Source organism: Algoriphagus sp., assembly GCF_046296635.1.
GTDB lineage: Bacteria > Bacteroidota > Bacteroidia > Cytophagales > Cyclobacteriaceae > Algoriphagus.
On sequence record NZ_JBKBKZ010000027.1, the window covers coordinates 1 to 57,671 of the forward strand.

The 57,671-nt window shown below is 40.1% G+C and carries 53 protein-coding genes, 1 tRNA gene and 1 pseudogene (1 of these 55 running past the window's edge); 25 read left to right on the forward strand and 30 right to left on the reverse strand.

The window, feature by feature from the left end:
• Positions 1 to 122: 122 nt before the first annotated feature.
• A complete protein-coding gene (locus tag ACK4HU_RS17085; RefSeq protein WP_409808800.1) occupies positions 123 to 329 on the forward strand; it encodes a hypothetical protein in 207 nt (68 codons plus the stop codon).
• Between the two features lie 64 nt (positions 330 to 393).
• Positions 394 to 1,581 (forward strand): DUF4221 family protein, encoded by a 1,188-nt coding sequence (locus ACK4HU_RS17090; protein ID WP_409808802.1) that lies wholly within the window; start codon positions 394 to 396, stop codon positions 1,579 to 1,581.
• Between the two features lie 305 nt (positions 1,582 to 1,886).
• On the opposite strand, the gene ACK4HU_RS17095 is transcribed toward ACK4HU_RS17090, so the two are convergent.
• Together ACK4HU_RS17095 and ACK4HU_RS17100 are read right to left on the reverse strand one after the other, a co-directional pair.
• Positions 1,887 to 3,467, reverse strand: coding sequence for a peptide chain release factor 3 (locus ACK4HU_RS17095; RefSeq protein ID WP_409808804.1), 1,581 nt, complete (start codon positions 3,465 to 3,467; stop codon positions 1,887 to 1,889).
• Between the two features lie 185 nt (positions 3,468 to 3,652).
• On the reverse strand, positions 3,653 to 4,888 hold the full coding sequence (locus tag ACK4HU_RS17100) for a sensor histidine kinase (RefSeq protein ID WP_409808806.1): 1,236 nt from the start codon (positions 4,886 to 4,888) through the stop codon (positions 3,653 to 3,655).
• 138 nt (positions 4,889 to 5,026) lie between these two features.
• On the opposite strand from ACK4HU_RS17100, the gene ACK4HU_RS17105 reads away from it, so the two are divergent.
• The gene (locus ACK4HU_RS17105; RefSeq protein WP_409808808.1) at positions 5,027 to 5,497 is read left to right on the forward strand and encodes a Dps family protein; all 471 of its coding nucleotides are present in this window, start codon (positions 5,027 to 5,029) and stop codon (positions 5,495 to 5,497) included.
• Positions 5,498 to 5,537: 40 nt separating this feature from the next.
• Here ACK4HU_RS17105 and ACK4HU_RS17110 read toward each other — a convergent pair whose 3' ends face one another.
• The 9 genes and pseudogenes from ACK4HU_RS17110 to ACK4HU_RS17150 form a co-directional block, all read right to left on the reverse strand.
• A complete protein-coding gene (locus tag ACK4HU_RS17110; protein WP_409808810.1) occupies positions 5,538 to 6,848 on the reverse strand; it encodes an ABC transporter permease in 1,311 nt (436 codons plus the stop codon).
• Positions 6,841 to 7,737 carry an ABC transporter ATP-binding protein gene (locus ACK4HU_RS17115; protein ID WP_409808812.1) on the reverse strand — a complete coding sequence of 299 codons (897 nt, stop codon included), beginning with the start codon at positions 7,735 to 7,737 and terminating at the stop codon, positions 6,841 to 6,843. The genes ACK4HU_RS17110 and ACK4HU_RS17115 overlap by 8 nt, the downstream gene beginning before the upstream one ends.
• A gap of 8 nt (positions 7,738 to 7,745) precedes the next feature.
• On the reverse strand, positions 7,746 to 8,630 hold the full coding sequence (locus ACK4HU_RS17120; protein ID WP_409808814.1) for a hypothetical protein: 885 nt from the start codon (positions 8,628 to 8,630) through the stop codon (positions 7,746 to 7,748).
• Positions 8,631 to 8,708: 78 nt separating this feature from the next.
• Positions 8,709 to 9,815: a molecular chaperone DnaJ gene (gene dnaJ, locus ACK4HU_RS17125; protein ID WP_409808815.1), complete on the reverse strand. Its 1,107-nt coding sequence runs from the start codon at positions 9,813 to 9,815 to the stop codon at positions 8,709 to 8,711.
• Positions 9,816 to 9,821: 6 nt separating this feature from the next.
• The gene (locus tag ACK4HU_RS17130) at positions 9,822 to 10,379 is read right to left on the reverse strand and encodes a nucleotide exchange factor GrpE (protein ID WP_409808817.1); all 558 of its coding nucleotides are present in this window, start codon (positions 10,377 to 10,379) and stop codon (positions 9,822 to 9,824) included.
• Positions 10,380 to 10,456: 77 nt separating this feature from the next.
• Positions 10,457 to 11,449, reverse strand: a complete 993-nt coding sequence (gene obgE, locus ACK4HU_RS17135) for a GTPase ObgE (RefSeq protein WP_409808819.1) — start codon at positions 11,447 to 11,449, stop codon at positions 10,457 to 10,459.
• Between the two features lie 75 nt (positions 11,450 to 11,524).
• Positions 11,525 to 12,097, reverse strand: coding sequence for an adenylate kinase (locus ACK4HU_RS17140; RefSeq protein ID WP_409808930.1), 573 nt, complete (start codon positions 12,095 to 12,097; stop codon positions 11,525 to 11,527).
• A 39-nt stretch (positions 12,098 to 12,136) separates the two neighbouring features.
• A pseudogene (gene hpt, locus ACK4HU_RS17145) lies at positions 12,137 to 12,652 on the reverse strand (hypoxanthine phosphoribosyltransferase); the annotation flags it as partial.
• 98 nt (positions 12,653 to 12,750) lie between these two features.
• Positions 12,751 to 13,659 (reverse strand): aminopeptidase, encoded by a 909-nt coding sequence (locus ACK4HU_RS17150; RefSeq protein WP_409808821.1) that lies wholly within the window; start codon positions 13,657 to 13,659, stop codon positions 12,751 to 12,753.
• A gap of 171 nt (positions 13,660 to 13,830) precedes the next feature.
• On the opposite strand from ACK4HU_RS17150, the gene ACK4HU_RS17155 reads away from it, so the two are divergent.
• The 4 genes from ACK4HU_RS17155 (at position 13,831) to ACK4HU_RS17170 (ending at position 18,282) form a co-directional block, all read left to right on the forward strand.
• Entirely contained in the window at positions 13,831 to 15,111 is a 1,281-nt protein-coding gene (locus ACK4HU_RS17155; RefSeq protein ID WP_409808823.1) for an OmpA family protein, read from the forward strand.
• Between the two features lie 115 nt (positions 15,112 to 15,226).
• Entirely contained in the window at positions 15,227 to 16,525 is a 1,299-nt protein-coding gene (locus ACK4HU_RS17160; RefSeq protein WP_409808825.1) for an OmpA family protein, read from the forward strand.
• A gap of 170 nt (positions 16,526 to 16,695) precedes the next feature.
• Complete coding sequence (gene upp / locus ACK4HU_RS17165) at positions 16,696 to 17,337, forward strand: uracil phosphoribosyltransferase (RefSeq protein WP_409808827.1); 642 nt, start codon at positions 16,696 to 16,698, stop codon at positions 17,335 to 17,337.
• Positions 17,338 to 17,343: 6 nt separating this feature from the next.
• Positions 17,344 to 18,282 carry a calcium/sodium antiporter gene (locus ACK4HU_RS17170; RefSeq protein WP_409808829.1) on the forward strand — a complete coding sequence of 313 codons (939 nt, stop codon included), beginning with the start codon at positions 17,344 to 17,346 and terminating at the stop codon, positions 18,280 to 18,282.
• 446 nt (positions 18,283 to 18,728) lie between these two features.
• On the opposite strand, the gene sdaAA is transcribed toward ACK4HU_RS17170, so the two are convergent.
• Complete coding sequence (gene sdaAA / locus ACK4HU_RS17175) at positions 18,729 to 19,634, reverse strand: L-serine ammonia-lyase, iron-sulfur-dependent, subunit alpha (protein WP_409808830.1); 906 nt, start codon at positions 19,632 to 19,634, stop codon at positions 18,729 to 18,731.
• 289 nt (positions 19,635 to 19,923) lie between these two features.
• Between sdaAA and ACK4HU_RS17180 the strand changes: the two genes are divergently transcribed.
• The 3 genes from ACK4HU_RS17180 (at position 19,924) to ACK4HU_RS17190 (ending at position 21,981) form a co-directional block, all read left to right on the forward strand.
• Complete coding sequence (locus ACK4HU_RS17180) at positions 19,924 to 20,652, forward strand: hypothetical protein (protein WP_409808932.1); 729 nt, start codon at positions 19,924 to 19,926, stop codon at positions 20,650 to 20,652.
• A gap of 55 nt (positions 20,653 to 20,707) precedes the next feature.
• The gene (gene lipA, locus ACK4HU_RS17185; RefSeq protein WP_409808832.1) at positions 20,708 to 21,586 is read left to right on the forward strand and encodes a lipoyl synthase; all 879 of its coding nucleotides are present in this window, start codon (positions 20,708 to 20,710) and stop codon (positions 21,584 to 21,586) included.
• An 83-nt stretch (positions 21,587 to 21,669) separates the two neighbouring features.
• Positions 21,670 to 21,981 (forward strand): DUF3566 domain-containing protein, encoded by a 312-nt coding sequence (locus ACK4HU_RS17190; RefSeq protein WP_409808834.1) that lies wholly within the window; start codon positions 21,670 to 21,672, stop codon positions 21,979 to 21,981.
• A gap of 55 nt (positions 21,982 to 22,036) precedes the next feature.
• Here ACK4HU_RS17190 and gcvP read toward each other — a convergent pair whose 3' ends face one another.
• The gene (gene gcvP, locus ACK4HU_RS17195; RefSeq protein WP_409808836.1) at positions 22,037 to 24,931 is read right to left on the reverse strand and encodes an aminomethyl-transferring glycine dehydrogenase; all 2,895 of its coding nucleotides are present in this window, start codon (positions 24,929 to 24,931) and stop codon (positions 22,037 to 22,039) included.
• Between the two features lie 258 nt (positions 24,932 to 25,189).
• Here gcvP and ACK4HU_RS17200 point away from each other — a divergent pair, with 258 nt between their 5' ends.
• Positions 25,190 to 26,686, forward strand: coding sequence for a M28 family peptidase (locus ACK4HU_RS17200; RefSeq protein ID WP_409808838.1), 1,497 nt, complete (start codon positions 25,190 to 25,192; stop codon positions 26,684 to 26,686).
• A 37-nt stretch (positions 26,687 to 26,723) separates the two neighbouring features.
• Here the strand turns inward: ACK4HU_RS17200 and ACK4HU_RS17205 are convergent, their stop codons facing one another.
• The 3 genes from ACK4HU_RS17205 to ACK4HU_RS17215 form a co-directional block, all read right to left on the reverse strand.
• Entirely contained in the window at positions 26,724 to 27,869 is a 1,146-nt protein-coding gene (locus ACK4HU_RS17205) for an alpha/beta fold hydrolase (protein WP_409808840.1), read from the reverse strand.
• A gap of 5 nt (positions 27,870 to 27,874) precedes the next feature.
• The gene (locus tag ACK4HU_RS17210) at positions 27,875 to 28,984 is read right to left on the reverse strand and encodes a DUF4221 family protein (protein WP_409808842.1); all 1,110 of its coding nucleotides are present in this window, start codon (positions 28,982 to 28,984) and stop codon (positions 27,875 to 27,877) included.
• An 80-nt stretch (positions 28,985 to 29,064) separates the two neighbouring features.
• The gene (locus ACK4HU_RS17215) at positions 29,065 to 30,423 is read right to left on the reverse strand and encodes a DEAD/DEAH box helicase (RefSeq protein WP_409808844.1); all 1,359 of its coding nucleotides are present in this window, start codon (positions 30,421 to 30,423) and stop codon (positions 29,065 to 29,067) included.
• A gap of 134 nt (positions 30,424 to 30,557) precedes the next feature.
• Here ACK4HU_RS17215 and ACK4HU_RS17220 point away from each other — a divergent pair, with 134 nt between their 5' ends.
• From ACK4HU_RS17220 to ACK4HU_RS17240, 5 genes are all read left to right on the forward strand, one after another.
• A complete protein-coding gene (locus ACK4HU_RS17220) occupies positions 30,558 to 31,901 on the forward strand; it encodes a dihydroorotase (protein WP_409808846.1) in 1,344 nt (447 codons plus the stop codon).
• Between the two features lie 78 nt (positions 31,902 to 31,979).
• A tRNA-His gene (locus tag ACK4HU_RS17225) sits at positions 31,980 to 32,055 on the forward strand.
• Between the two features lie 345 nt (positions 32,056 to 32,400).
• Complete coding sequence (locus ACK4HU_RS17230; protein ID WP_409808848.1) at positions 32,401 to 34,317, forward strand: amylo-alpha-1,6-glucosidase; 1,917 nt, start codon at positions 32,401 to 32,403, stop codon at positions 34,315 to 34,317.
• Positions 34,318 to 34,330: 13 nt separating this feature from the next.
• Positions 34,331 to 35,620, forward strand: coding sequence for a glycosyltransferase family 4 protein (locus ACK4HU_RS17235; protein WP_409808849.1), 1,290 nt, complete (start codon positions 34,331 to 34,333; stop codon positions 35,618 to 35,620).
• Positions 35,617 to 36,822 (forward strand): glycoside hydrolase family 57 protein, encoded by a 1,206-nt coding sequence (locus tag ACK4HU_RS17240; RefSeq protein WP_409808850.1) that lies wholly within the window; start codon positions 35,617 to 35,619, stop codon positions 36,820 to 36,822. The genes ACK4HU_RS17235 and ACK4HU_RS17240 overlap by 4 nt, the downstream gene beginning before the upstream one ends.
• An 84-nt stretch (positions 36,823 to 36,906) precedes the next feature.
• Here the strand turns inward: ACK4HU_RS17240 and ACK4HU_RS17245 are convergent, their stop codons facing one another.
• The 5 genes from ACK4HU_RS17245 to ACK4HU_RS17265 all read right to left on the reverse strand — a co-directional run bounded on the left by ACK4HU_RS17245 (position 36,907) and on the right by ACK4HU_RS17265 (position 42,468).
• Entirely contained in the window at positions 36,907 to 38,802 is a 1,896-nt protein-coding gene (locus tag ACK4HU_RS17245) for a PQQ-binding-like beta-propeller repeat protein (RefSeq protein WP_409808852.1), read from the reverse strand.
• Positions 38,803 to 38,928: 126 nt separating this feature from the next.
• Positions 38,929 to 39,750 (reverse strand): 3-methyl-2-oxobutanoate hydroxymethyltransferase, encoded by an 822-nt coding sequence (gene panB, locus ACK4HU_RS17250; protein WP_409808854.1) that lies wholly within the window; start codon positions 39,748 to 39,750, stop codon positions 38,929 to 38,931.
• A gap of 4 nt (positions 39,751 to 39,754) precedes the next feature.
• Complete coding sequence (locus tag ACK4HU_RS17255; protein ID WP_409808856.1) at positions 39,755 to 40,246, reverse strand: phosphoribosyltransferase family protein; 492 nt, start codon at positions 40,244 to 40,246, stop codon at positions 39,755 to 39,757.
• Positions 40,247 to 40,300: 54 nt separating this feature from the next.
• Positions 40,301 to 41,224 (reverse strand): ribosome small subunit-dependent GTPase A, encoded by a 924-nt coding sequence (rsgA, locus tag ACK4HU_RS17260; protein ID WP_409808857.1) that lies wholly within the window; start codon positions 41,222 to 41,224, stop codon positions 40,301 to 40,303.
• Entirely contained in the window at positions 41,221 to 42,468 is a 1,248-nt protein-coding gene (locus tag ACK4HU_RS17265) for a 3-deoxy-D-manno-octulosonic acid transferase (protein ID WP_409808859.1), read from the reverse strand. Before ACK4HU_RS17265 ends, rsgA begins: the two co-directional genes overlap by 4 nt.
• 184 nt (positions 42,469 to 42,652) lie before the next feature.
• On the opposite strand from ACK4HU_RS17265, the gene ACK4HU_RS17270 reads away from it, so the two are divergent.
• Genes ACK4HU_RS17270 through ACK4HU_RS17280 form a run of 3 tightly spaced genes read left to right on the forward strand, consistent with a single transcriptional unit; the run spans position 42,653 to position 44,509 of the window.
• Complete coding sequence (locus ACK4HU_RS17270; protein ID WP_409808861.1) at positions 42,653 to 43,138, forward strand: low molecular weight protein-tyrosine-phosphatase; 486 nt, start codon at positions 42,653 to 42,655, stop codon at positions 43,136 to 43,138.
• The gene (locus ACK4HU_RS17275) at positions 43,131 to 44,003 is read left to right on the forward strand and encodes a fructosamine kinase family protein (protein ID WP_409808863.1); all 873 of its coding nucleotides are present in this window, start codon (positions 43,131 to 43,133) and stop codon (positions 44,001 to 44,003) included. The genes ACK4HU_RS17270 and ACK4HU_RS17275 overlap by 8 nt, the downstream gene beginning before the upstream one ends.
• On the forward strand, positions 44,003 to 44,509 hold the full coding sequence (locus tag ACK4HU_RS17280; RefSeq protein ID WP_409808865.1) for an N-acetyltransferase family protein: 507 nt from the start codon (positions 44,003 to 44,005) through the stop codon (positions 44,507 to 44,509). Before ACK4HU_RS17275 ends, ACK4HU_RS17280 begins: the two co-directional genes overlap by 1 nt.
• On the opposite strand, the gene ACK4HU_RS17285 is transcribed toward ACK4HU_RS17280, so the two are convergent.
• Together ACK4HU_RS17285 and ACK4HU_RS17290 are read right to left on the reverse strand one after the other, a co-directional pair.
• Positions 44,506 to 45,609, reverse strand: a complete 1,104-nt coding sequence (locus tag ACK4HU_RS17285; protein ID WP_409808867.1) for a Gfo/Idh/MocA family protein — start codon at positions 45,607 to 45,609, stop codon at positions 44,506 to 44,508. The genes ACK4HU_RS17280 and ACK4HU_RS17285 overlap by 4 nt on opposite strands.
• A gap of 261 nt (positions 45,610 to 45,870) precedes the next feature.
• The gene (locus ACK4HU_RS17290) at positions 45,871 to 47,139 is read right to left on the reverse strand and encodes an aspartate kinase (RefSeq protein WP_409808869.1); all 1,269 of its coding nucleotides are present in this window, start codon (positions 47,137 to 47,139) and stop codon (positions 45,871 to 45,873) included.
• A 56-nt stretch (positions 47,140 to 47,195) separates the two neighbouring features.
• Between ACK4HU_RS17290 and fbp the strand changes: the two genes are divergently transcribed.
• From fbp to ACK4HU_RS17305, 3 genes are all read left to right on the forward strand, one after another.
• Positions 47,196 to 48,242: a class 1 fructose-bisphosphatase gene (fbp, locus tag ACK4HU_RS17295; RefSeq protein WP_409808871.1), complete on the forward strand. Its 1,047-nt coding sequence runs from the start codon at positions 47,196 to 47,198 to the stop codon at positions 48,240 to 48,242.
• 63 nt (positions 48,243 to 48,305) lie between these two features.
• The gene (locus tag ACK4HU_RS17300; RefSeq protein WP_409808872.1) at positions 48,306 to 49,466 is read left to right on the forward strand and encodes a PQQ-dependent sugar dehydrogenase; all 1,161 of its coding nucleotides are present in this window, start codon (positions 48,306 to 48,308) and stop codon (positions 49,464 to 49,466) included.
• Between the two features lie 164 nt (positions 49,467 to 49,630).
• Complete coding sequence (locus ACK4HU_RS17305; RefSeq protein WP_409808874.1) at positions 49,631 to 50,797, forward strand: PQQ-dependent sugar dehydrogenase; 1,167 nt, start codon at positions 49,631 to 49,633, stop codon at positions 50,795 to 50,797.
• A gap of 19 nt (positions 50,798 to 50,816) precedes the next feature.
• On the opposite strand, the gene ACK4HU_RS17310 is transcribed toward ACK4HU_RS17305, so the two are convergent.
• From ACK4HU_RS17310 to ACK4HU_RS17330, 5 genes are all read right to left on the reverse strand, one after another.
• A complete protein-coding gene (locus ACK4HU_RS17310) occupies positions 50,817 to 51,296 on the reverse strand; it encodes a DUF6036 family nucleotidyltransferase (protein WP_409808876.1) in 480 nt (159 codons plus the stop codon).
• Entirely contained in the window at positions 51,293 to 51,481 is a 189-nt protein-coding gene (locus ACK4HU_RS17315) for a hypothetical protein (protein WP_409808878.1), read from the reverse strand. The genes ACK4HU_RS17310 and ACK4HU_RS17315 overlap by 4 nt, the downstream gene beginning before the upstream one ends.
• A gap of 22 nt (positions 51,482 to 51,503) precedes the next feature.
• Complete coding sequence (locus ACK4HU_RS17320) at positions 51,504 to 52,562, reverse strand: NAD(P)H-dependent glycerol-3-phosphate dehydrogenase (RefSeq protein WP_409808880.1); 1,059 nt, start codon at positions 52,560 to 52,562, stop codon at positions 51,504 to 51,506.
• Positions 52,540 to 54,237, reverse strand: coding sequence for a 1-acyl-sn-glycerol-3-phosphate acyltransferase (locus ACK4HU_RS17325; RefSeq protein ID WP_409808881.1), 1,698 nt, complete (start codon positions 54,235 to 54,237; stop codon positions 52,540 to 52,542). The genes ACK4HU_RS17320 and ACK4HU_RS17325 overlap by 23 nt, the downstream gene beginning before the upstream one ends.
• 77 nt (positions 54,238 to 54,314) lie before the next feature.
• A complete protein-coding gene (locus ACK4HU_RS17330) occupies positions 54,315 to 54,794 on the reverse strand; it encodes a DUF4199 domain-containing protein (RefSeq protein ID WP_409808883.1) in 480 nt (159 codons plus the stop codon).
• A 157-nt stretch (positions 54,795 to 54,951) separates the two neighbouring features.
• On the opposite strand from ACK4HU_RS17330, the gene ACK4HU_RS17335 reads away from it, so the two are divergent.
• Positions 54,952 to 55,926 carry a polyprenyl synthetase family protein gene (locus ACK4HU_RS17335; protein WP_409808884.1) on the forward strand — a complete coding sequence of 325 codons (975 nt, stop codon included), beginning with the start codon at positions 54,952 to 54,954 and terminating at the stop codon, positions 55,924 to 55,926.
• Positions 55,927 to 56,015: 89 nt separating this feature from the next.
• Here ACK4HU_RS17335 and ACK4HU_RS17340 read toward each other — a convergent pair whose 3' ends face one another.
• On the reverse strand, positions 56,016 to 56,471 hold the full coding sequence (locus ACK4HU_RS17340) for a C40 family peptidase (protein WP_409808886.1): 456 nt from the start codon (positions 56,469 to 56,471) through the stop codon (positions 56,016 to 56,018).
• 232 nt (positions 56,472 to 56,703) lie between these two features.
• On the opposite strand from ACK4HU_RS17340, the gene ACK4HU_RS17345 reads away from it, so the two are divergent.
• Both ACK4HU_RS17345 and ACK4HU_RS17350 read left to right on the forward strand, forming a co-directional pair.
• Positions 56,704 to 56,937 (forward strand): hypothetical protein, encoded by a 234-nt coding sequence (locus ACK4HU_RS17345; protein WP_409808888.1) that lies wholly within the window; start codon positions 56,704 to 56,706, stop codon positions 56,935 to 56,937.
• Positions 56,927 to 57,274: a type II toxin-antitoxin system PemK/MazF family toxin gene (locus ACK4HU_RS17350; RefSeq protein ID WP_409808889.1), complete on the forward strand. Its 348-nt coding sequence runs from the start codon at positions 56,927 to 56,929 to the stop codon at positions 57,272 to 57,274. Before ACK4HU_RS17345 ends, ACK4HU_RS17350 begins: the two co-directional genes overlap by 11 nt.
• 47 nt (positions 57,275 to 57,321) lie before the next feature.
• Here the strand turns inward: ACK4HU_RS17350 and ACK4HU_RS17355 are convergent, their stop codons facing one another.
• Positions 57,322 to 57,671 carry the 3' portion of a glycoside hydrolase family 43 protein gene (locus ACK4HU_RS17355; protein ID WP_409808891.1) on the reverse strand. The gene runs 727 nt beyond the window's last position, so only the last 350 of its 1,077 coding nucleotides appear in the window; its start codon lies off the right edge, out of view; it ends in the stop codon at positions 57,322 to 57,324.

The following is a 57,671-nucleotide window of genomic DNA, read 5'->3' on the forward strand; positions in this document are numbered from 1 at the left end:
TACATTGCTAGTGATCATTTTGGCCAAGTGATCAGGGAAACCGAAATCCGCCCACGGAAAGGGATTTTTTAACCAATAAATTCTTTATCAAAATGAGAAAAACTTTGTTAGCGTTGACCTTTATGATTCTATCATTTAGTTTAGCACAAGCCGGTCGGATGCAGCGTGTATGTGCTGTTTCATTAAGTGCACAACAAAATGGCGGAGTGTGCAGAACATCTCCTTGGGGAGATGGTGACATTTGCTATTTCGATGGTGGATCTGGACCAGCTTGCAGCGGTTCTTTAATTGTAGTCCAAGACCCAGAACCTCCTATTATTGCTCCTTAAACTCCTTCAAATCCAAAGCCCCGTTCATCCGGGGCACTTTTATAAAAAATCAACTCGGATAATCGTGAGAAACTCAGTATTTATAATTTTAATTGTTTTGTTTTCTTGTTCGCAACAACAACAATTCAACCCTTTCTTCCAACAAGAAAATTCAACCCTTTTTGAAAGAAAAGTTGATTTAAAACCTGTCGGCAATGCTATTTTCAAATTAGACAAAAAAACTCGATTTATTACCAATTCAATTTCCGCAACTTACAAGACTGAGGAAGAGATCGTTAGTTTTTTAAATTCTGATAATCAGACCATCGAAATATTTAATTACAAATCCGGAGAAAAAATAAGTGAAATAAAGTTAGACCAAGAAGGGCCAAATGGAGTGGGAAATATTGGCTATTCCTCTGCCCATTATTTCCATAATGAGGATTCAATTTTTGTTTACAATAGACAAACAAGTCCGATTTTTTTATTAGATAGGAATGGAAAAGTTTTAAATAAATTTAAAATTACAGACTATTCAGATCCTAGCAATATTCCTGTCCCCAATAGCATGACATTGAGTCCAATTCACTTTTTGGAAGGCCAACTTTTTTTGACCTGTGCCCTTAAAAATTATGAGGAGGATTTCAGCGGTTATCCTAGTCTTCTCTCATTAAACATCAAAGATGGTAAAGTAAAATACCTAGCAACTTTACCTTCAATTTATAGCGCTGCATTTTGGGGAGCTTATTTTAAATATGATCCCAGCATGACCATAGACCACATTAATCATCAACTAGTTTTAAGTTATCCGGTAGATCACTTTATTTATACAAAAAATTTAAAATCTGGCGTTGAGGACAAACATTTTATTGGTTCTGAATTTATAGCGGAAATTTTACCATATGAATCTGATCCTGCCTTTTTCCTCTCGAGAAATCCTAAGGAAAGAGATGAGAAAGAAAACATTCATTCATTTTCAACCTCCGAATACAGAGGAATAATTTTTGATAAAAATCGAAATGTTTATTATCGATTAGCATTAATCAGACCATCCAAAGAAAAAGTTCTTCAAGGAGATAAAGAATTCTCCTTTTCAATTATAATAATGGACGAGAACTTTAAGAAAATCGGCGAAAACCTTTTTTCTACAAAAATCTACGATCCGTCCACAATTTTCCTTACAAGTGAAGGTTTAAATTTCTTTAGAAAGGATATTTATGAACAGGATGAAGATATAATCCAATTTGAAATCTTTGCTCCCTTATCAAGATAAACTTAAAAGTAAACTGAAACTTGATATCCGGATAATTGTCAGGGCCTATTTTAAAGCCCTGATTTTACCTCGGTAATGAAGTTCTTTTAGAGCTTTTGAATACAATTAATCTAAGATTTCCTTCTATATTTTTTTTGGCCAAATCTGGAATCAGATTCCGTGTTTTTCCAGTTTTCAAATCTATAATTCTTCTCATAAAGCAACTTGATTGAAATAGGTCCAGCTCCGATAGCAATCGGAGGAGAAGCAGGATAGAAAAAAAACAAACCCTCCAAGAGTTTGAAATTCTTGGAGGGTTGCCCCATTTAAAACTCCGAAGTAAAGTGAAACTCTATATCCGGATAATTGTCCTGCACCATTTGCAGCCAGGACTTTGATTCAGCCATAAAGACCAGTTTATCATCCTTGTCCCGCGCGATGTAGCGGTTCTTGGATCGTACAAATTCATCCAATTGCTTTTTGTCTTTGCTGCTGATCCAGCATGCCTTATAGAGATTCATCGGATGAAATTCTGCCGTGGCGTTATATTCATTCTTGAGTCGGAATTGAATTACTTCAAACTGAAGTTGACCAACTGTCCCGACTACTTTTCTTGAGCCAATATCGAATGTAAAAAGCTGCGCAACGCCTTCTTCCATCAACTGCTTGAGACCTTTCTCCAACTGCTTGGTTTTCATTGCGTCTTTGTTCACCACTTCACGGAAAATCTCCGGTGAAAAGCTCGGGATTCCGGTAAAAACCATGTTTTCTCCATCTGTGAGTGTATCACCAATCTTTAGATTTCCGGTATCGTAAAGTCCAACAATGTCACCGGGAAAAGCCTCATCGATGATTTCCTTGTCCTGCGCCATAAACTGAGTCACATTGGAAAATCGAAGTGGCTTAGGCCCATGAACATGATTGTATGGCTTATTTCGCTCAAATTTCCCCGCACAGATTCGTAAAAATGCAATTCTGTTTCGGTGATTCGGGTCCATGTTTGCGTGGATTTTAAACACAAAGCCAGAGAACTTAGACTCTTCAGGCATTACTTCCCGGATATCTGTTTCACGACTTTTTGGTGCCGGAGCGATTTTGATAAAGGTGTCGAGCATTTCATTCACTCCGAAATTATTCACTGCCGAACCAAAAAATACCGGAGCAATTTTACCTTCCAAGTATTCATTCACATCAAAATCAGGATAAACCCCCTCGATCAAGTCCACATCTTCCCGAAGTTGTTTGGCATTCGCGGGCCCGATCAATCCATCCAATTCTGGATCATTAAGATCTTGAAACATTTGACGATCATCACTTAGCTTTCGCTGAGAAGGAGTAAAAAGATTAAGCTGCTGATCATAGAGATTGTAGACTCCTTTGAATCCTTTACCCATACCAATTGGCCAGGAAAGGGGCCTCACACTGATTCCCAACTTCGTCTCTACTTCATCGAGCAAGTCATACGGATCACGTCCTTCCCGATCCAGTTTGTTGATAAAGCAGATCACGGGCGTATTTCGCATGCGACAGACTTCCATCAGCTTTTCTGTCTGAATCTCGACGCCTTTGACGCAGTCGATGACCATGATCACCGAATCCACAGCGGTCAGGGTACGGTAGGTATCCTCAGCAAAATCTTGGTGACCTGGCGTATCGAGCAAGTTGATTTTGATGTCTTTGTATTCGAAGCCCATCACGGAAGTCGCCACAGAAATTCCTCGTTGCTTCTCGATTTCCATCCAGTCAGACTTGGTTGCTGTGTCAATTTTGTTTGATTTGACTGCGCCGGCCGTTTGGATTGCACCTCCAAAAAGTAGCAATTTCTCGGTCAGGGTAGTTTTTCCGGCATCGGGGTGGGCAATAATTGCAAAAGTTCTTCTCTTCTGGATCTCTTCTTTCAACGTCATGGGAAATGAATTTCAGAGGGCAAAGGTAATTAAAAATGCCTTTTGGGCATTTTTAATTACGACTTCAGATTTTTGATTTACGACGTCCATCCGAACTTCAATCATTTTTTTAAAACCTGAATTTTTGGAATTAAGGAGTGAGGTTCTTCAAAAGGTCGTAAATCGTAATTCAAAAATCGTATATATCAATACTCTAGAATCCCCTCCGTAATAAACTGAGAAGCATCCTCCAAATTTCCCAAAAGCATAATTCTAAAAGTTGTTCCTTTTCCGACTTCTGAGTTTTTCACAAAAATCCTCCCACCGTGGTATCCTTCCACGATTCGTTTTGCCAGAGTCAGTCCCAAGCCCCAGCCACGCTGCCTGGTAGAAAATCCGGGATTAAATACTTTACGGAAATTTTTCTTTTCGATACCTTTTCCTGTATCGCTTATATCTACGATGACATATTTGTCACTGTCCTGAAGGATATCAATCGTTAATGTGCCCTTTCCCCTCATCGCATCCACACCATTTTTGCAGATGTTTTCAATTACCCATTCGAAAAGCGGCTTATTCATCATCGCGTCCAAGTCTTTGGTGTCGGAATTTATATTCATTTCTACTTTTGTAGAAATCCGCGGACGAAGATAGGTGATCGTCTCCTCGATGACTTGGTAAAGATTTTCAGGCTGAATCTGTGGCTTACTCCCAATACTGCTAAATCGCTCCGTGACCATTCGGAGCTTCACCACATCCTTATCCATTTCCTGAATAATCTCCCGGTTTTCTTCCCAGACAGGAGAATTTCTCAAGTAATCAATCCAAGCCATTAGCGAGGCAATTGGGGTTCCAAGTTGATGAGCTGTTTCCTTTGTCAATCCTGCCCACACTCGATTTTGCTCTGAAATCTTGCTTTGATTAAAAAGAGCAAAAGCCAATAAGCCAAAGACCAAAATTACCGCCAGTTGCACGTAAGGGTAATATTTGAGATTAGTCAAAAGCTCCGAATTACGATAGAAAACTCTGATGTCAGCCTCCTGCAAATAGATTGGCTCATATACTTCCTGCATTACTAAAAGCTCTCGATCCAGTGTTCTTAAGGAATCTTGCCTCCCTGAATTGTTTTTGAATTTGATATTCCTAAACTCTATTGGTTCTCCTTGAGAATCGACCATAATGATAGGAATGGAATAATTCTGCTGAATAATCTCTTGGTTGATAAAAGTGAGATTTTCAGAGGTTGTGGCAGCATATTCCAAGGCAGCTGAAAGGAGCTGGATTTGTCGGTTTTCTCGCTCGCGCAATTCCTCAACCAGTAAACTGGTATACCAAATGGATCCCGAGCCAATCATAATAGATACAAAAAAAACCAACCATTTGACTTGTCTCTTGTTCTTATAGAAATCTATTGATGTGAGATCTTGGAATCTTGTTTTCATTCAGTTTAAAGAGGTTTCAAGAGCATTAACTCTCTACCTTCATTGAAAGTATAAGTGGGTAATAGATTTTATCAGTGACCCTTAACAGACATTTCACGTTAAGTAATGTGTATCAATTTGGAAAAAATAGCGAATAATATGAAGACAAATGACATCGGATTAGAAATTAAAGAATCCAAAACTCTGGTAAAAATGCTGAATGAGCTCCTTGCCAATTATCAAATTTATTATCAAAACTTAAGAAACTTTCATTGGAACGTTTCAGGGCCAAATTTCTTTGAACTTCATGCGAAGTTTGAAGAGCTCTACACGGTGGCAAATGTCAATGTAGATAGTGTTGCTGAGCGAATTCTGACATTAGGGGCAAGACCTTTTTCATCCTATGGAGAATACATTGAGAACTCGGGGATCCAAGAAGCCAAGGAGGTAAGTGATGCCAAGAAAATGGTGGAAATTATTCGGGAAAACCTGAATGATCTATTAACTCTGGAAAGAAAATCCCTCGAAGCTGCAAATGAACACGTGGATGAAGGAACGGCTTCTCTGATGAGCGATTACATTACCGAAAAAGAAAAGGTAGTGTGGATGCTATCAGCCTATCTGAAGTAAATTTTAAAATCCCGACCAGTTATAAATGATCGGGATTTTTTTATTGGCTGCTTTTGATCCATTTCCACAGGACCTTATATGATGGTTTGGTACCGTGCATCAGGATACCAATCCGATAAATTTTGCCCGCAAGCCAAGTAGTAAAGAGGAACCCTCCAATCAAAAGTGCAATGGATAAGGCCAATTCCCAAAATGGAACACCATAACTTATTCTTCCCATCATGGCAATTGGCGAGGTCAGGGGAACTACAGAAAGCCAAAAAGATACTGTACTCGTTGGGTCTTGAAGTACGAAAACAAATAGCCCCATGTATGCAACGATCAACGGAATAGTTACAGGCAGCATAAATTGCTGTGCATCAGAAGGAGAGTCAACAGCTGAACCAATAGCAGCGAACAATGCTCCATATAACAGGTAGCCGCCAATGAAATACACAATGAAACTTCCCACAAGTGTAACAAAATTAATTCCTCCGATCACTTGGAGCATATTGGCAAGCTCACCGGAATCTGGAGTCATCTGAGACAATTCAGGATTGGCCATTTCCATCGCTTGTTGCTGAGGCATTTGCATTCCAAGTACGCCGATTACTAAAGATGATAAGGCTCCAATCAATACAACCCATATCAAAAATTGAGTCAATCCGACTGCGCCGATTCCGACAATTTTCCCCATCATAAGCTGAAAAGGTTTCAGTGAAGAAACAAGGATCTCAACAATACGGGTTGATTTCTCCTCTATAACACCTTGCATAATTTGATTTCCATAAACAAAAATGAAAATGTAAATCAAAATGCCCGTAACAAATCCCAAGGCATAATTAACAGTGGCATCGTTGATTTTTTCTTCACCAGCTTCACCTAAGGTGATTGATTGGACGGAGACTGTAGTACGAACTTCCTTTAAAATTTTAGGGTCAATCCCTTGTTCATACAGCTTTTGATCTTCAATTTTTCGTTTCAATGCACTTTCCAAATAACCCATCAGGCTAATGCTTGGATTTTCCAGACCATAAAACTGGATACCTTTAGGACTTTTCAAATCAATTTTTGGAATGTATAAAAAACCATACCGCTCTCCATCGAGTACCATTTTTTTAGCAGATTCCAGATCCTTCACCGAAGAGGTAAATGCATACTGTTCTGAACTTTCCATAAAAAAAAGATCTGTCTCGTCAATCACTTCAATAATTCGAAGCGATTGACTCCCCTTTTCTTCCATCGCTATCCACACGAATATCCCCATGATGGCAGGGAATATGAGTGGAGTAAGTAGTGTTGCAATCAGAAAAGATTTCTTTTTGACACGAGCCAAATACTCGCGTTGAATGACCAGTAAAATCTTATTCATTTGCAGTAGCGGCTTGTACTTGGTGAATAAAAATCTCCTCAATACTTGGGATTTGCTCCCTAAATGTCATTATCTCTCCAAAATCCATCATTTCTGATAATAGTTGATTTGGGGTTTTCCCGGACAGAGGAAGTGTAAACTCCCATTGATCCTCTGATAGTTTAGGAATCCACTCACTTGGTAAGTCTCTTTTGAGTTGACTCAAGCCGATTTGAAATACTTCTGGCCTAAAACTTCGCTTTATCTCCCGAATTGTGCCGTCAAGGATTTTTCTGGACTTATTGATCATGGCGACATGATCACATAGTAACTCAACTGACTCCATTCTATGAGTGCTGAGGATCACAGTGGTTCCTTTTCCTTTTAATTCTAAAATTTCGTTTTTGATAATTTCAGCATTCACCGGATCAAAACCTGAGAAAGGTTCATCCAAAATTAATAGAGTAGGTCGATGTACGACTGTGGAAATGAACTGAATTTTTTGGGCCATTCCCTTAGAAAGGTCCTCGATTTTTTTGTCTCTCCAAGAAGCTATATCGAGTTTTTCTAACCAATTTTTTATCTGGATTTTTGCCTCGCTTTCACTCAATCCCTTAAGTCTGGAAAAATAAATTAGCTGGTCCCAAACCTTCATCTTTTTGTAAAGTCCCCGCTCCTCAGGCAAATATCCAATTTTCCGAATGTCTTCAGGGGATAGCTTTTGACCATCTAATTCTACCTCACCACTGTCTTGCTCAATGATCTGATTCACTATCCGGATGAGTGTGGTCTTACCTGCTCCGTTGGGCCCCAACAATCCAAAAATCACACCCTTGGGGACAAAAAGTTCTATATCAGTAAGGGCACGGTGGTTTTCGTAGGACTTATTTAATTTTGAAATTTGAAGCATAATGGTAGTTATTCAACGGTGATTGAACCTACACCCACATCCAAAATCAATTCTAATAACCTTGGGTCTGAGGGCTTATATCCTTTAGTTACATAGGTGTCTTTATCAATGGACTTAAGGTATTTTGGAAAAACCGTCCGACACATTGCATTTTTTTTCATACTTATCTTAACAGGATGGGAATCCGGAGGAAGTCTAAGGTAAATATTACCTCCACTGACCGCTGCGATCACCTGACTTGAACTCGCCAATCCATCGCTATAGTTTAAATCTATTTTGCCATAACCTACTTCCAGAATTACAATCCTGGCATTGGTGAAATTGGCATTCTTGACCTCTACGGTCCCCATATTTAAGGTGACTAAAAGTGTATCCATTTCGACTTGATTCGGAACGTTTGTGCCATAGTGAATCATCACATCCGAGCTGGCACTTTTAATTTTTAGCTGTGAAACAGGAATTTGTGAAAGATCGAAATTAGCCTTCCCCATACCTAAATTAAAATCAAGATTATACAAAAAATTGGATCCGAGACTGACGTCCCAAGAGTGATCGAAATTTGTATTGTCAGAAAAAAGTTTGGAAGTGATGCTTTTCCCGAGATTGTCAGACTCCACATTTTTATGGACTAACTTAACGTCAAGGACATCATCTTTAACAGAGTAATTGAAATCTGGTAAAATATTTGATTTAAGTAAATGCCCGTGGACATAAACTGGGTCTTGGGTTATTACTCGCTTAAGCTGTGTAGAACTTTTATAGGTAGAAAAATAAAGGTGGACCATTTCAAAGCCCTTCCTTTCCGAAACCTTATACTCTTTCACAAATTGTGCTCGACCCGGAATGGCCATTACCATGATCCAAACTACTAGCAGACACAGTTTTTTTAGCATACGGATAGGTTACGCCGGTCGATTGAAAAGGTTTTAAAATTATAAAAAAAGCCGGAATCGCTTCCAGCTTTAAAAATTTTAGAAAAACTCCTTCATTTTATCGAAGAATGATTTGTCTTGTTTGCCAGGGTCCGGTTTGAAGTTTTCAGAGCTTCTCAACGCCTCTAGTGTGTTTTTCTCTTCTTTTGAAAGCTCAGTTGGTGTCCAGACATTGACCATGATCAGTTGATCGCCTCTATGGTACCCATTAATATCCTTTATCCCTTTTCCTTTCAGCCGCAGCATTTTTCCGCTCTGAGTCCCGGGATCTATTTTAATTTTCACTTTACCGTCGATAGTCGGCACTTCCAAAGAAGCACCCAGTGCGGCATCTATAAAGGACACATGCAAATCATAGATCACATTATTTCCTTCTCGTTGAAGTAGATTATCCTCCGATTCTTCAATTACAATCAACAAGTCGCCAGGAATTCCACCAGGTATTTCATTTCCTTTGCCCGACATGCTAAGTTGCATTCCTTCACCCACACCACCGGGAATATTAATTGAAATCACTTCCTCCTTAATTATAAGGCCACGTGAATCTGCTTCAGCGGGTTTTTTGTCAACTATTTGTCCACTACCTCCACATACTGCGCATGTACTCGCAGATACCATTTGACCCAACATCGTATTTACTACCTTCTTTACCTGCCCAGAACCTTGACAGGTACCGCAGGATTTAAAAGAAACTCCGGCGGCAACGACGTGTCTTTTGACTTTAATTTTTTTCTCAACTCCATTTGCAATCTCTTGCAAGTTAAGTTTGAGCTTTACTCTGAGGTTGGTGCCTTTTTTTGTTCGTCTGCCTCCACTCCCACCAAAGAAGGATCCGAATCCTCCGCCACCTCCAAAGATGTCACCGAATTGGGAGAAAATGTCTTCCATATTCATTCCTGCTCCACCATAACCCCCATTTCCACCAAGACCTTGATGACCAAACTGATCGTATCTTGCTTTTTTATCGGCATTGCTTAGCACTTCGTAGGCTTCTGCTGCTTCTTTGAATTTATCTTCTGCTTCAGGATTGTCTGGATTCTTATCAGGGTGATATTGAATCGCTAGCTTTCGGTAAGCCTTTTTTATCTCGTCGGCACTAGCGGATTTAGTAACCCCAAGTACTTCGTAATAGTCTCTCTTTGCCATAATTAATTAAGATCCTGTTACCACTTTAGCATATCGGACGACCTTTTCGCCCAAAGTGTAACCCTTTTCGACCACATCCATAACCATCCCTTTCATTTCCTCAGAAGGTGACGGGATTTGGGTGATTGCCTCTTGGGTGTCCGGATTGAATGGTTTTCCTGTAAGATCCTCCATTACTTTCAGTCCTTTTGTCTCCAAGATTCTGACAAGTTTATGGAATATCAATTGGTTGCCTTCTCTGATTTTAACAAGGTCGGTTTCGTTTTCAGATGCTTTTGTAGCTCGTTCAAAATCGTCAACAACTGGAATCAAGTCTCTGAGGACGTCCTCTGAGGCCGTTTTGATCAAATCAATTCGCTCCTTCGCGGTTCTTTTTCGGAAATTTTCGAAATCAGAGTAAAGTCTCAGGTATTTATCTTTCAGATCAGCAATTTCTGCTTCAAGTTTAGACTCTTCAATTTCAGCATCAAAATTGACCTCGGTCTCGATTTGGGTAGTTTCTTCCACGAGTTGGTCATCAGTTGGTTGATTCACGTCTTGATCCAATTGTTCTTTATTTTTCATAGAAATAGCCAATAGTTGGTGAGATTACAAATATCAATGTTTCTGCCAGTTCGATTTTTCTGACAAAGTGACATTGGTTAGGAGTGGATTGCCTGCCAGATCAGGTCTTTAAGCTTATCAAGGTTAAATTGACTGACTGAGGATATAAAAACGTAAGGAAGATCCTTGGGTACTTCAGCTTCCATCTCCTTCATCAAATCAGTATCAAGCATATCGGCTTTAGAAATGGCAAGGAGTCGTTTTTTATCAAGGAGCTCTGGATTATATTTTCCCAACTCTCCAAGCAAAATTCGGTATTGATCCTCAATACTTGTCGCATCGGACGGAATCATAAAAAGCAAAATCGAATTCCGTTCGATATGCCTCAAAAATCGAATACCAAGGCCTTTTCCTTCAGCTGCACCTTCGATTATTCCAGGAATATCTGCCATCACAAATGATTTGTCATCGCGGTAGCTTACCACTCCAAGATTAGGAACCAAGGTCGTGAATGGATAATCCCCGATCTCAGGTCTAGCTGCAGAGATAGAAGAGAGCAAGGTTGATTTACCAGCATTGGGAAAACCTACCAAACCCACATCGGCCAAAAGCTTCAGCTCCAAAACAATCCATTCTTCGATTCCAGGTTCACCTGTTTGCGCAAAATGGGGAGCTTGATTGGTTGCGGTTTTGAAGTGATCATTTCCCAATCCTCCTCTACCACCTGCCGTCAAAATAACTTTTTGCCCATCTTCAGTGATTTCAAATCTTTTTTCACCTGTCTCAGCGTCTTTGGCAACAGTTCCTAATGGAACATCAAGAATGATATCTTTTCCGTCTGCACCTGTTCGTTTTCCACCTTCACCACCTTTGCCTGAATCTGCAATTACGTGCTTCTTGTATTTCAAGTGTAGAAGTGTCCAATGCTGTGAATTACCACGGAGAATAATATGACCACCTCGACCACCATCTCCGCCATCTGGACCTCCTTTAGGAACGTGCTTTTCTCTGCGGAAGTGGACCGAACCAGCTCCACCAGCACCCGACCTAGAACAGAATTTTACGTAATCAATGAAGTTGGAATCTGCCATTTCTTAGAATGAAAAAGGCTAAGCCCGAAAGCTTAGCCAAGTCTTTATATTGCAAAATTAATAATTAACTGGGAATCAATAGCTATCAATTACCACGGATATCTGATTAAAGATCTCCTCAATTTCACCTACACCATTGATCTTCTTGAATTTGCCTTGCTCCTCATAGTATTTTGCTACAGGAAGGGTCTCGTCCAGATAAACTTTGATTCTGGTATTGATTTTTTCTTCGTTTTGATCGTCAGCTCGATTGGAAGTTTTTCCTCGCTCTTTTATTCTCTCTTTGAGAACATCGTGAGGGACATCCAAAGCAATCATCCCAGAGATAGCCATTCCATGATTTTTCAGCATTTTATCCAATGCTTCTGCCTGCGCTGTAGTTCTGGGAAATCCATCAAAAATAAAACCCTTGCTTCCACTAGTATTGTTAATTTTATCTTCCACCATGCTGATCACTACTTGATCCGGAACTAGGTGACCTTCATCCATGTATTTTTTAGCCAGCTTGCCTAGATCAGTTCCTTCACCTAAATGTTTCCGAAACAGATCTCCGGTTGAGAGGTGTGTTAGTTCAAACTTTTCAATAATCTTCTCGCTTTGGGTGCCTTTACCCGCACCCGGAGGACCAAACAGCACTACATTCAGCATTTTAGAAGTCGTTTTTATAGATGTACTAAGTTGATATAGATCAGGAAGATTCCGTCCCAATCCATCATAATCAAGGCCAAAGCCAACGACAAATTTATTGGGAATTTCAAAACCCACATAATCCAATGTATAATTAAACTGAAATGCAGTCCGCTTAAATAAAAGCGTTGCGACAGCCAAACGTTTGGGATTCTGCTTTGAAAGCTCAGAAAGCAGGTAATTCATGCTAATTCCTGTATCTACAATATCTTCAACAATCAATACGTTTTTTCCTTTTAAATCTGTCGGAAGTCCTATTACGGACTTTACTATACCTGTAGTCTGGGTACCTGAATAAGAGGATATTTTCAAAAATTCACAACTAACCGGAAGATCAATCTCCCTCACTAAATCAGCCATAACAATAAATGATCCATTTAAGACTCCTATCAGGAGTAAATCTTGACCGCTAAAATCAGCAGAAATTTCACTTGCCAATACAGTCAATCGATCCTTGATATCTTTTTCGCTTAGAAACAATTCAAAAATCAAATCCTTAATTTGTATTCTTTTCATCTTGTTTTATTTTTTTTGGAAGCCAAATGAAATCTGGTACTAAAAATTTTCATTCCTCAGTATTTCGCTTGCGAAATGAACGCATCCATCTTATCAATTTAAAGTTCCTTCATTAGAAACTGGTACATCTTGATCATTGAATCTAAGTCCCTCAATGAAACTTTCTCATTTGGCGAATGGACATAATCTTCGGCAGCACCAATAAAACACCAATCAATAGCATAGGGAGAAAACTGAATTTCACGCCCGTCACTACCACCATAGGCCTCCACTTCCACCTGAAAAGGAATTCTGCTTTTTTCTGCAAGACGAAGTACCTTGTCTATAAAAACTTTCCTTGGAATAAATTTATCCCTGATTGAAATCACCACTCCCTTATGGTGTTCGACCCCGTCAGTGATCCAAGTAATATCAGAAATTAATGCTTGACGTATCGGTGCATTTTCTTGAATAAACCTAAGTAAAAAAGGCATGCTTCCTCCTCCATGTTCTTCATAGGTAGTAAACACAACCCACCCATTTTCAAGGGTTTCGCACAATTTAAGCGCGTTATAAATACCAAGTCTATTATCTAAATAAGCAGCTTGAATAAAGTTGTCATCAATTCTAATATTTTGAGCAAAAGATAATCTAGTACCCGATTCAATTCCTCTGGGAAAGTCATGAAAATAAGATTCATCGTCTCCAATAATTTTACAAATGACATCGCCCATTCCGTCTTTTCCGGTTAATACCATTCCTTGTTCAACTTCAGGTGATCCTATAGCAATGAGTTGGTTTTGATATCGAGTCATGAATCCAATTGTATCTAGATGTGCAAATACTGCGGTTTTTGGAATCCCAAATTTCAATAGCAAACAATCATGAAATTCTTCGCCAAAATAAATTTCAGGCTGAACCTTCCAACTCTTACTTCGTTCCAGGATATTTGAAAGCAGGAATTTTGAAATTTCAGATTCATCACCTGAAACACTTAGTTTCGACAATAATTCAAATAAAAATTTCATTTTGGCATTGAATGTGTTAACATAATTTTAGTACTATTGTAAAAGTTCCTTTAATTTTCAAATTAGCGATGGCGATTTAAATAATTCATCTAGATTTGCAGTAAATTAAAAGTTTATAAATTTGTAATCACATCTATCAATCACTTAAAATTTGAACAAAAATTTTTTGTCATGAAAAAATTTATACTCTCATCCCTTATGGCTGGTGCCTTAGCTCTAAATGCTAACGCCCAGGAATTCAACAAATGGTCCCTAGAAGCAACCGGAGGTTTTAACAAATCTATGGCTCCTCTAACTGGAGGCTTTTTATCCCCTACATTAAATATTGGTCACGTAGATTTCGGTGTACGTTACATGTTTAATGAAAAATTTGGTGCAAAACTCGATTATGGGTTTGGATCATTTAAGGAGGTAAAAGGTGAAAGTCCTTCTTTTGATACCAAATACAATAGACTCAATCTTCAAGGCGTGGCCAACATTGGACGTGTGATGAACTTTGAATCTTTCTCAAGATCATTTGGATTATTGCTTCACGGTGGAGCTGGCATTGGTATGGTTTCACCTCAAGAAAACAGATTTAACGATTTTAAAGACAATGTCTATACATTGATTTTTGGCCTGACTCCTCAGGTTAAATTAAGTGAAAGAATTGCTTTGGTTGGTGACATCTCTACTATTCTCAATGGACGCCAGACTGTAACATTTGATGGTGAAACTGCTATTCGCCCTGATATTAGCAATGGCTTCTTCGGTGCAAATGGTACTTGGTGGACAGGTACGCTTGGGTTGAACATCTACCTAGGTAAATCTGACCAGCACGCAGACTGGTATATTGCAGCTGACAAATATGCCACCAAAGAGGAGCTTGCAACTCAAATAAATGGTATTAAAGACATGTTGAAGGACTCTGATGGCGATGGTGTTCCTGATTATTTGGATAAAGAACCAAGTACTCCAGCTGGGGCTAGAGTTGATTCTTTTGGAAATACTCTTGATTCTGATGGTGATGGTGTTCCAGATCATTTGGATAAATGTCCATTCCAGCCAGGACCAGCTTCCACAAATGGGTGTCCTCCTGCCGTTGAGACTGTTGCCGAAGTTGATTATTTGAAAAAAGCTATCAATGATGGTTATGTCAACGTGTACTATGCTTTTGACAGTTCCAAGCCACTTGGATATTCTGTAAGTGCTGCACAATATGTGTCAAACTTCATGAAAAGAAATCCAGGTGTAAAAATGGAAATAAAAGGTTACGCTGACGAATTAGGACCTGAAGATTATAACATGAAACTTTCTGAAAGAAGAGCAAAAGCGGTTTACGACTTACTCTTATCTTCAGGAGTTGATGCTTCAAGATTAACTTACAAAGGATACGGAGAAGATACTTCGGTTGACAAGTCTTCTGCCGATGCGAGACAACTTGCAAGAAGAGCAAGCTTTGAAGTGAAATAAAAAATATTCAAATTTTACTTGGCCCAGCTAAAAACTGGGCCTTTTTTTTTTCGAAAAATTGTTATTGCCCATTTTTTGATTCTAGTTTGCACAAGTAATCACCCTATTTTAATTCATGAAAAATTGCTTCATCCTATTGTTGCTTACTGCAGCATGTTTGAATACCCATGCACAAAGCGACTATAACAAATGGTCTCTTGAAGTTAATGGAGGTTTTAACAAAGCAATGGGGCCTCTTTCGCCGGGATATTACTCCCCTACCTTAAATGTTGGACATTTTGAGATTGGATCAAGATACATGTTCAATGAATTTTTCGGACTAAAGGGTAATTTAGGAATTGGGAACTTCTCAGAGATCAAAGGAAAAAGTCCAATTTTTTCAAGTGACTATTTAGTTTTTACCACATCAGGTGTGGTCAACCTTGGAAGATTATTAAATTTTCATTTTTTGGAGGAAAGGCTGACTATTTTAGGCTTTTTGGGAGGTGGAGTTGGCAATATAGATTTTAATGAACCAGCGGTTTATAGTTTTGCAATACCAGAATACTATTATTTAGCAACCACGGGTGTTTCAGCACTTTATAGGATTAATGAAAAAATTTCATTAACTGGAAACATAGGTTTCAATGTGAATGGAAGACAAACATTCACTTTGGATGGAAATTTATACAATGCTCCCTTTCAGCCTATTCCTCCAGGACCTCCATATATACATGCAACAGGAACTTGGTGGACTGGAACACTAGGGTTAAGCTTCTATGTAGGGAACTATGAAAAACACGCTGACTGGTATATCGCACCCGACAAATACGTTACTAAAGAACAACTAGCTACTCAAATCAATGGCATTAATGATATGCTGAAAGATTCTGACGGTGATGGTATTCCTGATTATTTAGATAAAGAACCAAGCACTCCGGCAGGAGCTAGAGTTGACTCTTTTGGAAATACTCTTGACTCCGATGGTGATGGAATTCCTGATCATTTGGACAAATGTCCTTTCCAGCCTGGTCCAGCTTCTACAAATGGATGTCCTCCTTTAGTTGAAACTGTTGCAGAAGTTGATTATCTGAAGAAAGCTATCAATGATGGTTATGTCAATGTTTACTATGCTTTTGACAGCTCCAAGCCTCTTGGATATTCTGTAAGTGCTGCACAATATGTGTCAAACTTCATGAAAAGAAATCCAGGTGTTAGTATGGAGATAAAAGGATTTGCAGATGAAATAGGTCCAGAAGATTACAACATGAAACTTTCTGAAAGAAGAGCAAAAGCTGTTTACGACCTATTGATTTCTTCAGGAGTTAATGTTTCAAGATTAACATATAAAGGATACGGAGAAGATACTTCAGTTGATAAAACTTCTGCCGATGCAAGACAACTTGCAAGAAGAGCAAGCTTTGAAGTGAAGTAAATCTTCAATAAAAATTATTGAAAGCCCGATCAATTGGTCGGGCTTTTTTTTGATGAAGATCGAATTTGAACTGTAAAATCCCTTTTAGCAGAAGGTCCGACATCCATAAAAAGATTGCTATCTTTTGGTTCTGTTACAAGCACCTGAAATTTTTCTTCTTAGCTTACATTATGTTTATTTTAGAAAATAATGACTCAATCGGAAATCAATTCCTTGCCGAACTTAGAGATGTTACTGTTCAAAATGATAGGTTGCGATTCCGCAAAAACCTTGAGCGTCTGGGGGAAATTCTAGCCTATGAAATTTCTAAATCTTTTCCATACAAAGAACTGGGTATTCAAACTCCATTAGCGAAAACTTCAGTCAGAATTCCATCTGTCAATCCTGTCGTATATTCGGTTTTAAGGGCCTCGCTTCCATTTTATCAGGGATTTTTGAATTTTTTCGACAAAGCGGAAAGCGGATTTATTGGTGCATTCCGGGAAGAAGGTGAAAGAGATGTCAAGATAAACTTGGACTATCATGCTAGTCCTAATGTGGAAGGGAAAACAATAATATTGGCTGACCCTATGCTGGCAACTGGGAAATCCATTGTTAGATCAATAGAAAGCATTTTAACACATGGCTTGCCTGAAATCATCCATATAGCAGCAATCATTGCATCTCCCGAAGGAATAAAGTATATCAATGAACATCTCAAAACTCCTCATAAAATCTGGATAGGCGCTTTGGACCAATCTTTGAATGATCAATCCTTTATTGTCCCTGGGTTAGGGGATGCTGGAGATTTGGCTTTTGGAGAAAAACTTTAAGAAAATATGGTCTATTTTTTTCTTGGACTAGGTTTAGTCATTTTACTTATTGGAGGTAAATTTTTGGTCGATGGAGCTTCCTCAATTGCCTTAAAGCTGGGAATGAGCGCTGGGCTAATTGGCTTAACTGTTGTAGCATTTGGTACTTCTGCGCCTGAGCTCCTAGTCAGTGTAAATGCAGCTTTGAAAGGTAATAGTGACATCTCAATCGGGAATGTGGTAGGGTCCAATATTTCCAACTTGGCTCTCGTCTTGGGTCTGAGTGGTCTTTTCTATCCTATTGTGATTCGCCGAAGTCATATCAGGTTTGACTATGCCGCAATGATTCTTTTTACCCTATTTTTTTACTTTCTAAGCCTTGACCTTTTTATTTCATTTTGGGAGGGTATAATTCTATTTTCCGGAATGATTGCTTTCAATGCTTACCTTTTTAGAAATCTGGGTAAAGAATTAAATAAAGAAAAAGAATCCGTCGTTGAGGAATTTAATCATGTCAAAACTTATGGATGGGCTGTTTCGATTGGTTTCCTAATCATCGGGATCATCGGCTTATATTTTGGGTCAGAGCTATTAGTGACCAATGCCGTTTTAATATCACGAGAATTTGGGATTTCGGAACGTGTCATAGGAGTTACCATTGTTGCCATTGGCACGAGTCTCCCCGAACTTATTACTTCAATCATTGCCGCATTATCCAAGAGAACTGACCTCGCACTGGGAAATATACTGGGAAGTAATATCATGAACATCTTATCGATAATTGGAATTACAGCGATAATAAGCCCCATTGAAATTTCAGAAGCCTTTATTCAGTCTGATTACCTTTGGATGATTGGAATCTCTTTGCTCCTTTTTCCTTTGATGAAAACAAAAATGCAAATTTCAAAAGCGGAGGGAACAATACTTCTTTTGAGCTATTTCGCATATTTGTATTTTCTCCTATGAGCGAATCACTGATCACTTTCTTTGGTATTTATTTCCTTTGCCTTTTCAAATTTATAGCAGGCCCAGTATTAGGCTCTGCTGCGGGTTATGGTTTTTGGAAAATAATGCTGGTCAGCGTCTCAGGTATGATGACCAGTGTTTTTATATTCACTCTCTTGGGCACAAGGATCAAAAAAATATTAGCACTTCGTATTAAAAGGAAAGGCGTCGTTTTCAGTAAAAGGTCAAGATCAATAGTGACATTATGGAAAAAGTATGGCGAAATAGGGATTGCATTAGCCACTCCTATTTTTCTTACGCCAATTGGAGGCACTTTGATATTGGTTTCATTTGGGACCAAAAAGGGAAGAATTTACTTTCATATGTTATGGAGCGCTATACTTTGGTCTGCAATTTTTAGCCTTACCATTGAGCAGATTCTACGAATTCCATTTTTTGATCGTTTACTAGGGTAAATTTTCATCCGGCAAGATTTCTATATCCTGAATCAACACCCGATTGGAAATTTCTTGACCCGTTAAAGTAGCCGCTAGCCCCCCTAATGCTGTTTCTTTATATCTACTTTCCATAGAAGCGCCTATTTCACCCATCGCTTCGATACATTCATCCACGGGGATTACGGCATTGACATTAGCCAATGCTATCTGAGCTGAACTGAAAGCAATCGCTGCTGCACTTGCGTTTCGCACTACGCAGGGCACCTCTACCAGCCCTGCCACCGGATCGCAAACCAATCCAAGCATACATTGAATAGTAATGGCTACGGCATTGAAAACTTGATCTATTGTGCCATCAAGACAATAAACAATCCCCCCAGCGGCCATTGCTGCAGCTGAACCTGTTTCTGCTTGACAGCCTCCTACAGCTCCCGCCAAACTCGCCTTTTCTTCTATAATTAACGCAATGCCTGCTCCTACTAAGAGCCCTTCTAATATTTTTGAATCAGGTAAATTATGGATTTCTTGTAAAGTCACTAATGTACCTGGTAAAATCCCTGAAGCTCCGGCTGTAGGTGCTGCTACTACTCTTCCCATACAGGAATTAACTTCTTTTGCAGCGAGAGCCCGAGATATTAACTTTTGAAATTCGGGAGATAGTACTGCAAGCGGATAATTATAGACCTTTTTTGCTCCATTGTTAATCATCCCAGACCTAGAAGTCATTTCTTCTACCAGTCCTGTGCTGACAGCATCTTTCATCACGGAATACGCATGCTGAAGACCAGCCCAAATTTTTTCTTCAGAAGAATTTTTCTGTTCGATCTCATACTCAATGACTGATTGAACTAAGCTGACGTTTTGGCTTTCACAATAAGCTTTCCAGCCTTTAAAACTTTCAAAAAGATAACACATGACATTTGGGTTTAAAATCTTGACAGGAACTCAACATAGAATATGTTTCGAATTTAGGTTAAAATCCACAATCAAAAGTAGACTCTGGAAACCGTAGAATAAGTATACAAAGTATTTTTAAATCTCCGTTTGGCTTTTCATCTAAACTAGATTAATCAGATGCAAGTCAATCCCATTTAGCCTCAATTTCTTCAAAATCAAACTTTTTATAGTGATCATAAACTCTTACTTTTAAAATTCAGTTAAATACATGAACTCAAAAATTGAGCAATATTTTCTTCCATTTCTAATGAGCAAGCTGAAATTATTATTACCCGTACTTTTCTTTTTTGTCTACTTTGAATCTTTTTCTCAAAGAGATGATGTAGGTAATTATGAATATGACAGAGAATATTTTTTTGGCGTTAACAAGAACACCAATGGTGGACTTATTGGAGGTATAGTTTTCAAAGCCGGAACGAGAATAGATGATAGTCAGTTTTCATTCTGGGGAATTGAACTTTCAAATGTAAAAAACCCTAAGGAAGCCAGATATACCACTGTTTTAGGTAACAGCTATATTTTCGGAAAGTCCAATTACCTTTATGCGATTCGTCCACACTATGGCCGAGAAATTATTCTGTTTAAAAAAGCTCCAAATCAAGGTGTACAAGTAAGTGCACTAGCTGCGGCAGGACCAACAATAGGAATAATTGCACCTTATTATATTGAATATGCCGTTAGTCGAGTCCAAACGGTAAAAGAACAATACAATTCGGAAATACATCAAAGCAGGAGTAACATCTTGGGGTCCGGAGGACTTTTTGAGGGAATAGGAAAATCAGAAATAGCTATAGGTGCGACTTTGAAAGCTGCGTTAATGTTTGAATTTGGTGTCTTCAGAAGTAGTGCTACTGGATTGGAAGTCGGTTATATGCTGGAAGGTTACAATAAAGAAATCCCACTAATTCCCACCGCTGAAAACAATCAGATTTTTCAGTCAGCCTATTTCACTTTCTTCTACGGATTCCGAAAATAAACCTCACTGGTTTTTTGTAGCTCTCTGAATTACCTTTGTATCAAACTTGATAGTAATGATTGAATTACCTGTAATTTCCGAAGAAGCAACTCGACGTAAAAAGCCAGATTGGCTTCGTGTGAAGCTCCCTATCGGAAAAGAATACGCTAAAGTCCGTAAGCTAGTCGACGAACATAAACTTCATACCATCTGCGAAAGTGGAAATTGTCCTAACATGGGAGAATGTTGGGGTGCGGGAACAGCTACTTTCATGATTTTGGGAAATGTATGTACCAGATCCTGTTCTTTCTGTGCTGTAGCTACTGGAAGACCACCTGAATACGACACCGATGAGCCTCGAAGAGTGGCTGAAGCTATCAAGTTGATGGGAGTAAAACACGCCGTACTTACCTCTGTAAATAGAGATGAGCTCAAAGATAAAGGAGCTGAAATCTGGTATCAGACAGTAGTTCAGACCAAAGAACTTTCTCCAGCGACAACCATTGAAACGCTTATTCCGGATGTGAAATCAAATTGGGATGCGCTGTATCGAATGATCAGCGGCGGACAAGAAGTTGTGTCTCACAACATGGAAACTGTCGGAAGTCTATATCGAAGAGTACGGCCTCAGGCAAAATATGAGCGATCACTTGAGCAAATCAAACTGACCAAGGAATTTGGCAAACGAACCAAAACTGGAATCATGCTCGGTTTGGGTGAAACTCAAGAGGAGGTCCATAAAGCTATGGATGATCTTGTGGCCAATGGCTGCGATATTCTGACCTTAGGCCAATACCTTCAGCCTACAAAAATGCACATCGAGGTAGCTGAATTCATTCATCCAGATCTTTTTGCGCAGTACCGCGAAGAGGGATTAAAAAGAGGATTGAAATATGTTGAATCCGGACCCTTGGTAAGGTCATCTTATCATGCAGAACGGCATGTTAATGTTTAAAATAAAAGAAAAAAATAAGAGCACGTTTTGGGACGTGCTTTTTTTTTGCCTATTTTTTAGTTCTAACTTTTAATACCAGCTTCATGCAAGTAATCAAAAAAATCGGAGTAGGCTCAGCAGCCAAAGTTTATGGCCTCACTTTAGGGCTATTGGGAATATTCATCGGGATAATTTATGCCTTGATTTTCAGTTTCATTGGAACATTTGCAAGTGAAGAGATTCCAATGATGGGAGCAGGATTAGGAATATTCATTCTTATTCTAATTCCAATCGTATATGGAATTCTCGGTTTTATAATAGGAGCATTGGGGGCCATCATTTACAATTTTGTAGCAAAAAAATTTGGTGGTCTGGAAATTGAACTCTCTGAATCAAATCCTTACCCAGCTGATTAAATGAGAAAGGGGCCGAAATTGCAGCCCCTTTCTCATTATTAAAAGTTTTTCTTGCTTAAGCCAATTCAGTCTCGGTTACGTACTCCTCAACAGGAATACAGCTACAAACCAAGTTTCGGTCACCGTAAGCAGAATCGATTCTTCTTACTGTTGGCCAGAACTTACCTTCTTTCACGTATGAAATTGGGAAAACGGCTTTTTCTCTTGAATATGGCATCGTCCATTCTCCACTCAATACCATAATGGCAGTGTGCGGTGCATTTTTCAATACGTTCTCAACTCGGTCTGCTTTTCCTTCTTCGATTTCTCGGATTTCTTCACGAATAGAAAGTAAAGCATCACAGAACTTATCCAATTCAGCTTTAGTCTCAGATTCAGTAGGCTCGATCATCAAAGTTCCAGCAACAGGGAAAGATACAGTAGGCGCATGATAACCATAGTCCATCAATCGCTTGGCAATATCCTCCACCTCTACTCCTACTTCCTTGAATGACCTGCAATCAACGATCATCTCGTGTGCAGCTCGTCCTTTAGATCCAGTGTAAAGAATTGGATAATGTCCACTCAATCTTTCTTTGATATAATTGGCGTTAAGGATCGCCATTTTCGTTGCGTTGGTCAATCCATCTGGACCCATCATAGCAATATAGGCGTATGAAATGGGCAAAATACTAGCACTTCCGTATGGTGCAGAAGAAATGGAAGAAACAGCCTGATCTCCACCTGTTTTCACTAATGGATTGCCAGGAAGGAAAGGTGCCAAATGACTAGCTACACAAATTGGCCCCATACCCGGTCCACCTCCACCGTGAGGAATACAGAATGTCTTGTGCAAATTGAGGTGACAAACATCAGCCCCTATTCGGCCAGGAGATGTCAAGCCGACTTGAGCATTCATATTTGCACCGTCCATGTAAACTTGACCACCGTATTGATGAATGGTAGCGCAGATTTCCTGAATTGCTTCCTCAAACACACCATGAGTAGATGGATAAGTTACCATCAAGCAGGAAAGATCATCCTTGTGTTCAGTAGCTTTTGATTTCAGATCATCGATATCGATATTGCCTTTTTCGTCACATTTAACCAAAACAACTTTCATTCCCGCCATTACAGCCGAAGCTGGATTCGTGCCGTGCGCCGAAGTTGGGATCAAGGCTACATTTCTGTGTCCTTCACCTCGGTTGATGTGATAAGCTCTGATGACCATAAGTCCTGCATATTCACCTTGAGCACCTGAATTTGGCTGTAAAGATGTATCTGCAAATCCTGTAATTTCGGTCAACCAAGTTCGTAGATTTTCAAAAAGCTCTTGGTATCCTTCGGTCTGATCAATCGGTGCAAATGGGTGCAATTGACCAAACTCAGGCCAAGTCACTGGTATCATTTCAGCAGTAGCATTCAATTTCATCGTACATGAGCCCAATGAAATCATCGAATGAACGAGTGAAAGATCCTTACTTTCCAATTTTTTGATATAGCGAAGCATTTCGTGCTCGCTATGGTAATTGTTGAATACCGGATGAGTCAGGTATTCAGATTTTCTGATTAATGACTCAGGCAATTCCAGAGAAAGATTTTCTGAAAGAATAGCCACATCAGGAATCGATTCTCCTTTTGCGTTAGCGAAAAGAGAAATCACCTCAGTCGCATCCTCCAATGTCTTTGCCTCGTCGAAAGCAATGAAAATGGTTCCTTCTCCGAATCTGAAGTTAATTTTAGATTCCTCAGCCAATTCTTTGATTTTCGCTTGCGCAGCTGAATCAACCGAAACTTTCAGTGTATCGAAAAATTCCTTTCCGGAAACTTCAAATCCAAGTTCTGTTAAAGCTTTTGCCGTCAATTTAGCCAAGCCGTGAGTTCTCAATGCAATGTTTTTCAGTCCTTTTGGACCGTGATATACTGCATAGAAGTTTGACATTACTGCCAAAAGAACCTGTGCAGTGCAAATATTCGAAGTTGCTTTTTCTCTTTTAATGTGCTGCTCTCTTGTCTGCAGCGCCATTCTGTACGCTTTGTTACCAGCGCGATCGATGGATACACCTATAATTCGTCCAGGAATCTGTCGCTTGAACTCATCTTTAGTAGCAAAAAATGCTGAATGCGGTCCGCCATATCCCATTGGCACTCCAAATCGCTGGGCGGAACCAACCACTACGTCTGCGCCCATCTCTCCGGGAGAAGTCAAAAGCGTCAATGCCAAAAGGTCTGAGGCAAATGCGGTCAAGACTTTATTGTCTTTTGCAGAAGCAACAATTGCTGAATAATCGACGACTTCCCCATCCATATTTGGATATTGGAACATCACACCGTACAACTCCGGATCGGTCAAATCCAACGCTGAAATTGGTCCGAAAACAAGCTCGATACCAATCGGTTCTGCTCTGGTAACTAATAGCGCCTTTGTTTGCGGGAATACTTTCTCGTCGACAAAATATTTATTCGCATTCTTTTTTTCTCTCGGCTTCACTGCATGAAGCATAGTCATCGCCTCAGCTGAAGCTGTTCCTTCGTCCAAAAGGGATGCATTTGCCAGTTCCATACCCGTCAATTCCATCACCACAGTTTGGAAGTTGATCAAAGCTTCCAATCTTCCTTGCGCAATTTCCGCTTGGTAAGGAGTGTAAGCAGTATACCATCCCGGATTCTCCAGAACATTTCTCAAAACTACATTTGGCACCAATGTATCATAGTAACCTAAGCCGATATAAGACTTGAATACTTTGTTTTTGGAAGCGAGCTTTTTGAAGTTTTTGAGGAATTCGGACTCCAACTGTGCCGCAGGAAGATTGAGTGGGCGCTCTAGTTGAATCGATTCTGGTACGGTTTGGTTGATTAATTCCTCTAAGGAAGAAGCCCCGATTTTCTCCAACATCTCTGCGATTTCCGCCTCGGTCGGGCCATTGTGTCTGCTCTCAAATTTGACAGCATTAGAAAGATTGATCTGCATAAAGAACGCTTAGAATTGTAAAGTATTTGGGTTTGAAATCATCCTGTTTTTACGAGCGCAAAGGTACTATTTCTTAGAGGAAAAGGGGTTGCGGATGAAGAATAATTTACTACTAAACACCGGTTCTTGACAAACGGTTTTTCCAAGGGTTAAATTTTTGTCTAGTTTAGCAACCTAAAGTTAAAACTATATGAATTCGTGCATGACCATTGCGTCACAAATCGAAATTCTGAATGGCAAAAAAATAATTATAAACTTATGAACAAAGGATTGATACTTGGTGGAGCAATAGCTTTGGGTTTGGCTTTCCCTACCCTTGCACAAACTCCAGCTCAAGTCAAATACGCAAATACAATTAGCGTAGAAGACCTGACAAAACACCTCACCTATCTTGCCTCAGACGAGATGCAAGGACGAGACACAGGATCTGAAACCGGGAAAGTTGCCGCACAATATTTGGCGGATTTTTACAAAAAAATCGGTTTGTCAGCTCCAGTAGACGGAAGTTATTTCCAAAGTGTCCCCTTGGTGAGTGCAAACTTCAGTAAGGTCACGTTACAAATTGGCAAGTCTAAACTTGTGGAAAATCAGGATTTCGTCTTCTCTGGAGATGGAAATATGGCAAAGGCAGCCAAGTCTGAGCTCGTTTTCTTAGGCTTGGTCACTGACGAAAATCTAGCTAAAGTAGACGTAAAAGGTAAACTTGTTGGCCTCTGGGCTGTAGGCGTGCGAAGCAATGATCTGGTCACCAAAGTGATGGATGCAGGAGCTGCTGGAATCGTTATCGTAACAATGGAAGGCCAAGCAAATTTCGACCGAATCGCCAATCGTTCCAAGACTTTGGCCGGAAGAGGCCGAATTGACTTTGATAGAGAAACTGATCAACGTCCAATCTTTATGGTCAGTTCGGATAAAATGGCTCAGCTTTTCGGCACTCCTTTGGAGACTTTAAAAGAAGCTGCAAAGTCTTCTCCTGAGAAAATTGCTTCGCAAAAAGCAACTTACCAAGTAGTGAAAACCAAAACTCCGGTAGATGCAGTGAACGTGATGGGCTATTTGGAAGGAACAGATAAGAAAGAAGAAGTATTAGTGATTTCTTCTCATTATGACCACGTAGGTGTGAGCTCAACTGGTGAGGTTTTCAACGGTGCGGATGATGACGGATCGGGAACCGTTTCTGTAATGGAAATTGCTGAGGCTTTTGCAATGGCTGCCAAAGACGGAATTAAGCCAAGAAGAAGTATTCTTTTCCTGAATGTAACTGGCGAGGAAAAAGGCCTTTTAGGATCTGCATATTATGCGGAAAGCCCAATATTTCCATTGGCAAACACGGTCAATAATATCAATATTGACATGGTAGGCCGTATTGACTACGAATACCAAAAAGAAGAAAATAAAGACTATGTGTATGTGATCGGTTCGGAGATGCTTTCTTCTCATCTGAAGGTAATCAACGAATACAACAATATCACCTACACTAACCTGATCCTAGATTACCGCTATGACGCGGAAGATGATCCAAACAGATTTTACTACAGATCGGATCACTACAACTTCGCAAAGCATGACATTCCGGTGATCTTCTTCTTCAACGGAGTGCATGATGATTATCACCAAGTCTCAGACACGGTGGATAAAATCGAGTTCCCACTGATGACCAAGCGTGCACAGTTAATCTTCCATACTGCTTGGGATCTTGCCAACAGAGAGCAACGAACTCCAGTGGATGGAACAAATACCAGAACTGACAGATAATAAAAATGGTCCCGAGCAATTGGGACCTTTTTAATTTTCAGTCTACACGAATAGTATTGTAATCTTTCCCTAGAAAAAGCAAGTTTAAGTTTGTGAGACTTTGATACGCTTTCACCTTCATTTGAAAATTATCTTTCAAAAACGCTAAAAGCAAATCGGAGAATTCTTCTGCTTTTTTGGTCTTTTCCATAGAATGTCCGTCTCTAAACAAAACCAAAGTACTTCTTGGAAAAAATTCAGCCAGCACATCAACAACTTTTGGATTGATCAAGAGGTCATAAGCACTTCCAAGAATTATTACTTGTCCCTCGAAGCTTAATCCCACATCATAGTTTGTCCCGATCAAAGGGAATCTTTTCTCCGAGTACGTTGTCCAAAGTGGTTCACTTTTCTCTTTTAAAAAATTTGCAACAGGAAAATCGGAATTCCCATGAGCCATGAGTTCTATGGTATGCTCGAAGGCACGGACAGTAAAAGATGTTGGAAAATTTATTTCCATCGAATTTGAAGGGTTTTCTTTAAATTCTTTCATCGATGAATCAATCAAACTATCTCTCAAGGAAGGGTCAGAATTGAAATAATCCACGGAAGATCTGTAAGCAAATTCAAAGAATTCGGCATCGGTCAAGACCGTGGATTGGTCTTGAAAATAGTTTGAAAAATTCCAAAAGCTGAGATTAGTCTGAATATCCATCAGAAATGGATTGATGCAAATCAGTTTGTCCACCCTTTGAGAATAAGTAGACAAATAATGAAGCAAAATTCCTGTGGAAGAGGAATACCCAATTAGCATCACTTTGCCTTCTCCAAGAACTTTCTTTCGGATCAGCTCAATATCATTGGATATCTGATTTTGGTTGAGCCAGTTATAGATTTTACCCCAATCATCTTCGGCATATTCCTCAATGAAATTTTGTAAATCCTCCGAGAAATGCCTCCCTGAGATCCTTACCCAATTGAATTCTGCTTTGATGTTTTCACTTAAATCAAACTCCTGAAAGGCATCATCAATCGGATCATCCAAGGTGAAAACTGTTTCTCTTCTAGGATCAAATTCATTTTCAAAATGATAGGTGACCTTAATCATCCTGCTTTGAGGATCAGCATGATCCAGCGGAACTTGAATAGTTTCTGATATTGGATTGAATAAAAGGCCAAAAATTAAACCAAATGCCCCAATCATTTTTCTTAATTCGCCTGGTCAAATTGAAATACATGAAATACTAAAAAATCCTCAGACACCTTTTCGTTTCGAGGATGGGCGTAATTTAAATACAATCCATTTTCATTAACGAACCAATTATTGATTTGATAGGTGTAATTGGGGAGACTATAGTATGTAATAAGTGAAAGATCAGAATCAAAAACCGCTATTGATATTTTCTTTTCTGTAAATCCAGACTCAGGGAGAGACGTATCAGGCGAATCCCAAATCCCTCTATAAATCAGATTTCGATGATTATCTGGAATAGGAGTTAAGAAATGTGGATTGTCAATAGCATGCTGATCAATATTCTCCAATTCTAGTAATTCCGGGGTGAATTTCATCTCATGTACCTCACTATCTGATTTTTCCTGTATCAGAACATTTTGAGCGAAAAGTGTGGATTCATATTGAAAATTATAAATCAATCGATCCTTCATAAAATCCTGAAATCCTAGGTAAGTAATGAAACCTACATTTCCACTGACTTTTTTATAATGCTGCGTATGTCTAATAGAAAGAGGCTTTACTTCCAAAGTTTCAAGATTTAAAGAAGCAACTAAGGGCAAAGCAGCCCTTTCTTCAAGGCTTACTCCATGATAAATGAGGGAAAAGAAAATCAGCTTTTCATTTTCAAGGAAATTGAGCTTGAAATAAAAATTACAAACTGGTTCGCCTAAATTTTTTCCTGTGAACAATTCATAAAAGTCAATAGAATTTACCTTTTGACCACCTTCTTTTAGGATATGTACCTTTCCGCGCTCGTACATAAATATCGAATCTGAATTATGCCAGTAAACAGACTCCACCGCTCCGATTCCATTTGGACCCTCTTTATCCAATTTTTCTGATCTAATTACTTCAGATTTATCCAGATCAAAAAAATCAAGCGAATGCCTCGCTCCATTGTAAGCGATCAATTTGTTGGAGCCGCTCTCGGAATAATTATTAAGGACTTGGTATGAGTTGAGTTGATCAGATGTGATAGGAATACTTACCCTGACAATTTCAGGAATTAGCTCAGATTCTGAAATCTTTGACCCGCATGAAAAAACTATGATCGAAAAAATAATTGCTAAAAACAGATTTTTCATTGAATTATGATTTGGGCTGGATTTCCCGAGCCATTTGTCAGTTTTCCTAGATTTACCTAAATAATATAGACAAGGTTTTTCTATTTTCCTTTATTCTTCTGATTCTTCGTTTTCATCTGATTACGGTTGGGTTTCTTCACATGTTTCTTTGCCCGGACCTTCTCCCCTTTACCGATATTGGCTTTTGGTGGAGCTTTTTTCTCGTGGAACGCTCCTTTGTAATCCGGATTATCACGTTGTTTTAGTCGATCCAGTTCACGCTCATACCCTTGCTTTTCCTCAAAAGGCGTATCAGGAACATCTACAACTCCAGGAATCGGCAATAAATCCACACGCATGCGAATGATATCCTCGATCCGATCAAAGTGATAGATTTCAGCCGGGTTCACAAATGTGATTGCTTTGCCTTCCTGTTCAGCTCTGCCAGTTCGCCCAATTCGGTGCACGTAATCTTCATAGATCAGCGGCACATCAAAGTTAATCACGTGCGAAACCATCGTCACATCCAAACCTCTAGAAGCAACATCTGTCGCCACCAGTATTCTGACTTCTCCACCCTTGAAGTCCTCCATGGAATTGATCCGTGTGTTCTGCCCTTTGTTGGCATGAATGACACGAATCTCGCCCAAGTGTTTTCGCTCCAAAAAACTAAACACTGATTCCGCATTCTTTCGGCTTCGGGTAAAAATTATTGCCCGATTGATTTCCTCATTTGCCAGCAAATGCTCTAATAAATTGATCTTGGTTTTGATATTGGGCAGGTGATATTTGACTTGAGCGATGGTTTCGGCCGTCGTCGCCGAAGGAGTTACTTCTACCCGCTCAGGAAATTCAAGGAACTCTGAGGCGAGGTTTTCTACTCGCGCGCTAAAAGTCGCAGAGAAAAGTAAATTCTGCCTTTTCGAAGGAATCACCTCCAAAATGGAGCGAATCTGAGGCATAAAACCCATATCCATGATTTTGTCCGCCTCATCCAAGACCATTGTTTTAATGTCTTTGGTGTAGATAGTCCCCTTTCGGTACAAATCCATGAACCGACCTGGCGTAGAGATAATGATATCCACTCCAGCAGTGATGTTCTCGATTTGGGTTTTTGGACCCAATCCTCCATAAAGACTCACGATCCGAAGGTCTGTATTTTGAGCAAGTTGCTTGGCTACTTCCTCAATCTGCATAACTAGCTCACGAGTTGGCGCTAAAATTATTCCTCTGGCGTGAGCTCCCTGTGCATATTTTACTTTCATCAAAAGCGGAAGCACATAAGCTGCAGTTTTGCCAGTCCCTGTCTGCGCTATTCCTAAAACATCGTGTCCTGCTAGGGCCAGTGGAATCGCTTTTTCTTGAATTGGAGTTGGTTGCGTGTAGCCTGCAGCGGTCACTGCCTCGAGCAATTGTTTATTTAGCTTAAAAGCATCAAAACCTAGGGCCTCATCACTCATGTTTGTTATTTTTGGAAAGATTTCGGTAATCGAAAATGAAAGAAAAGATGAAATGCCCATGGGAATAAATCTCACACAGGAGGATGATTATTCAGGGCATTCCATGTGACAATTCAAAATCAAATTATAAACACATGAAAAGTATCCTGATCACCGGTGCAAATATAGTCAATGAAGGCCGGATTAGTCTTGGCGATGTTTTGGTCAAGGATGGCCGAATTGCCAAAATCGGAACTGACTTAAGCGCTGAAACGGCTGATATCCATATTAATGGTGAAGGAAAGCACCTGTTGCCAGGCTTAATTGATGACCAAGTTCACTTTCGAGAGCCAGGATTGACGCACAAGGCGGAAATTTATACTGAGGCAAAAGCTGGAGTCGCTGGTGGCACGACCACTTATATGGAGATGCCAAACACAGTCCCACAGGCCGTAACGATTGCTCTATTGGAAGAAAAATACGCCCGAGCTAAAGAAGTTTCCCTCGCCAATTATTCTTTCTTTTTTGGTGGGACCAATGATAATCTGGATGAAATCCTAAAACTAGACCTCCATAAGGTCTGTGGACTGAAAGTTTTTCAGGGTTCCTCGACGGGCAACATGGTGGTGGATAACATCGAATCTCTGGAAGGAATTTTTAGTAATTATAAGGGACTGTTGGCTCTCCATTCTGAAAATGACCACATTATAAAAGCTAATCTCGAGGAGTTTAAGGCAATATATGGGGAGGATATCCCAGTAAAATTCCATCCCAAGATCAGATCAGAAGAGGCTTGTTATAATGCTTCAAGTAGAGCAGTGGCTATGGCGAAAAAACATGGAACCAGGCTCCACATCCTTCACATCAGCACAGCAAAAGAACTGGAGTTGTTTAACAATACCATTCCTCTGGAGCAAAAACGAATAACAGCGGAAGCTTGCATTCACCACATATGGTTTTCGGAAGAAGATTATGCGACAAAGGGCAACCTGATCAAGTGGAATCCTGCAGTAAAGTCAGCAAATGACCGGGACCAAATCTTCCAAGCCATGTTAGATGATCGAATCGATGTTATTGCGACGGATCATGCGCCACACACTTTGGAAGAAAAATCACTATCGTATACTAAGGCCCCTTCCGGCGGTCCTTTGAATCAGCATAGTCTCGTGGCAATGCTGGATTTTTATCATCAAGGAAAAATCTCTCTTGAGAAAATCGTCCAAAAGATGTCGCATAATGTTGCAATCCTTTTTCAGATTGAGAAAAGAGGATTTATCCGCGAAGGATATTATGCTGATTTGGTTTTGGTGGATTTGAATTCGCCTTGGACCGTCTCTAAAGAAAATATATTATCCAAATGTGGCTGGTCTCCTTTTGAGGGACATACTTTTCAATCAAAAGTCACTCGAACGATCGTCTCCGGACATTTAGCGTACGATGAGGGAACATTTAACGAAGGGAAGAAAGGTGAGCGAATCACTTTTTTAAGAAATATTTAAGGACTGCCTTGCGCTAAGTACCCAGAATTATTACTTTTGCGAACCATTTGAGATCTCCACTTCCAAATGGGATTAAATGGTGATTGTAGCTCAGCTGGTTAGAGCGCTGGTTTGTGGATCCAGAGGTCGCCGGTTCGAACCCGGTCTTTCACCCAAACCCCTCAAGTCGAGGGGTTTTTGCTTTACTTAGGACTGTGACTTGGCATAACATTTGACAAGCTCATTTCTAACTAAACCACGCTCACATGTTTACTTTGTTCAAGTCCTCTCCAAAATTCCCGGTGGTCAAACCGATTAACATTCGTTTAGTCCACAATTACTTTGTGAAATTTGAGGAATCCCTCAAAAATTTTGAAGAAATTCAGCGAGAAATGATTCATTCATGAGAATTTTTGCATCAGATTAATGAAGGTTATGGAAACATAACCTTTTATTTTTTCCACATAATTTTTCTTATCAAATCAAAACTCTATTTTTAAATCTTTACAATATCCCTTTTATGAGTTATATCCACTTTGATAAAACCCAATTAATCAACCTGAATTATTCTCTCGAAAGAGAAATCATCCGGACAAACCGTTCTGGTACCTACACGAGCACTACAATTATCGGATGTAACACACGTAAGTACCACGGATTGTTGGTAGTTCCTCAGCCTCAGATTGATTCACAGAACCATGTCTTGCTATCAACTGTCCATGAGACAGTGATCCAACACGGCGCACGATTCCAACTTGGAATAAGTAAGTTTCCAGGCAACTATTCTCCACGAGGTCATAAGTATCTGGAAGATTTTGACTCTGAACCTATTCCCAAACTGACTTACCGGGTTGGGGGAGTAGTATTGCAAAAGGAAATAATTCTGGATACCAATCGAGATCGAGTGATGATCCGCTATACCCTGCTGGATGCCCACTCTCCCACCAAAATTCAAATCCAGCCCTTCTTAGCATTCCGAGGGTATCACAGCCTATGTAAAGAGAATGACACAATCAATAAGGAGTTTTCAAAAGCTCCCAATGGGGTGAAATTTCAGTTATACAAAGAGTATGACCCACTATTCCTTCAGCTTTCAAAGAAAAACGAATTTGTTTCGAAGCCTAATTGGTACAATAATGTCGAATACATTCAGGAACGGGAAAGAGGATATGATTATCAGGAGGATTTGTTTGTGCCTGGTTATTTTGAATTTGAAATAGCAAAAGGTGAATCGGTAATTCTGTCAGCAGGTTTGACAGAAGCGGACCCAAAAACACGACAAAATGCATTTCAAAAGGAAATTGCGAGAAGGATCCCAAGAAATAATTTCGAAAACTGCCTTAAAAATTCCGCCGGTCAGTTCATTCGAAATAGAGATGGCGACACTAGAATTATTGCAGGGTATCCTTGGTTTGGATGGTGGGGAAGAGACACTTTCATAGCTGCACCAGGACTAACCTTATCCAATGGTGATACGGAAACTTTTTTAAACATCATGGACACTATGTCCAGAGATCTTAAGGGTCCGCTTTTTCCAAATATCGGAAGTGGGGACTTTACCAACATGACATCAATGGATGCTCCTCTTTGGTTTTTTTGGACACTGCAGCAGTATATAGTTTACACTGGTGACAAGAAGACCATTAAAGACCGCTACCTCGAAAAACTTCGAGGAATCATAGAAGGCTACAAAGCAGGAACCTCATATAATATCCACATGATGGAAAATGGCCTGATTTGGGGCGGCCAAAAAGATGTAGCTTTGACTTGGATGGACGCTATCACTCCTGATGGACCCGTAACTCCTCGGATTGGCTGTCCTGTGGAAATTCAAGCCCTTTGGTATAATGCATTATTATTTTTCCACGAGTTAAGTGGGGAAGAAGAATTTGCAACCCTTGGAGCACAGGTTAAAGATTCTTTTGACCGGGAATTTTGGTCTTGGGACTATGGCTACTTGGCTGATGTGATGGATGGCGAGGAGAAGGATTGGACTATCCGTCCCAATATGCTCTTTGCAACTTCTCTGCCTTACACGATGCTAAGTGAAGAAAAAAATGACAAAATCTTAGAAATCGTCAAATCAAAACTCTTGACAACGCGGGGACTTCGATCGCTTTCTCCAGACGATCCCGGATATAAGGGATACTATTTTGGCAATCAAATCAGTCGGGACAATGCCTACCACAACGGCACAGTTTGGGCCTGGCTTTTAGGTCACTTTGTGGAGGGGTACTTAAAACTTCATGGAAAGGCGGCTAAAAACTTTGTGCAGAAAATTATCAAAGGTTTTGATGGTGTCATGTCTCAATATGGAATCGGAACGGTGGCTGAAATCTATGATGGTGATCCTCCTCACCGGCCAAAAGGCTCCATTTCGCAAGCTTGGAGTGTGGCAGAACTACTTAGAATGATGGACTTAGTCAAAAGGATATAAAAATGACTCTTTTATGAAAGTGTTAATGTTTGGGTGGGAATTTCCACCTCATATTTCCGGGGGATTAGGTACAGCCTGTTATGGATTGGTCAAAGGAATGAACCACCACAATCAGGAGGTGATATTTGTTGTTCCAAAATTATGGGGAGATGAAGAACCCCTTGCCGATTTTGTGAATGCAAGTGATATCCAGATCGATTATAGAGAAAAGCGGTTTAAGAAATTTTGGAAGAATCTTACCTATTTGGAAGTAAGCAGCTTTTTGGTTCCTTACTTAGGTCCGGAACAATTCAAAAAATTCACAGATTATGCGATCCACGACAGAACGGATGTTGATGAGAGTATTTTCACTAACAAGTTTGAGTTCAGTGGAAAGTATGGTAAAAATCTGATGGAAGAAGTATCTCGGTATGCACTCGTTGCAGCTCAGATAGCTCGGGACAAACCCAGTTTCGATATAATTCACGCCCACGATTGGTTGGCGTTTCCAGCAGGGATTGCTGCAAAAGAGATTAGCGGAAAACCTTTGGTAGTCCATGTTCACGCAACCGAATATGACCGATCAGGTGAAACAGTAAATAAACCTGTTTACGATATCGAACGTGCTGGAATGCATGCTGCTGATCATATTGTCGCCGTCAGCCAACTCACCAAAAACATCATCATAAGAAAATACGGCGTCCCTGCCAGCAAGGTAACAGTTCTTCATAATGCAGTTTTGGATGCGAGTATTATCAAATCTGAATACGAAAAGAAGGTCCCGGAAAAAATTGTAACCTTTTTAGGCCGGATCACTTTTCAAAAAGGTCCTGAATATTTTGTCGAAGCGGCTAAAAAAGTCATCGATCGTGATCCAAATGTACGCTTTGTGATGGCAGGAAATGGTGATTTGCTTAATCCTATGATTGACCGAGTCGCAGAATTACGGATGGCCACAAGATTCCACTTTACTGGATTTTTGAAAGGTGATGATGTAGATCATATGTATGCAATTTCTGATGTCTACGTGATGCCATCGGTGTCAGAACCTTTTGGAATTGCTCCATTGGAAGCTGTTCGTCATAACACACCTGTAATAATTTCCAAGCAATCCGGTGTGGCTGAAGTCCTCAGAAATGCCATTAAGGTTGACTTCTGGGATGTAGATGCCATGGCTGATGCAATCTTTGCCTTATTGCATTATGACGGAATTTCGCGCATGTTCAAAGAACTTGGAAGCGAGGAATTGAAAAAATTAAAATGGGAGCACGTGGCTGCCAAACTAGTGACTGTATACGAAAAAACTTTAGCCGAACGATCATGAGAACCATCTGCTTTTACTTTCAGGTGCACCAGCCTTTTAGATTGAAACCTTATCGTTTTTTTGATATTGGTGAAGATCACCATTATTGGGATGATTACTTAAATCGCAATGTGATCCGAAAGGTCGCACAAAAGTGCTATTTGCCTATGAATGCTTTACTACTGGAATTAATTCAGAAGTATAACGGTAAATTCAAAGTAGCATTTTCGCTTTCCGGCACTTTCTTGGATCAGATGGAAGCTTATGCACCTGATGTTCTGGAAAGTTTTCAGAAGCTGGTAGCTACCGGAAAAGTGGAACTGTTGAATGAAACATATACACATTCCTTGGCAGCATTGAAAAGTCAGGAGGAATTTACAAGCTTAGTCAGGAAACATCAGGATAGAATCAAGGAGCTTTTCAATGGCTATACCCCGAAAGTCTTTAGAAATACTGAGCTGATTTATTCAGATCAAATCGGAGCGATGGTGGCAGAATTAGGGTACGAAGCGATTTTGACCGAAGGTGCTAAACATATCTTGGGATGGAAAAGCCCAAATTATGTTTATTCCAATGCCATTGAACCAAAGTTGAAAGTGCTTTTGAAAAACTTTCTCCTATCTGATGACATTGCCTTCCGATTTAGCAATAAAACCTGGGCTGATTACCCTCTGACAACAGACAAATTCATCAAGTGGATCAATGCTATCCCAAAGGAAGAGCAAGTGGTCAATCTATTTATGGATTATGAAACTTTCGGAGAACATCAATGGGCGGAGACAGGAATTTTCGAATTCATGAGACATCTGCCTGAGGCGGTTTTAAATCATTCAAACTTTACTTTCTCTACACCTTCGGAAGTTGCGAGGGCGGTTCCTGCTGTCAGTAAAATTCACGTACCGGTACCGATCTCATGGGCAGATGAAGAGCGTGATTTAACCGCATGGCTCGGAAACGACATGCAGGACGAAGCATTTGATAGGTTATATGAAATGGAAAAATTAGTAAAAGGCATTGATGATCCTGAAATCCAGCGGGACTGGGGATACTTGCAGACCTCCGATCATTTCTACTACATGTGTACAAAATTTTTCTCCGATGGATCAGTACATGAGTATTTCAGTCCTTACGACACGCCATACGATGCGTTTATTAATTTCATGAATGCCTTAAGCGATTTTATGCTTCGGGTAAAGCAAAAAACTGAAGAAATCAAATCTTGATTTTTGACATACTCTTTAGAAATATCAGAAACAAAAAAATCCCGAAATCGGGATTTTTTTGTTTCTAATAAATGATCCTGCGAACTAGAAAACGTACCCGAAAACCTCCTTTTTAGACGGTTTGTAGAAGATCATCCCATTTTCAGGATCTGAATCATAGACTGGCTCTTTGTCATTCAATACTATTTTCCCTGTTTCCTTTCCACTGATCTTGTCCACTTTTACCAAACCAACTCCTGCTCCTACATCAGTGAGGATAAAACTGTAAATACCTTTAGATGAGGAGGCTTTAAATCGTTGATTGGCTACCTGACCAAAAGCACCCGACATATCTTCAAAAAACTCCCGCTGATGGCCATATTGCTTGCTGATTGATGTTGGAGCGAAGGTTGAACCTTGAGTGGCTCCTTGCTGATAAGCTGCCGCTGAGGCCATAGCCACCATCGCAATTTGTGCTGTTCTCATTGCGATCCTTCCAGCCAAACTGATCTTCGGCGAAGCCCAATGATCTTGATAAAGGATTGTTCCGTTTGGATCAAATCCCATCATATTTTGAGAGGAAGATAACACAAAGTTCACTCCAGTGAATTCCAAATTGTCAGGAGTTTCTTTTTCTCCAAATTCAACTTTATTAACAATTACTTTTTTCTGCCCTGTGGCCAAATTGACGTGGTAAATCTTTCCATCAGCAAAAAAAACCTCCTGATCCAAGGATGGCTTGGCCCTCAATATTCCGGGGCCTTTGATCATATCTTTTTTGTCCCAAACGGGCTGACCATCGAAACCAAAGAGGCCTACACTTCCATTCTCGTCATAATACATGATTCCTGCTCCCGTAAGCTGATCTATTTGAATTCCTTTAATTTTTTGCGACCATTTTTCTGCACCGGTATTCTTATCCAGAACAGTAAGATATTTATCCTTTTCACCTACGGCAATTCCTCGGTCTTTTCCCAAATCTACCACGATGCCCGAAAGTTTTTTAGCTGTCCATTTCGTGTTTCCTGTCTCAGCTTCCATTAGCGTAAAGTTCTTATCATCTACGACGATCACTCCAAAGTTTTCAGCAGTTAGAACCGGAGCATCTTTGGTTGCAAGGGGTTTTTCCCAGAGCACTTTTCCTGTATGTAGATCGACTGCTGAGACGACTCCCTGATTTCCCTTTTTCTGGTAGAAATACCCCTCTGTTAAGTGAATATTTGCATCAAATGCCTCGAAATTATTTTTCTTGTCCGCTACCTCAAAAGTCCAAACCGGAGCACCTGTCTTAGCATTAATTTTGGCTGAAGTTTTCTCTCCAATGAATAGCAGATTATTGTCCGAAGTCACTACAGGGAGAAATTTAGATGAAAACTGATCACTCTCCCACGCTAATTTACCTGTTTCCAAATCGATAAATTTAGTGATCTGAGTGTAAGGTTTTCCAGCCTTATACATGTCCACAAAACTAGCCGTGAGCACTACAGCCTTTAATTCAGGAATAAAATCTGAGCCATAATAATTGAAAGTAGCCTGCTCAGGACCTACAATTTTCACGACAGGCATACCGGCCATCTTTGGGTTGATCACCACTTCTCCACTTCGGATGTTTATCACCACAAAGTTTTTGACTAAGATATCATCTGTATATTTCACAATGGCGAAATCAGAGACTCCAGGATCATTTGGATCTTCCAAGACACGGATGAGGTCAGGCGTGTATCCGACTTTTTTGCCATCAGGCCCTTTAAGAGCCTTTGCAGAATTGTAAAGATCACTATTCGACCAAAGAAGTTTTCCGGTACTTGCATCTACTCCATGAAGTCCCCAGTCAGAACTTCCGACTAGAAGAATTTTATTTGGGGTGTATTTGGTCCATTCGACTCCTTTTTCCAGACTAAGTTTCCAAGCTGGCTCCTGTGCATAACTTCCTATTCCTATCGCCCATACCAAAAGTATGACAAGGAATAATTTGGGGGTGGTTGTTGATCGCTTTTGCATGATAATATGAATTTTGATCAAAGCTACCGACCACCAATGTTCTGGGGAATACGCCATTTGTCGTATTTGTATGAGCAAAAAAAAGCACTTCCGAAAAAGTGCTGCTGTGTTAATTATGCGGTAAATTCAATAACTCTCCGATTCATTCGGGAAGTCTTTTGCTTTCACATCAGAAATATATCGTTTGAATGCATCCAACATCACTGCTTGTAAATCGGCGTATTGTCTTAAAAATCTGGGTTTGAATTCCTGAGTGATCCCTAGCATATCATGCATCACCAGCACTTGTCCATCTACATCACCACCCGCTCCTATTCCAATCACGGGAATAGTTACAGTTTCAGCTACTTTTTTGGCAAGAGAGGCTGGGATTTTTTCCAAAACCAAAGCAAAGCAACCGCATTCCTCAAGGGTTTTGGCATCCTCAAGAAGTTTTTGCGCCTCTGCTTCTTCCTTTGCCCGGACAGTATATGTACCGAATTTATAAATTGATTGCGGAGTCAATCCCAGATGTCCCATCACCGGTACCCCTGCACTCAAAATACGAAGTACCGATTCTTTGATTTCAGATCCTCCCTCCACTTTCACCGAATGAGCCCCTGATTCTTTCATTATTCGGATAGCTGATCTTAAAGCCTCCGAGCTATTTCCCTGATAATTTCCGAAAGGAATATCGACCACGACAAAAGCTCGCTTCACCGCTCTAACTACTGCGGAAGCGTGGTAGATCATCTGGTCAAGCGTGATAGGAAGTGTAGTTTCGTGACCAGCCATCACATTAGAGGCAGAATCTCCTACCAAAATAATATCAATACCTGCTTCATCTACAATTTTTGCCATGGAGTAATCATAGGCTGTAAGCATGGATATCTTTTCACCCCGTTGCTTCATTTCGAGCAGCGTGTGGGTAGTGATTCGCTTGAGATTCGCGGAGGAATGTACAGACATGGTATTACTGAAGCTGGACTGAATGTTGATTGCCTGACACATCTACACGGATGTGCTCGTTGAGTGTGGTGGAGAGTTCGTATCCCGTATAATCCGGGCGAAGTGGAAATAGTCCATGACTTCTGTTGACCAAGACAGCAATCTCCATTTTGTGAATTTCCTGATCCAAAAAAGGCTTCATGGCATAGACCAATGTTTTACCGGTATTTAGGACATCATCTACCAATATGATGGTTTTATTGATCACTTCGAAATTATCCGAGAGCTCAACTTCTGATTTAGAAACTGCCTTTTTATCCAAAAACACTTCTACAAGTTCGACCTTAATTGGAGAAATTTGCTTCAACTCTTCTGCCAAAAGTCTCGCCATACTCATTCCCATTCCAGTGATTCCGGCAAAAACTACTCCTGCCGAATTCACATTTCGCTCATAGATTTCGAAAGCCATTCGGGTGATTTTTTGTCCGACCTGCTTATGGTTGAGTACTTCGCTCATAGGATGATTTTGAAAAATGAAAATTAGGCCAATTTGGATTGGATTCAAAGCCGATCAACGATGACTATCTTCCTCATGTAGAATATTCACATAGCTTTGGTAACGATAGGGATGAATATATCCCTCTTCCAATTTTTTCAGCACCACACATCCCGGCTCATTGATGTGAGTACAGTTATTGTATTTGCATTGGCCTAGGTATTTTCTCATTTCCGGGAAATAATGAGATAGCTCATTATCCTCCACATCCAAAATTCCAAACTCCTTGATTCCGGGTGTGTCGATTAAATCTCCTCCCTCGGGTATCGTAAAAAGCTCGGCAAAGGTGGTAGTATGCACTCCCTTTGCACTAAATCCTGATATTTCCTTCGTGTCCTGTTTAGCTTCCGGTACTATCGCATTCAAAAGAGTTGACTTCCCGACACCCGAATGGCCCGAGATCAAGCTGGATTTTCCTTGGATCAGAGGTAAGAATTTTTCTTTTAATCCAGCTTCTTTCAGTGCCGAAACCTCCAAAACCACATAGCCAAGAGGTTCATAAATTTCATGAATATCCTGCAGCCATTCTTCCTCGTCATCGCCTTCCAGCTGATCCATTTTATTCACTACCAAAACCGCTGGAATACGGAAGCTTTCTGTACTCACCAAAAATCGATCGATGAACCCCAATGAAGTTCGAGGCTTTTTCATCGTGATGACTAATATCGCTTGGTCCAAATTACTGGCAATAATGTGAGAAAAGTGCTGTTTCCGCGTGGATTTACGGATCACGTAATTTTCACGTGGCAAAATCTCGGAAATCACAGCCGTTTCTTGATTTTCCTCCCGCTCCAATACCACCCAATCTCCGACAGCTATCGGATTAGTCAGTTTGAGTTCATCTTGCTTAAACTTCCCCTTCAGTCGAGCAGAAATCACCTTATCGTCCACCTGAACGATGTACCAGCTTCCGGTCGATTTGATGACTCTTCCCCTCATATTTTTGAACTCAGTTTGCTAACTTTTTCAATAATCCGATCCGCTGCACCAAGGTTCGATTTTACCCAATTTTGAGCGGAATCAACTGCTTTTTGGTAAAAATCCACTTGCTCCAGCTTTGCGAAACACTCCATCAATGATTCTTCATTCACAACCGAAAAACCACAGCCCTCCAATTCACTTTGTGCAGCTTCAGGAAATTTTGAGGGATTTTTCACTTCGCCAAAAATTACTGGGACTCCAAAACCCATGGGTTCTAAAATATTGTGAAGCCCCTTTCCAAACCCTCCGCCAACGTATGCTAATTTGGCAAACTGGAAAAGCGAGGAAAGCATGCCGATATTGTCGATGAATAGTACCGAATTTGAATCAGTTGAGCTCCAAGAAGAATAGCGCTTCGATTGTAGCTGAATCTGAGAAGTCCAACGATTCATGGGTTCAGGATTCAAATCATGAGGAGCTATGATCCAACAGTAATTAGGTCGAGAGTTTATCAAGGGTATTAAGAGCTTCATGTCTTCATCCCAGGCCGAACCAATAACAACCACGGGGCGCTCGGCAGTCCAATTTTTAATTTCAGGAAGTGCTTTTGGAGAAGCGGCTGTTGACGCTACCCGATCAAATCGTGTGTCCCCTGCCATACTTGCCTTACTGTATCCAATGTTCTTAAGCAGTCTCAGACTTTTTTCATTTTGAGTAAAAATCCAATCCATTGCTAAAAGATTTTGTCGGAAGAATGATCCAAACACTCCGAAAAAACTTTGATCCTCCCGGAAACTTGCAGCTATTAAAAACACTGGAATTTTACTTTCTTTCAAAGCCTGAATGTGATGAAACCAAAGGTCATATTTGACAAAAAAAACAAGATCGGGCTTCAAAAGAGCTACAAATTTTTCCGCAAGACTTTTACGATCTAAAGGTAAATAAGTGATGAATTCCACATTTTGATGTGGCTTGTGCACCACATTATTGTATCCCGAAGGACTGAAAAAACTAACCACCACTGCCATCTCGGGCTTTTCACACTTAAGAACTGAAATCACCGGGCGAGCTTGTTCATACTCTCCCAGAGAAGCCACATGAAACCAAGCTACAGAACCATGATAAGAATTACGGAAGATTACCAGTTCTTTGAATAGTGACGTTCTACTTTCCAAAAAGTGGTTCAACTTGGCCGAAAAGGGCTTGAGCAGGTATAAAACTCCTGAAATCAAAAATAAAACTACGCGATAAACCAAGTTCATTTTTCAAAAGTAGCCATTCAAAGACAAAACCTCATTTTTTCACAAGAAGAAGAAAGATTTTTGTACACATAAAAAAAAATGACAATTTTGAAATTACTCTTGTGCTAATACTATCAAAAATCTGTAATTTCAATACTCTACTTTTTTAAGTAAACCAGCCTTTCATAAAAGTTGATTGATCAACATGATTAAAGTTCTATTCGTCTGCTTAGGTAATATTTGCCGCTCTCCGCTAGCTGAGGTAATTTTTAACTATAAAATTCAAAAAATGGGACTAGAAAGTCAATTCAAATCCGATAGCGCAGGCACCTCAGATTTTCATATTGGAGAGCTCCCGGATGAGCGCTCCATCAAATGCGCCAAAAAAAATGGCCTCATGATGACTCACCGCGCAAGACAGGTAAATCGAACTGATTTCAGAGACTTTCATTATATCATCGCCATGGACGAGAATAATCTTCGGAACCTGAATAACCTAAAAGACAGATACAAGTTTCCTGATAAAGAAATTTTCCTAATGCGGGATTTTGAGAATGGAGAACAAGGTCTTGCCGTCCCGGACCCTTATTATGGAGGAGAAGAAGGCTTTGATGAGATCTTTCAAATCTTGAATCAGTCAATTGATGATTTTCTGATAAAGGTCAAAGAAGTGCACCAAATTTATGCTTGATCAGAATGAAATCTATCAACAAGTAATTTTTGAAACTTTGGGCCCCTTGGCTCAGCTAAAATCCGCTGTTCTTATTGCCGCAGGAAATCAAAACCAAGGAGTAAGATTAGAAACCTCTGAAGGGATATTTTTCTTAAAAGTAAATATTGACCACGAACGAAATATTTTAGCAAAAGAGGCTGAGGGTCTTCAAATGCTTCGAAACTCAACTTTTCTTAAAATTCCGGAAACATTTGGATATGGTCGAATCGAAGATTTTAATTACCTGCTTTCGGAATTCATTTCCTCTTCACGACAGCAGTTGGATTATTGGGAAGATTTGGGATTAGGGCTTGCTCACCTCCACCTGACGAATAGCACTACTTTCGGACTGGATTCTGATAACTACATCGCGTCATTGCATCAAAAGAACTATCAATATGACAATTGGTCAGAATTCTTCATTGAGCAGCGCCTCGAACCCATGGTGGGCAAAGCTTATTTCGACAAGCTGATTCCACTTGATTTTCTGAAAAAATTCCAGACCATTTATTCCAAATTAAATTCTTTGTTCCCAAAAGAGAAACCGGCATTACTACATGGAGATCTTTGGTCAGGTAATGTGATTTGTGATCAGAACGGAAAACCATGTTTGATTGATCCTGCGATCTACTTTGGACATCGAGAAATGGATTTAGCCTTTTCAAAATTATTTGGTGGTTTTGATTCTCGGTTTTACGAGGCATATGAATCCATTTTACCTTTGGAACCTGACTTCGAAAGCCGAATCGGACTCTATAATCTCTATCCTCTACTCGTTCATTTGAATCTGTTTGGCACAGCCTATTTACCGGGAATCGAAAAAATCATCAAGCTATTTCAATAATGTCATTTTTAATCCGATCCTACCAAGAAAGTGATACTCCTGCTATTCTGGACATTATCAATGACTCTATTCTAAATACCTCCCATAATTACGACTACGAGCCCAAAAACTTAGTGGAGGTAGCGAAGCTTTTCGAAGAAAAAATAAAAGATGGCTTTCCTATTCTAATTGGAGAAGTAGGTGGCGAAATCGGAGGCTATGCGACTTTTGGTAGATTCCGAGCCAAGCCTGGATACGATAAAACCATCGAGCATTCGATTTACTTAACCAAAAAAGCCCAATCCAAAGGACTGGGCACTGAAATGATGCGACAACTGATCCAGATTGCGACTGAAATGGGATTTCATGTCATGATCGCAGGAATGGATTCAGAAAATGTGGGAAGTTATCAATTTCACGAACGACTTGGATTCAAAGAAGTAGCTCGATTTTCTGAAGTCGGATTCAAATTCGGAAAATGGCTGAATCTGGTATTTATGCAGTTGATATTAAAGTCAGAGAATTAGGCGATCATTACTTTTTCACCTGTCTTTATGGATTTGTATATCGCATCCACAATTACCAAATCCTTCAAGCCTTCTTCTCCATCCACCGGAATCATTGGCTTTTCCCCATCCAATATAATTGCTGCCATTTCGTCCATTTGCGTGGTTTGATGGGTGACATGTTCAGCTTCGATTGGACCTTTGTTGGTCCAAGCTTTGATCGGTCCATAACCGGTTGAAGGTTGCATTTCCGCAAAACCTTTGGTTCCATTCAGAAAGAACTTATCTAAATTATTGAGTGCGTAGGTGGAAAGGCAAGTAGCTACCGCACCGGATGGAAACCCCATTTGGAACGCGATGGTCTCATCCACACCTTCCTTAAATTTAACCAGATCAGTTTTTACTTCTTGGGCCGTCACCCAAATTGGCTCTTCGCCAAGCATATAGCGCGCTCCATTGATAGAGTATATTCCGATATCCATCATCGAACCTCCACCTGCTAATTCGTAATTCAATCTCCACTGCGTTGGATCTCCGATGATAAACCCACTCAAGCCATGGAAAAATAGGGTTTTTCCAAATTCTCCAGCCCGTTGCTGACGAACAACTTCCTGGGTTTTTGCCTCAAAGTGCATTCGATAGCCAACAAGTAAATGAACTCCAGCAGCCTTGCAAGCAGCTACCATTTCCCGGCCTTCAGCAGCATTGAGTGCCATTGGTTTCTCGCAAATCACATGCTTTCCGGCTTTTGCAACACGAATGGATTGTGGCTTGTGTAAGGCATTCGGAGTAATCACATAAACCGCATCAATATCAGGATTATTCTTGATCTCATCGAAATTCTCGTAGTTGTAGCAGTTTTTGTCAGGAATGCCATATTTCTTCTTCCAAGTCTCCACTTTGGATGGAGTTCCGCTGATCACTCCTACAAGTTTTGCTCTTTTGGAATTAATCATCGCATCTGCGACACGACTTCCATAACTTCCAAGTCCCATAATTGCAACACGGAGAACTTTGTGATCATTTTGAAAATCCATAGCAGCTAGTGTTTCAGTGAAGGGTAAACTTAAAGCCAATGTCGACAGACCGGCTCTTTTGAGAAAAATTCTTCTTGTCTCCATTTGGTTATTAGGTTTAAGGTTTGATTTCTTGAAGTTAAAGAAATCTCTGAGGGAATCTTAATCGTTAAACCCGGATTATGCATTAGGGTCCGTAATGAGAGCTAAAAATGCAAGAAAATCAAGTATTTAACGAATGAGGCATAGCACCGCTACGGTGAATGAGTTAAATGTAGCAAAGCGATTGATTTTGAAGTATTTTGAGCTCGTAATAGGAAGTCTAATGCATATTTCGGGTTAAAAGCTAATGAGATGAAAATCGCGTCAATTTTTCCTCCTCACCACCTGAAACGAATTCCGCGATGACTGCTCCAGCAGCACCTCATATCCTTCTAGCAGCGCAGGAATTTCTTCTTCTTTTTGATGCAAAATCGTCAATAGTTCAAGCCCTTCATTATATCGAATCTCGAACTCATCTCGGAGTTTTGAGATCAATTGATCTAATTTGAAGAGTTGAGTATCGATAACTATTGAAATGCTAATTGCCGAAAGTTGCAACATATTCACTCGCAGTTTTAAGGACTGCAGCTGTTCATAAACTCGGTGAATGTGCTTTTCCTCGATGAATGTAAAATCGGTCACCTTGAAGCTGACCAACACCTGATCTTTTTTCAAAACGATAGTTGGAACCTGATGCGGAGCGGCACTTTCATGAATTTTAGTTCCAAGCGCTTCTGGTGCAAGAAAAGATTTGACGAAAAGCGGAATTCCGGAATTAGCGAGCGGTTTAATGGTTTTCGGATGAATGACAGATGCACCGAAATAGGTCATTTCAGCAGCTTCACGGTACCCCAATTCATCAAATTTCTTGGTGTTAGGGAAAAGTTTAGGATCAGCGTTGAGGACTCCGGGCACATCCTTCCAAATCGTGACCGAGCCTGCATCCAAACTTGTTGCCAGAATCGCAGCGGTGAAATCTGAGCCCTCTCGACCGAGGGTGGTCGTCTTGCCTTTGGGATCAGATCCAATGAAACCTTGTGTCAAAATCGGAAAATTATCCAAAAGCGGTTTCCATTTATCCTGACAGGATTTTCGGGTTTTCTCCCAATTTATCTTGGCAAACCGAAAGTCCGAATCGGTATGAATTACAGATCTCGCATCTTGCCATAGCACAATCAAGTTTTGCAAACATAAGTATTCAGCAACGATTCGAGAAGAGACTAATTCTCCAAAACTCACGATCTGATCATAGAATTCATCGTAATTCATTTTGCTCAATTCCTTCTCCAGATCATTATCCAATTGTAGAAACAAATTATCGAGCTGGGCAAAAATTGGGTGTATTTCAGGAAATAAATCCTGACAAACAACTTTGTGGTAATTTTTTAAAATTGCACTATTCTCAGAATAATCTTCTCCATTCAACTTTTTTGAAAGGATAGATTCTAATCCATTTGTTGTTTTCCCCATGGCAGAAACAACAATTACAAGCTGATTTCGCAATCGATTACGTAGAATTTCAGCTAAGTTTCTCAGGGATTCAGGATCTTTGACAGATGCACCTCCAAATTTGTAGATTAAGGTTTTTGGCATGAAATTTTATTCTTACTTTTCGAGAGTATAAACCCAATAATTGTATTTTTCCTATAATGAAAACTTTCCCCTATAAGCCGGATCAGAATGCACTAGCCTATTCTGTCGGCATTACACTCGATCGCTACATCAAACTCAAACAGGGCGATTTTCCATTTGCTTCAGGCGAATTGTCCCAACTTCTCCGAGACATTGCCCTAGCTGCGAAGATAGTCAACCGGGAAACAAACCGAGCTGGCTTATCAAATATCGGTGGTGCTTTTGGACAGACAAATGTTCAAGGAGAAGAACAACAAAAACTTGATGTCATTGCAAACATTCGATTTATGCGAGCACTCAGCAAAGGCGGAGAAGTTTGTGCCATTGTATCGGAAGAAGAAGACGCTGTAATCGATCTGCAGAATAAATCCGGAAAGTATGTGGTCGCCATCGACCCCCTTGACGGGAGCTCAAATATCGATGTGAACATAAGCATCGGAACGATTTTTTCTATTTATCGCAGAGTGACCCCTATCGGAAGTCCAGTCACAAGCGAGGATATCATGCAGCCCGGAAACCAACAAGTAGCAGCTGGCTATGTGCTTTATGGTTCTTCCACTATGTTGGTTTACACAACGGGCTGTGGAGTTTGTGGCTTTACCTATGAGGCGAGTTTAGGAGAGTTTTTCCTATCCCATCCCGATATTATAGCCCCTGAGACAGGGAAGATCTATTCCATCAATGAGGGGTTGGAATTGGACTGGGAGCCTGGGGTCAGCCAATATGTAAAAGATTGCAAAGAAAAAAGATTTCAATCCCGCTACATCGGGAGTTTGGTGGCTGATTTTCACAGAAACCTACTCAAAGGAGGCATTTACCTATACCCGGCAACTTCCAAAAATCCAAATGGAAAGCTTCGCCTACTTTATGAGGCAAATGCGCTGGCCTTTATCATTGAGCAGGCAGGAGGAAAAGCAAGTGATGGGGAAAACCGAATTTTGGACATTCAACCCGAAACGCTACATCAACGAACACCCTTGCTGATCGGATCCAAATTGATGGTAGAGGAAGCCGAGCAAATGATCCAAGTTCCTAGGTCGGAAATCAACGTTTTTAGCCGCTAAACAAGATTTTATTCTGATTCTGAATCTTTTGCCTTACCTTAGAAGTAGAAAAATTCCGAAACTATGTATTCAAACAAACTTTCTTTAACTGTTGCAATTGCTTTAAGCTCGGTCACATTATGGACCTCTTGTGGCCCTAAAGAACCTGCAGTAGAACCTATTGACGAAACTTTTGCCACCCAGACAGATAAGTTGCTGATTAAAGTGGATACCCTTTACAGTGAACTTGAGAATCCTTGGGGTATGACTTGGCTTCCGGATGGAAGGATGCTTGTAACTGAGCGAAAAGGTGAAATTTTGGTCTTCAAGAATGACAAATATACCGGTGAAAAAATTCAAGGTCTTCCAGCGGTACACAATGTCAACCAGGCAGGATTACTGGACATCGCACTCCATCCAAAGTTTGCGGAGAACGGCTGGATTTATATCGCTTACGCAAAAAATTTCGAGGACACCACCGCTGCTACTACCATCATGCGATTCAAGCTTGAAGGTAATACTGCTGTGAACCAAGAGGATCTTATCACAGCTGGTCCAGCATGGAAAGGTGGTCGCCACTTCGGTAGCAGAATTATCTTTGACAATGACGGATACCTTTATTTCTCCAATGGTGACAAAGGAAATATCCCAATGAACGCTCAGGATTTGACCAATGCGCATGGTAAAATTCATAGAATTAATGATGACGGCACGATCCCATCTGACAATCCATTTGTAGATTCAGTCGGTGCTGTGGCTTCTATTTGGACCTATGGAAATAGAAATCCACAGGGTCTTGTCTATGACAAAGCAAACAACAGAATCTGGGAAGTTGAGCATGGTCCAATGGGTGGCGATGAGCTAAACCTCATCGAAAAAGGCAAGAACTACGGTTGGCCGGTGATCACTTATGGAATAAATTACAACGGAACACCAATCACCGATATTACAGAAAAAGAAGGAATGGAGCAGCCTAAGCATTATTGGGTACCATCCATTGCCACTTGCGGAATGACCTTGGTTACTTCTGACAAATACCCAACCTGGAAAGGAAACATTCTGGTAGCAGCACTTGCAAAGCAACATATTGCAAGAGTTGAAATGGATGGTACTACCTATGTTGGAGAGGAAAAATTACTTCAGGATATCGGACGTGTTCGTCAAGTTGCAGAAAGTCCGGATGGATACATCTATGCAATCACGGAAGCTACAGGATTGATGGTGAAGCTTCTGCCAATTCGATAAAATTTCCAGAAAAAAGATTGAAAAGACCTCTGCGGAATCCGCTGAGGTCTTTTTTTTGATGGATCCAAATTGAAATTTTAATCGTATTTATATTTCAGTCAGTCCTTTGAAAACTAGCAGCAGGAAACGGACGTTAGGAAAAATGACTGTTAAATCAAATGATTATGAAACTGATACATCGACTCTTGCCTGTAGTTCTTTTTTTAGGAATTTCCACATTAGGAAAATCCTGCACCCCGAAAGAGGAAGATTCGCTCCCTGAAACCTCAAATATCGAATACCAATTTGCTACTAAGTCAGATAAAATGACATTCAAGGTTGACACCCTGCATACTGGCTTTCAAAATCCCTGGGGTATGACTTGGTTAGGAGATGGCAGAATGCTGATAACTGAGCGTAAGGGTGAAATTCTCATTTTCGACAAGGATAAATCTACCGGACAGAAAGTCCAAGGTCTCCCCGCCGTCTATGCAAATGGTCAGGCAGGTTTATTGGATATCATTGTACATCCTAACTATGCGCAAAATGGCTGGATTTACATTTCTTATGCAAAGCCGGTTCCGGGTGGTGGAGCGACCACTGTGGCACGATTCAAACTCAATGGCAATACCGCCATGGCTTTTGAAGATTTAATTGTCACCACGCCTGCATGGAATGGAGGAACTCACTATGGAAGCCGAATCGTTTTTGACAAACAGAATTTTCTGTTTTTTACCAATGGAGAGCGAGGAAGTCAGAATAATGCACAAAACCTCAGCAATTCACACGGGAAAGTCCACCGCATTCATGACGACGGTAGAATCCCAACTGATAACCCCTTTGTCAACACCGCAAATGCCATTGCTTCCATTTGGACTTATGGAAACCGAAATCCTCAGGGAATGATCTATGATGAGGCAAATAATCGTCTCTGGTCTGTCGAGCATGGCCCGATGGGTGGTGACGAACTCAACCTGATCCAAAAAGGCAAAAACTACGGATGGCCGGTCATCACTTATGGACAAAATTACAACGGTACTCCGATCACCAACATTACGGAGAAGGAGGGAATGGAACAACCTGTCAAATACTGGACACCATCTATTGCCACCTGCGGAATGACTCTAGTGACTTCAGATAAATATCCAGCATGGAAAGGAAATATATTGGTTGCTGCCTTGGCTGGTAATCATATAGCTAGAGTTGAAATGAATGGGACTCGTGCTACTGGTGAAGAGAAATTATTACCTGGAATCGGCCGAGTGAGGCAAGTATCCCAAAGTCCCGATGGTTTTATTTATGCCATTACCGAGGGGACAGGATTATTAATCAAATTATTGCCATCGGCATAAATAACAAAGAGGGCTTCAATTAGCCCTCTTTTCTTTTTAATTTAAGTTGTTCAATATCTAACAAATCCTTTGGCCTAGCAGCCCGCCTTTTGCTTTCAAGTAAATCTGAAAAAGATAAGACTCTCCATTTTTTCAAGGTTTCTTTACCGATTTTTACTTCCTCGGAATCTTGATAAGCCTCGTCAAAAGATTTCCCTATCTCAAATCGAGTTATTAATTCCAAATCCAAATCATCTGGCGTAAACTTCACTGAGATATTTTTATTTCGATTTTTAACTTCATCAGGGAATTCGTGTATTTCAAACCCCATTTCTTGGAATGTAAATACAAGCTTTTTGAGGTTTTCATCATCAGGTTTAATCCAAAAATCTACATCAGCTGAATGTCTCTGATATCCATGAAAATTGACAGCTCCTCCACCAATTAATATCATTTTAACACCATATTTATTAGATAACTCAATAAATTGGGTTATTGTCTCTTTCCAGATCTGAGTCATTTTTTCTTAATCAGAATGAAATTCCCCTTGGTCCTTTCTTCAAAAGTATTCTTTGTAGGGAAAAGTCGATTTACCCTTCTACTTAATTCCAGAAAAGCGATGAGCCGATCTTGTGGTTCCAAAGCTAAAAATTCTTCTTCTCGAATTCGGTTACTTTCTTCTTTCGTCAAATAGCGTATTTCCATAACTCTAATTTAAAGCTATTTCCTACACAAAGTCCACATCTACACTGAACGGGTATTTCATTAGGAATTGGAGTGCATCCTCTATCGACAAATCTTCAAAAAGGACCCGATGGAGATTTTCTGTTATAGGGGCACGAATACCCGCTGTTTTTATAAAAGCATCCATCACACGAATGGTATTTACACCTTCTGCCACTTCATCCATGGAAGCTAAAATCTGTTCAAGCGTTTCTCCTTTTGCTAACCTCAATCCTACTGTGAAATTCCGTGAATCCACCGAATTACAGGTAGTCACTAAGTCACCAATGCCAGCCAATCCCATTACAGCCTGGACACTCCCACCTAGTGCTTTGCTCAAGTGAACCATCTCGACCATACCTCGGGAGATCAGCAACCCCTTTGCATTTTCTCCCAATCCCAAACCGGCTAATGCACCGGAGGCGATTGCGATAATATTTTTGAGTACACCGCTTAGCTCAACACCAATGATATCTGAGTTGCCGTAAACCTGAAATTTTTCAGAGCGGAGCAATCGTTGACCTTCCATTATCACCTCATTGTATTTGCTGGCAATCACAGTCGCGGCGGGATGACCAATACTCAATTCTTTGGAAATATTTGGTCCTGCCAGACAACCCACACGCACAGCCACAGTTTCCTGCAGGATCACCTCGCTCATGGTAAGGATCTGACTTCTTTTCAGTTTTTGAACTGTTCCCAAACTTTCTCCAGGTCCAAGATTCAGTGCAAGTCCTTTAGTCCCGTGAATAATCAAGTGATAAGGATACAAAAAGGGGGCAAAATTCTTAACTACTTCCGCAAAGGCGGAGGAAGGAATCATGAAAAAGAGAATATTGCATGTTTTACATAGTTCCTCAGGATTCAACGTTGCTCGGATAGCTGGGTTGATTTCCCTTCCGGAAGTTCGGTGCGAAGTATTGATTTCTTCTACCACTTCTTCTTTGCGGGCATAGACCATTACTTCGCTTTTTTCAGCTAGCATATTGGCAATGGCAGTCCCAAAACTTCCGACTCCTACGACACCTATTTTCTTTGATTTAGAAGAGTTTCTCAAGGCCATATCCGTGCAGTCTATTATGATAAAAATAAAGCAAACTCATATCCTCTGTCGCAATGTCACCTTGACTATCCCTAATCAGCGGGCGTTTGGCATGATACATCCCCACATTGTCAATCCCATGAGCAATGATCTCATCCATGGATCTTATCATGTGCGGAGCGATATCTATCATTCCTTGGGATTTCAATTCCATAATTCTATCCATCACTAGCTGACAGGCTGATTTGAATTCATCGTAAGGAATCAAAATATATTCTTCCGGAAGCCTGATCAAGTCGAAAATATCAAGCTTATTATTTTTGGCTTTGATAAACTCAAACCCCACAAACGCCACCAAATGCGAACTGAAAACCCGGTTGATCTTGTGAAATTCCTCCACAATTCGTTTTCCCAACATATTGGTATATTCTTCCTCTCGCTGTTGGTCAATGGAGATTTTTCCCTCAGAAATAAAATAATCCCGAGTATCAATCCTTCTTCCTCTCTTATCCAAACTATGCCCATCTTGATCGACATAGTTGCCTAAAACATCCATCGCTCTACCTATGGAAACTGAGATATCAGAACCTTTGGTAAAGAATTTCACCAAAAACTTAGAGATTTTATACGAAGTAGAAAACTCATCATTTTCTTTATAATAGCGTTCCTGGCCTGTAATGCTCAAATGGTCACGAATCAAACTCGGCGCCTCCAGCACAAAATGATAATTGATTGTCACAGGAACGATGAAAATCTTACCGGAGATATCGTTGAATCCTTGTTGAAAATTTGCTCGTTGGGCCTCAATAGCTGTGCTCAGAAGACCCAACTTGAGCCTTGATTCTATCATTCCACTCCGGGAACGGGTTCCCCCAGGAAAAAACAAACTATGACAGCCAAACTGTATTGCTTCCTTAGAGTACGTTTTCAACGTCTCCAAGTACATCAAGTTCTTCTTCCGACGATCCACCTTATACGCACCAAGTGCATTCATGAAGTAGGCAAAGATTGAAATATTGAAAAGATTTAATCCTGCACCATAGATAAATGGAGGCATTCCTAAGACGGAGATAATCCATCCAATCAAAATACTGTCAAGATTGGAAAAGTGCGTGGGAACCATGACAATCGTCCCCTTAGTAGCCAAATCACGAATCTGATCTGTTTGACCTGTAATCTGGATTTTATCCTGAAGTGTGTATTGATTACTAAAAATGGACTTGATGCCTTTAACTCTAGCGGCATTGAGCAGGCGGGAAAAGCCATAAGTGACAACACTCCTGGTAAACTTATAGTGGGAGGCTTTAAAATTGGAAGCTATTTCCTCTGCATATCGAGAGTTTATTCGATGTAGGACTGCTTTATATGCCTCAAATCGCTTAGACTTTTCCAGAGCAAGATCAGTGTTTATTTGGAGCAAGGAGGATCTTACATCATTCCAAAATAGATTTTCATCATCGGGATCTACTGCCCAGGGATTTTGCTTAATCCGAAGTTTTTCCCGATAGAGCGTTGTTTCCAACTCCTCTTTTAGGATTTCTGGGTTTTTCCCTGTAAGTCCTAAAACCCTCAATTGAGCTAAGTCAGCTACTTTTTTTACAAATTCCCTTCGTTCACGGGCCAACTTCACCACCGGCCATTCATTCTTACTCGGAATTATGGGTTCATATCGGTGCTTGATGTATTTCTCGTCCAAAGTTAAATGTGGTTACAAAGATCTCAAAGATAGATAAAATGCTATTCCAAAGAGAACTCATTGGAAAGTGGAATCAATCATTGTTTTGATCGAACAAAAAAAGCAACTAAAGCTGAGGTGACTAAACCCATAACCGCAGCTCCAAAGGCAGATTGGATCATATATTTTCGAAGATTGAAATATTCTATTGCAGCTTTTTCATCCATATTACCAGAAGCGATTGAATACTCAATAATATTTTTGAAAAAATCAGGAGTGATGTAGGTACTGGTGATATATTGACTTAACGGACTCAAAACCACCACAACTAATGTAATGATCAAACCAGACTTAAATCCATCCATATAAGTCATTTTTCCTCCATAGAAATTTCTTTTCTTATCCAAAAGCGCAAAAACATAAATTGCAATAGCAATTGGAGCAATAAACATTGAATAAGTAGCATGCTTGTCGATATGTACATCATGCCAACCCATGGTCTTTTCAAAAACCATCCAAATCAGTCCAATAAGTATAAATAGGACGCCCCATTTAATTTCAATTTTTCTACTGTTCATAGTTCTGAATGTGCTTTATATTTCGGTTGAAACGCAACTCATACAAATTACATAAAATCCGAAAACGATTCTCAATTTCCTTGTGTTTGGTCAAGAGTAGAAAGAGATTCCCTTGCCTAAGAGCCAAACGGTATTATTTTTACGCCATCATTCCCCAATGAAGACAGACCTCAAACAAATACAAGTCCCCATCGAAGCCGAAATGGCTCAATTCGAGCATAAGTTTCGGGACTTTATGAAAAGTAAGGTCAAGCTTCTCGACCACATCACCAATTACATCGTCAAGCGCAAAGGCAAGCAGATGCGGCCAATGTTTGTGTTTTTGACCGCTGGAGTTTGTGGGGAAATCAACGAATCCACCCACCGCGGTGCAGCCTTGATTGAACTACTCCACACTGCAACTTTGGTTCACGATGATGTGGTAGATGACTCAAATTACCGTCGTGGTTTTTTTTCAATCAATGCCCTTTGGAAAAACAAAATCGCTGTTTTGGTAGGTGACTATCTTCTCTCCCGAGGACTTTTACTCAGTGTGGACCACGGCGATTTCCATCTCTTAAGGATTGTCTCCAATGCTGTGAAGGAAATGTCGGAGGGGGAACTTTTGCAAAGCTACAAAGCACGAAAGCTGGACGTAGACGAAGAAGTATATTACGATATCATCCGAAAAAAGACGGCCAGCTTGATTGCTTCGTGCTGCTCAGTAGGTGCTTCAAGTGTTGGAAATGATGAGGCTATAATTGAAAAAATGAGGCTTTTCGGAGAAAAAGTGGGTATGGCTTTCCAAATCAAGGATGACTTGTTTGATTTTGGAGAGGATGAGATCGGCAAGCCTGTAGGCATTGACATCAAAGAAAAGAAGATGACTCTTCCGCTGATCTATGCACTTCGAAATTCAGATTGGCTGACTAAAAAGAAGATCATTTATCTAATTCGAAACCGATCTGAGGATAAAAAAGCGGTGAATGAAGTGATAGATTTCGTGAAAAAAAGTGGTGGACTAGATTACGCCAAAGGAAAAATGAATGGCTTCTATCAGGAAGCACTGGAGATTCTGGCTGAGTTCCCAAATTCTATTCATAAAACTTCATTGAGAGATCTTGTCAGCTATACCATTGAGCGAAAGAAATAGAAATTGCTTTTATATTTAACTTCTCAGGAATTACAATTATCCATTTCTTTCAGCACTCTATTCTAATTAGACCAAAGGAAATAATTCCATTACTCTTCTATAACCTTTATCGCCTTCACAAACCTTCGGTTGTAATTCGGCTGTTTAAGACTTGAAATCACAACCTGCATTTCTTTACCGGAAGAAGCATGAATAAATTCAGTTTCCATTCCGTTTGGATTGATAACTATCCCGAGGTGACCGATTTCATCTCTGGTGGGGCTTAAAAAGACCAGAATATCACCTTTTTGAACTAAGTCCAGTGCCACTTCTTCTCCAAAATCAGAAAATTGGGAAGAACTCCTAGGAACGGAAATACCAAAATTTTTAAAAACATAATGAACAAATCCAGAGCAGTCAAAGCCTGCCCTGCTAGATCCCGCATAGATATAGGGCACTCCCAAAAGTTCCTTACCAAAGTCCTCAAGGCTATCTCTTAAAGAAGGTTTTGTGTCAAGAGAAGAGTTCAATTCAACTCTTATTTCAGTAGTTTCATCTTCTCCCAAAGAACTGACCGCGAGGATAATGATTCCAATGGTAGACAAACCGAGAATGGTAATGACCTTAGGAAAGCTTTTCTTTTTGAATTTCACGATACAGAATTACATTTTCTAACTTGAAAAACAATGCGCATAGAATTTTTCTTTGTTCCAATCTCTTATTAGGCAAATAATAATCCCTTGAGATACCTTTCATTTTGAAATTAGTATATACTTTTATTATATACTTTATAGAATCATGAAAACACTCTCTTTAAAGCTTGATGATGCCGTTTTTGAGGAAACTGAAAAAGTACTCGAACAGGTGAAAATCTCCCGAAACAGGTACATCAATGAAGCACTTGAATTTTTCAATCAGGTTCAAAAGAGAAAACTTTTGGCCGAAACCTTAGCCACAGAATCCAAACTCGTGAGTGAAAATTCAATGGAAGTTTTGAGGGAATTTGATCAATTGGAAGAAAATGAATGGTAAAAAATTTGAAATTTGGTTAGCGAACTTGGACCCAAGGTTCGGCACCGAAGCTGGCAAAACTAGACCGATCCTGATTGTCCAAACTGATCTTTTAAATGCACTTCATCCAAGCATATTAATATGCCCAATCACTACAAATGTCAAGTTGGAAAGCAAAATATTGAGAATTCATCTGACTTCAGGTGAATCAAATCTCAAGGAAAATTGCGACATCATGATCGATCAAATCCGAGCTATCGATAATCGAAGGTTAATCAAGCGGATAGGAATCCTTTCAAAAGAATTGCAGAAAAAAGTCAACGAAAACTTAAGAATCGTTCTGGATTTAGAAATTTGATATGGAAGTAATTTCACTTCGAAAAAAAGCCGTCACCCCAGCTTTTCTTAATTCATGGACTTGATCGTTTGGATTTTTCCATCGGCTTGATGAATCAGCTCAGCCATTTTGATATTGCGAAGCGGTGTTTTTCCGGATAATTCCGTGTCATGATAGAAGAGATACCACTTCCCCTCAAACTCTACAATCGAATGGTGATTGGTCCATCCTTCCACTGGATCTAGGACATTTCCCTGATAAGTAAATGGACCATAAGAATTATTTCCGATCGCGTATGCAATGAAATGAGTGTCGCCAGTGGAGTAGGACAAATAATACTTTCCATCATACTTGTGCATCCACGCTGCCTCGAAAAATCTTCTATTGTTGTCCCCAGCCTTGATCGGACTGCCATTTT

Excerpts from the sequence above, each read along its gene's own strand:
- ACK4HU_RS17235 (WP_409808849.1), top strand. The coding sequence starts at position 34,331 with ATGAAAGTGTTAATGTTTGGGTGGGAATTTCCACCTCATATTTCCGGG.
- ACK4HU_RS17285 (WP_409808867.1), bottom strand. The coding sequence starts at position 45,609 with ATGGAGACAAGAAGAATTTTTCTCAAAAGAGCCGGTCTGTCGACATTG.
- ACK4HU_RS17200 (WP_409808838.1), top strand. The coding sequence starts at position 25,190 with ATGAACAAAGGATTGATACTTGGTGGAGCAATAGCTTTGGGTTTGGCT.
- upp (WP_409808827.1), top strand. The coding sequence starts at position 16,696 with ATGTTTATTTTAGAAAATAATGACTCAATCGGAAATCAATTCCTTGCC.
- ACK4HU_RS17310 (WP_409808876.1), bottom strand. The coding sequence starts at position 51,296 with ATGACTCAGATCTGGAAAGAGACAATAACCCAATTTATTGAGTTATCT.
- lipA (WP_409808832.1), top strand. The coding sequence starts at position 20,708 with ATGATTGAATTACCTGTAATTTCCGAAGAAGCAACTCGACGTAAAAAG.
- ACK4HU_RS17315 (WP_409808878.1), bottom strand. The coding sequence starts at position 51,481 with ATGGAAATACGCTATTTGACGAAAGAAGAAAGTAACCGAATTCGAGAA.
- ACK4HU_RS17120 (WP_409808814.1), bottom strand. The coding sequence starts at position 8,630 with ATGCTAAAAAAACTGTGTCTGCTAGTAGTTTGGATCATGGTAATGGCC.
- ACK4HU_RS17110 (WP_409808810.1), bottom strand. The coding sequence starts at position 6,848 with ATGAATAAGATTTTACTGGTCATTCAACGCGAGTATTTGGCTCGTGTC.
- ACK4HU_RS17210 (WP_409808842.1), bottom strand. The coding sequence starts at position 28,984 with ATGAAAAATCTGTTTTTAGCAATTATTTTTTCGATCATAGTTTTTTCA.
- ACK4HU_RS17205 (WP_409808840.1), bottom strand. The coding sequence starts at position 27,869 with ATGATTGGGGCATTTGGTTTAATTTTTGGCCTTTTATTCAATCCAATA.
- ACK4HU_RS17245 (WP_409808852.1), bottom strand. The coding sequence starts at position 38,802 with ATGCAAAAGCGATCAACAACCACCCCCAAATTATTCCTTGTCATACTT.
- ACK4HU_RS17085 (WP_409808800.1), top strand. The coding sequence starts at position 123 with ATGATTCTATCATTTAGTTTAGCACAAGCCGGTCGGATGCAGCGTGTA.
- ACK4HU_RS17345 (WP_409808888.1), top strand. The coding sequence starts at position 56,704 with ATGAAAACACTCTCTTTAAAGCTTGATGATGCCGTTTTTGAGGAAACT.
- ACK4HU_RS17265 (WP_409808859.1), bottom strand. The coding sequence starts at position 42,468 with ATGAACTTGGTTTATCGCGTAGTTTTATTTTTGATTTCAGGAGTTTTA.
- ACK4HU_RS17330 (WP_409808883.1), bottom strand. The coding sequence starts at position 54,794 with ATGAACAGTAGAAAAATTGAAATTAAATGGGGCGTCCTATTTATACTT.
- ACK4HU_RS17240 (WP_409808850.1), top strand. The coding sequence starts at position 35,617 with ATGAGAACCATCTGCTTTTACTTTCAGGTGCACCAGCCTTTTAGATTG.
- ACK4HU_RS17320 (WP_409808880.1), bottom strand. The coding sequence starts at position 52,562 with ATGGCCTTGAGAAACTCTTCTAAATCAAAGAAAATAGGTGTCGTAGGA.
- ACK4HU_RS17335 (WP_409808884.1), top strand. The coding sequence starts at position 54,952 with ATGAAGACAGACCTCAAACAAATACAAGTCCCCATCGAAGCCGAAATG.
- fbp (WP_409808871.1), top strand. The coding sequence starts at position 47,196 with ATGAAAACTTTCCCCTATAAGCCGGATCAGAATGCACTAGCCTATTCT.
- ACK4HU_RS17170 (WP_409808829.1), top strand. The coding sequence starts at position 17,344 with ATGGTCTATTTTTTTCTTGGACTAGGTTTAGTCATTTTACTTATTGGA.
- ACK4HU_RS17230 (WP_409808848.1), top strand. The coding sequence starts at position 32,401 with ATGAGTTATATCCACTTTGATAAAACCCAATTAATCAACCTGAATTAT.
- ACK4HU_RS17275 (WP_409808863.1), top strand. The coding sequence starts at position 43,131 with ATGCTTGATCAGAATGAAATCTATCAACAAGTAATTTTTGAAACTTTG.
- rsgA (WP_409808857.1), bottom strand. The coding sequence starts at position 41,224 with ATGAGGGGAAGAGTCATCAAATCGACCGGAAGCTGGTACATCGTTCAG.
- ACK4HU_RS17350 (WP_409808889.1), top strand. The coding sequence starts at position 56,927 with ATGAATGGTAAAAAATTTGAAATTTGGTTAGCGAACTTGGACCCAAGG.
- ACK4HU_RS17150 (WP_409808821.1), bottom strand. The coding sequence starts at position 13,659 with ATGAAATTTTTATTTGAATTATTGTCGAAACTAAGTGTTTCAGGTGAT.
- ACK4HU_RS17130 (WP_409808817.1), bottom strand. The coding sequence starts at position 10,379 with ATGAAAAATAAAGAACAATTGGATCAAGACGTGAATCAACCAACTGAT.
- ACK4HU_RS17305 (WP_409808874.1), top strand. The coding sequence starts at position 49,631 with ATGAAACTGATACATCGACTCTTGCCTGTAGTTCTTTTTTTAGGAATT.
- ACK4HU_RS17190 (WP_409808834.1), top strand. The coding sequence starts at position 21,670 with ATGCAAGTAATCAAAAAAATCGGAGTAGGCTCAGCAGCCAAAGTTTAT.
- ACK4HU_RS17255 (WP_409808856.1), bottom strand. The coding sequence starts at position 40,246 with ATGAGCGAAGTACTCAACCATAAGCAGGTCGGACAAAAAATCACCCGA.
- ACK4HU_RS17300 (WP_409808872.1), top strand. The coding sequence starts at position 48,306 with ATGTATTCAAACAAACTTTCTTTAACTGTTGCAATTGCTTTAAGCTCG.
- dnaJ (WP_409808815.1), bottom strand. The coding sequence starts at position 9,815 with ATGGCAAAGAGAGACTATTACGAAGTACTTGGGGTTACTAAATCCGCT.
- ACK4HU_RS17160 (WP_409808825.1), top strand. The coding sequence starts at position 15,227 with ATGAAAAATTGCTTCATCCTATTGTTGCTTACTGCAGCATGTTTGAAT.
- ACK4HU_RS17105 (WP_409808808.1), top strand. The coding sequence starts at position 5,027 with ATGAAGACAAATGACATCGGATTAGAAATTAAAGAATCCAAAACTCTG.
- ACK4HU_RS17140 (WP_409808930.1), bottom strand. The coding sequence starts at position 12,097 with ATGCTGAATGTAGTGCTGTTTGGTCCTCCGGGTGCGGGTAAAGGCACC.
- gcvP (WP_409808836.1), bottom strand. The coding sequence starts at position 24,931 with ATGCAGATCAATCTTTCTAATGCTGTCAAATTTGAGAGCAGACACAAT.
- ACK4HU_RS17270 (WP_409808861.1), top strand. The coding sequence starts at position 42,653 with ATGATTAAAGTTCTATTCGTCTGCTTAGGTAATATTTGCCGCTCTCCG.
- ACK4HU_RS17220 (WP_409808846.1), top strand. The coding sequence starts at position 30,558 with ATGAAAAGTATCCTGATCACCGGTGCAAATATAGTCAATGAAGGCCGG.
- ACK4HU_RS17215 (WP_409808844.1), bottom strand. The coding sequence starts at position 30,423 with ATGAGTGATGAGGCCCTAGGTTTTGATGCTTTTAAGCTAAATAAACAA.
- ACK4HU_RS17180 (WP_409808932.1), top strand. The coding sequence starts at position 19,924 with ATGAGCAAGCTGAAATTATTATTACCCGTACTTTTCTTTTTTGTCTAC.
- sdaAA (WP_409808830.1), bottom strand. The coding sequence starts at position 19,634 with ATGTGTTATCTTTTTGAAAGTTTTAAAGGCTGGAAAGCTTATTGTGAA.
- ACK4HU_RS17115 (WP_409808812.1), bottom strand. The coding sequence starts at position 7,737 with ATGCTTCAAATTTCAAAATTAAATAAGTCCTACGAAAACCACCGTGCC.
- ACK4HU_RS17095 (WP_409808804.1), bottom strand. The coding sequence starts at position 3,467 with ATGACGTTGAAAGAAGAGATCCAGAAGAGAAGAACTTTTGCAATTATT.
- ACK4HU_RS17155 (WP_409808823.1), top strand. The coding sequence starts at position 13,831 with ATGAAAAAATTTATACTCTCATCCCTTATGGCTGGTGCCTTAGCTCTA.
- obgE (WP_409808819.1), bottom strand. The coding sequence starts at position 11,449 with ATGGCAGATTCCAACTTCATTGATTACGTAAAATTCTGTTCTAGGTCG.
- ACK4HU_RS17280 (WP_409808865.1), top strand. The coding sequence starts at position 44,003 with ATGTCATTTTTAATCCGATCCTACCAAGAAAGTGATACTCCTGCTATT.
- ACK4HU_RS17290 (WP_409808869.1), bottom strand. The coding sequence starts at position 47,139 with ATGCCAAAAACCTTAATCTACAAATTTGGAGGTGCATCTGTCAAAGAT.
- panB (WP_409808854.1), bottom strand. The coding sequence starts at position 39,750 with ATGTCTGTACATTCCTCCGCGAATCTCAAGCGAATCACTACCCACACG.
- ACK4HU_RS17100 (WP_409808806.1), bottom strand. The coding sequence starts at position 4,888 with ATGAAAACAAGATTCCAAGATCTCACATCAATAGATTTCTATAAGAAC.